Source organism: Sphingomonas sp. (assembly GCF_041661885.1).
GTDB lineage: Bacteria > Pseudomonadota > Alphaproteobacteria > Sphingomonadales > Sphingomonadaceae > Sphingomonas.
This window is the reverse complement of the sequence record NZ_JBAZTL010000007.1, coordinates 170157-224003: the sequence shown is the minus strand read 5'-3', so window position 1 is coordinate 224003 and position 53847 is coordinate 170157. Positions and strand designations below refer to the sequence as shown.

General features: G+C 64.0%; 64 protein-coding genes, 1 tRNA gene and 1 pseudogene (2 of these 66 running past the window's edge). 46 read left to right on the top strand and 20 right to left on the bottom strand.

Annotated features, from left to right (window positions below):
- The 8 genes from WC704_RS14770 to WC704_RS14735 all read left to right on the top strand — a co-directional run.
- Positions 1-301, top strand: partial view of a hypothetical protein gene (locus WC704_RS14770; protein WP_372891176.1) — the 3' portion only. 224 nt of this gene lie to the left of the window's left edge; the window shows 301 of its 525 coding nt (coding positions 225-525); its start codon lies off the left edge, out of view; the stop codon is at positions 299-301.
- Positions 267-536 carry a hypothetical protein gene (locus WC704_RS14765; protein WP_372891174.1) on the top strand — a complete coding sequence of 90 codons (270 nt, stop codon included), beginning with the start codon at positions 267-269 and terminating at the stop codon, positions 534-536. The genes WC704_RS14770 and WC704_RS14765 overlap by 35 nt, the downstream gene beginning before the upstream one ends.
- Complete coding sequence (locus tag WC704_RS14760) at positions 533-1021, top strand: phage tail protein (RefSeq protein ID WP_372891172.1); 489 nt, start codon at positions 533-535, stop codon at positions 1019-1021. The genes WC704_RS14765 and WC704_RS14760 overlap by 4 nt, the downstream gene beginning before the upstream one ends.
- Positions 1018-1683, top strand: coding sequence for a phage virion morphogenesis protein (locus WC704_RS14755; protein WP_372891170.1), 666 nt, complete (start codon positions 1018-1020; stop codon positions 1681-1683). The genes WC704_RS14760 and WC704_RS14755 overlap by 4 nt, the downstream gene beginning before the upstream one ends.
- A 72-nt stretch (positions 1684-1755) precedes the next feature.
- Entirely contained in the window at positions 1756-2676 is a 921-nt protein-coding gene (locus WC704_RS14750) for a baseplate J/gp47 family protein (protein WP_372891168.1), read from the top strand.
- A complete protein-coding gene (locus WC704_RS14745) occupies positions 2666-3322 on the top strand; it encodes a phage tail protein I (RefSeq protein ID WP_372891166.1) in 657 nt (218 codons plus the stop codon). The genes WC704_RS14750 and WC704_RS14745 overlap by 11 nt, the downstream gene beginning before the upstream one ends.
- Complete coding sequence (locus WC704_RS14740) at positions 3319-4812, top strand: hypothetical protein (protein WP_372891164.1); 1494 nt, start codon at positions 3319-3321, stop codon at positions 4810-4812. Before WC704_RS14745 ends, WC704_RS14740 begins: the two co-directional genes overlap by 4 nt.
- The gene (locus WC704_RS14735) at positions 4809-5312 is read left to right on the top strand and encodes a hypothetical protein (protein ID WP_372891162.1); all 504 of its coding nucleotides are present in this window, start codon (positions 4809-4811) and stop codon (positions 5310-5312) included. Before WC704_RS14740 ends, WC704_RS14735 begins: the two co-directional genes overlap by 4 nt.
- Before the next feature lie 793 nt (positions 5313-6105).
- Here WC704_RS14735 and WC704_RS14730 read toward each other — a convergent pair.
- Positions 6106-6180, bottom strand: a complete 75-nt coding sequence (locus WC704_RS14730; RefSeq protein ID WP_372891296.1) for a YgiT-type zinc finger protein — start codon at positions 6178-6180, stop codon at positions 6106-6108.
- A 1871-nt stretch (positions 6181-8051) separates the two neighbouring features.
- On the opposite strand from WC704_RS14730, the gene WC704_RS14725 reads away from it, so the two are divergent.
- From WC704_RS14725 to WC704_RS14675, 11 genes are all read left to right on the top strand, one after another.
- Positions 8052-8189: a hypothetical protein gene (locus tag WC704_RS14725; protein ID WP_372891160.1), complete on the top strand. Its 138-nt coding sequence runs from the start codon at positions 8052-8054 to the stop codon at positions 8187-8189.
- Complete coding sequence (locus tag WC704_RS14720; protein WP_372891158.1) at positions 8186-8392, top strand: hypothetical protein; 207 nt, start codon at positions 8186-8188, stop codon at positions 8390-8392. The genes WC704_RS14725 and WC704_RS14720 overlap by 4 nt, the downstream gene beginning before the upstream one ends.
- A 100-nt stretch (positions 8393-8492) precedes the next feature.
- Positions 8493-9044 carry a phage baseplate assembly protein V gene (locus WC704_RS14715; RefSeq protein WP_372891156.1) on the top strand — a complete coding sequence of 184 codons (552 nt, stop codon included), beginning with the start codon at positions 8493-8495 and terminating at the stop codon, positions 9042-9044.
- Positions 9041-9409 (top strand): GPW/gp25 family protein, encoded by a 369-nt coding sequence (locus WC704_RS14710; RefSeq protein WP_372891154.1) that lies wholly within the window; start codon positions 9041-9043, stop codon positions 9407-9409. The genes WC704_RS14715 and WC704_RS14710 overlap by 4 nt, the downstream gene beginning before the upstream one ends.
- A 15-nt stretch (positions 9410-9424) precedes the next feature.
- Complete coding sequence (locus WC704_RS14705; RefSeq protein WP_372891151.1) at positions 9425-10597, top strand: phage tail sheath subtilisin-like domain-containing protein; 1173 nt, start codon at positions 9425-9427, stop codon at positions 10595-10597.
- A gap of 37 nt (positions 10598-10634) precedes the next feature.
- Entirely contained in the window at positions 10635-11147 is a 513-nt protein-coding gene (locus WC704_RS14700; RefSeq protein WP_372891149.1) for a phage major tail tube protein, read from the top strand.
- Between the two features lie 47 nt (positions 11148-11194).
- Positions 11195-11497: a phage tail assembly protein gene (locus tag WC704_RS14695; RefSeq protein ID WP_372891147.1), complete on the top strand. Its 303-nt coding sequence runs from the start codon at positions 11195-11197 to the stop codon at positions 11495-11497.
- Positions 11498-11505: 8 nt separating this feature from the next.
- Positions 11506-11622 (top strand): GpE family phage tail protein, encoded by a 117-nt coding sequence (locus tag WC704_RS14690; RefSeq protein WP_372891145.1) that lies wholly within the window; start codon positions 11506-11508, stop codon positions 11620-11622.
- Between the two features lie 10 nt (positions 11623-11632).
- Entirely contained in the window at positions 11633-14209 is a 2577-nt protein-coding gene (locus WC704_RS14685) for a phage tail tape measure protein (RefSeq protein ID WP_372891143.1), read from the top strand.
- Positions 14206-14589 (top strand): phage tail protein, encoded by a 384-nt coding sequence (locus WC704_RS14680; RefSeq protein WP_372891141.1) that lies wholly within the window; start codon positions 14206-14208, stop codon positions 14587-14589. Before WC704_RS14685 ends, WC704_RS14680 begins: the two co-directional genes overlap by 4 nt.
- Positions 14586-15587, top strand: coding sequence for a contractile injection system protein, VgrG/Pvc8 family (locus tag WC704_RS14675; protein ID WP_372891139.1), 1002 nt, complete (start codon positions 14586-14588; stop codon positions 15585-15587). Before WC704_RS14680 ends, WC704_RS14675 begins: the two co-directional genes overlap by 4 nt.
- Positions 15588-15599: 12 nt before the next feature.
- On the opposite strand, the gene WC704_RS14670 is transcribed toward WC704_RS14675, so the two are convergent.
- From WC704_RS14670 to WC704_RS14655, 4 genes are all read right to left on the bottom strand, one after another.
- A complete protein-coding gene (locus WC704_RS14670; RefSeq protein ID WP_372891137.1) occupies positions 15600-15938 on the bottom strand; it encodes a hypothetical protein in 339 nt (112 codons plus the stop codon).
- Between the two features lie 29 nt (positions 15939-15967).
- Positions 15968-16558 carry an SHOCT domain-containing protein gene (locus WC704_RS14665; RefSeq protein WP_372891135.1) on the bottom strand — a complete coding sequence of 197 codons (591 nt, stop codon included), beginning with the start codon at positions 16556-16558 and terminating at the stop codon, positions 15968-15970.
- A 114-nt stretch (positions 16559-16672) separates the two neighbouring features.
- The gene (locus WC704_RS14660) at positions 16673-17407 is read right to left on the bottom strand and encodes a hypothetical protein (RefSeq protein ID WP_372891133.1); all 735 of its coding nucleotides are present in this window, start codon (positions 17405-17407) and stop codon (positions 16673-16675) included.
- Positions 17408-17446: 39 nt separating this feature from the next.
- Positions 17447-18103, bottom strand: coding sequence for a S24 family peptidase (locus WC704_RS14655; protein WP_372891131.1), 657 nt, complete (start codon positions 18101-18103; stop codon positions 17447-17449).
- Between the two features lie 83 nt (positions 18104-18186).
- On the opposite strand from WC704_RS14655, the gene WC704_RS14650 reads away from it, so the two are divergent.
- The 13 genes and pseudogenes from WC704_RS14650 to WC704_RS14590 all read left to right on the top strand — a co-directional run bounded on the left by WC704_RS14650 (position 18187) and on the right by WC704_RS14590 (position 25553).
- Positions 18187-18507, top strand: a complete 321-nt coding sequence (locus tag WC704_RS14650) for a transcriptional regulator (protein ID WP_372891129.1) — start codon at positions 18187-18189, stop codon at positions 18505-18507.
- Positions 18504-19004: a hypothetical protein gene (locus tag WC704_RS14645; protein WP_372891127.1), complete on the top strand. Its 501-nt coding sequence runs from the start codon at positions 18504-18506 to the stop codon at positions 19002-19004. Before WC704_RS14650 ends, WC704_RS14645 begins: the two co-directional genes overlap by 4 nt.
- Positions 19001-19372, top strand: coding sequence for an ogr/Delta-like zinc finger family protein (locus WC704_RS14640; protein WP_372891125.1), 372 nt, complete (start codon positions 19001-19003; stop codon positions 19370-19372). Before WC704_RS14645 ends, WC704_RS14640 begins: the two co-directional genes overlap by 4 nt.
- A gap of 119 nt (positions 19373-19491) precedes the next feature.
- Positions 19492-20316 (top strand): annotated as a pseudogene (locus WC704_RS14635) (toprim domain-containing protein); the annotation flags it as partial.
- A 1911-nt stretch (positions 20317-22227) separates the two neighbouring features.
- Positions 22228-22635 carry a hypothetical protein gene (locus WC704_RS14630; RefSeq protein ID WP_372891123.1) on the top strand — a complete coding sequence of 136 codons (408 nt, stop codon included), beginning with the start codon at positions 22228-22230 and terminating at the stop codon, positions 22633-22635.
- Between the two features lie 11 nt (positions 22636-22646).
- A complete protein-coding gene (locus tag WC704_RS14625) occupies positions 22647-23009 on the top strand; it encodes a DUF2312 domain-containing protein (RefSeq protein ID WP_372891121.1) in 363 nt (120 codons plus the stop codon).
- 106 nt (positions 23010-23115) lie between these two features.
- Positions 23116-23301, top strand: a complete 186-nt coding sequence (locus tag WC704_RS14620; RefSeq protein ID WP_372891119.1) for a hypothetical protein — start codon at positions 23116-23118, stop codon at positions 23299-23301.
- Complete coding sequence (locus tag WC704_RS14615; protein ID WP_372891117.1) at positions 23298-23510, top strand: hypothetical protein; 213 nt, start codon at positions 23298-23300, stop codon at positions 23508-23510. Before WC704_RS14620 ends, WC704_RS14615 begins: the two co-directional genes overlap by 4 nt.
- Positions 23503-23799 carry a hypothetical protein gene (locus WC704_RS14610; protein ID WP_372891115.1) on the top strand — a complete coding sequence of 99 codons (297 nt, stop codon included), beginning with the start codon at positions 23503-23505 and terminating at the stop codon, positions 23797-23799. Before WC704_RS14615 ends, WC704_RS14610 begins: the two co-directional genes overlap by 8 nt.
- On the top strand, positions 23796-24005 hold the full coding sequence (locus WC704_RS14605; RefSeq protein WP_372891113.1) for a hypothetical protein: 210 nt from the start codon (positions 23796-23798) through the stop codon (positions 24003-24005). The genes WC704_RS14610 and WC704_RS14605 overlap by 4 nt, the downstream gene beginning before the upstream one ends.
- A complete protein-coding gene (locus WC704_RS14600; RefSeq protein WP_372891111.1) occupies positions 24002-24271 on the top strand; it encodes a hypothetical protein in 270 nt (89 codons plus the stop codon). The genes WC704_RS14605 and WC704_RS14600 overlap by 4 nt, the downstream gene beginning before the upstream one ends.
- Positions 24268-24579, top strand: a complete 312-nt coding sequence (locus WC704_RS14595) for a helix-turn-helix domain-containing protein (RefSeq protein ID WP_372891109.1) — start codon at positions 24268-24270, stop codon at positions 24577-24579. The genes WC704_RS14600 and WC704_RS14595 overlap by 4 nt, the downstream gene beginning before the upstream one ends.
- Complete coding sequence (locus WC704_RS14590; protein ID WP_372891107.1) at positions 24465-25553, top strand: tyrosine-type recombinase/integrase; 1089 nt, start codon at positions 24465-24467, stop codon at positions 25551-25553. The genes WC704_RS14595 and WC704_RS14590 overlap by 115 nt, the downstream gene beginning before the upstream one ends.
- 132 nt (positions 25554-25685) lie before the next feature.
- Here WC704_RS14590 and WC704_RS14585 read toward each other — a convergent pair whose 3' ends face one another.
- From WC704_RS14585 to WC704_RS14570, 4 genes are read right to left on the bottom strand one after another with little or no spacing between them, the layout of a single operon-like run.
- Entirely contained in the window at positions 25686-26150 is a 465-nt protein-coding gene (locus WC704_RS14585) for a DUF1178 family protein (RefSeq protein WP_372891105.1), read from the bottom strand.
- Positions 26147-26968: a carbon-nitrogen hydrolase family protein gene (locus WC704_RS14580; RefSeq protein ID WP_372891103.1), complete on the bottom strand. Its 822-nt coding sequence runs from the start codon at positions 26966-26968 to the stop codon at positions 26147-26149. The genes WC704_RS14585 and WC704_RS14580 overlap by 4 nt, the downstream gene beginning before the upstream one ends.
- Entirely contained in the window at positions 26965-27222 is a 258-nt protein-coding gene (gene grxC, locus WC704_RS14575; protein ID WP_372891101.1) for a glutaredoxin 3, read from the bottom strand. The genes WC704_RS14580 and grxC overlap by 4 nt, the downstream gene beginning before the upstream one ends.
- A 46-nt stretch (positions 27223-27268) precedes the next feature.
- On the bottom strand, positions 27269-27994 hold the full coding sequence (locus tag WC704_RS14570; RefSeq protein ID WP_372891099.1) for a double zinc ribbon domain-containing protein: 726 nt from the start codon (positions 27992-27994) through the stop codon (positions 27269-27271).
- Positions 27995-28036: 42 nt separating this feature from the next.
- Here WC704_RS14570 and WC704_RS14565 point away from each other — a divergent pair, with 42 nt between their 5' ends.
- Positions 28037-28888 carry a class I SAM-dependent methyltransferase gene (locus WC704_RS14565; RefSeq protein ID WP_372891097.1) on the top strand — a complete coding sequence of 284 codons (852 nt, stop codon included), beginning with the start codon at positions 28037-28039 and terminating at the stop codon, positions 28886-28888.
- Here the strand turns inward: WC704_RS14565 and WC704_RS14560 are convergent.
- Positions 28885-29334: a YaiI/YqxD family protein gene (locus tag WC704_RS14560; protein ID WP_372891095.1), complete on the bottom strand. Its 450-nt coding sequence runs from the start codon at positions 29332-29334 to the stop codon at positions 28885-28887. The two genes, WC704_RS14565 and WC704_RS14560, sit on opposite strands and share 4 nt — an antisense overlap.
- A gap of 94 nt (positions 29335-29428) precedes the next feature.
- Here WC704_RS14560 and WC704_RS14555 point away from each other — a divergent pair, with 94 nt between their 5' ends.
- Positions 29429-29953, top strand: a complete 525-nt coding sequence (locus tag WC704_RS14555) for a gamma carbonic anhydrase family protein (RefSeq protein WP_372891093.1) — start codon at positions 29429-29431, stop codon at positions 29951-29953.
- Here WC704_RS14555 and WC704_RS14550 read toward each other — a convergent pair.
- A complete protein-coding gene (locus WC704_RS14550) occupies positions 29950-32559 on the bottom strand; it encodes a M1 family metallopeptidase (protein ID WP_372891090.1) in 2610 nt (869 codons plus the stop codon). The two genes, WC704_RS14555 and WC704_RS14550, sit on opposite strands and share 4 nt — an antisense overlap.
- A 106-nt stretch (positions 32560-32665) precedes the next feature.
- On the opposite strand from WC704_RS14550, the gene WC704_RS14545 reads away from it, so the two are divergent.
- Positions 32666-33625 carry an NAD(P)H-dependent flavin oxidoreductase gene (locus tag WC704_RS14545; RefSeq protein ID WP_372891088.1) on the top strand — a complete coding sequence of 320 codons (960 nt, stop codon included), beginning with the start codon at positions 32666-32668 and terminating at the stop codon, positions 33623-33625.
- Positions 33626-33655: 30 nt separating this feature from the next.
- On the opposite strand, the gene WC704_RS14540 is transcribed toward WC704_RS14545, so the two are convergent.
- Positions 33656-34120, bottom strand: coding sequence for a DUF1465 family protein (locus WC704_RS14540; protein ID WP_372891086.1), 465 nt, complete (start codon positions 34118-34120; stop codon positions 33656-33658).
- A gap of 93 nt (positions 34121-34213) precedes the next feature.
- Positions 34214-34411 carry a YdcH family protein gene (locus tag WC704_RS14535; RefSeq protein ID WP_372891084.1) on the bottom strand — a complete coding sequence of 66 codons (198 nt, stop codon included), beginning with the start codon at positions 34409-34411 and terminating at the stop codon, positions 34214-34216.
- 177 nt (positions 34412-34588) lie between these two features.
- On the opposite strand from WC704_RS14535, the gene WC704_RS14530 reads away from it, so the two are divergent.
- A complete protein-coding gene (locus WC704_RS14530; protein ID WP_372891082.1) occupies positions 34589-34744 on the top strand; it encodes a YdcH family protein in 156 nt (51 codons plus the stop codon).
- A gap of 62 nt (positions 34745-34806) precedes the next feature.
- Here the strand turns inward: WC704_RS14530 and WC704_RS14525 are convergent, their stop codons facing one another.
- The 3 genes from WC704_RS14525 to WC704_RS14515 form a co-directional block, all read right to left on the bottom strand.
- Positions 34807-35187 (bottom strand): PilZ domain-containing protein, encoded by a 381-nt coding sequence (locus WC704_RS14525; RefSeq protein WP_372891080.1) that lies wholly within the window; start codon positions 35185-35187, stop codon positions 34807-34809.
- A gap of 82 nt (positions 35188-35269) precedes the next feature.
- On the bottom strand, positions 35270-35734 hold the full coding sequence (dksA, locus tag WC704_RS14520) for an RNA polymerase-binding protein DksA (RefSeq protein WP_010402820.1): 465 nt from the start codon (positions 35732-35734) through the stop codon (positions 35270-35272).
- Between the two features lie 698 nt (positions 35735-36432).
- Positions 36433-37248: a hypothetical protein gene (locus tag WC704_RS14515; RefSeq protein ID WP_372891077.1), complete on the bottom strand. Its 816-nt coding sequence runs from the start codon at positions 37246-37248 to the stop codon at positions 36433-36435.
- A gap of 322 nt (positions 37249-37570) precedes the next feature.
- Between WC704_RS14515 and serS the strand changes: the two genes are divergently transcribed.
- From serS to WC704_RS14490, 5 genes are all read left to right on the top strand, one after another.
- Entirely contained in the window at positions 37571-38851 is a 1281-nt protein-coding gene (gene serS / locus WC704_RS14510) for a serine--tRNA ligase (RefSeq protein ID WP_372891074.1), read from the top strand.
- Between the two features lie 143 nt (positions 38852-38994).
- Positions 38995-39759, top strand: a complete 765-nt coding sequence (gene surE / locus WC704_RS14505; RefSeq protein WP_372891072.1) for a 5'/3'-nucleotidase SurE — start codon at positions 38995-38997, stop codon at positions 39757-39759.
- A 10-nt stretch (positions 39760-39769) separates the two neighbouring features.
- On the top strand, positions 39770-40894 hold the full coding sequence (locus WC704_RS14500) for a peptidoglycan DD-metalloendopeptidase family protein (protein ID WP_372891070.1): 1125 nt from the start codon (positions 39770-39772) through the stop codon (positions 40892-40894).
- A gap of 29 nt (positions 40895-40923) precedes the next feature.
- A complete protein-coding gene (gene tyrS / locus WC704_RS14495; RefSeq protein WP_372891068.1) occupies positions 40924-42168 on the top strand; it encodes a tyrosine--tRNA ligase in 1245 nt (414 codons plus the stop codon).
- Between the two features lie 95 nt (positions 42169-42263).
- On the top strand, positions 42264-42584 hold the full coding sequence (locus tag WC704_RS14490) for a PilZ domain-containing protein (protein ID WP_372891066.1): 321 nt from the start codon (positions 42264-42266) through the stop codon (positions 42582-42584).
- 142 nt (positions 42585-42726) lie between these two features.
- Here WC704_RS14490 and recG read toward each other — a convergent pair whose 3' ends face one another.
- A complete protein-coding gene (recG, locus tag WC704_RS14485; RefSeq protein ID WP_372891064.1) occupies positions 42727-44787 on the bottom strand; it encodes an ATP-dependent DNA helicase RecG in 2061 nt (686 codons plus the stop codon).
- Between the two features lie 87 nt (positions 44788-44874).
- On the opposite strand from recG, the gene WC704_RS14480 reads away from it, so the two are divergent.
- Positions 44875-45141 (top strand): succinate dehydrogenase assembly factor 2, encoded by a 267-nt coding sequence (locus tag WC704_RS14480; protein WP_372891062.1) that lies wholly within the window; start codon positions 44875-44877, stop codon positions 45139-45141.
- Positions 45142-45251: 110 nt separating this feature from the next.
- The gene (mfd, locus tag WC704_RS14475; RefSeq protein ID WP_372891060.1) at positions 45252-48824 is read left to right on the top strand and encodes a transcription-repair coupling factor; all 3573 of its coding nucleotides are present in this window, start codon (positions 45252-45254) and stop codon (positions 48822-48824) included.
- A gap of 96 nt (positions 48825-48920) precedes the next feature.
- Here mfd and WC704_RS14470 read toward each other — a convergent pair whose 3' ends face one another.
- Together WC704_RS14470 and WC704_RS14465 are read right to left on the bottom strand one after the other, a co-directional pair.
- A complete protein-coding gene (locus tag WC704_RS14470; RefSeq protein ID WP_372891058.1) occupies positions 48921-49385 on the bottom strand; it encodes a DUF4440 domain-containing protein in 465 nt (154 codons plus the stop codon).
- A gap of 15 nt (positions 49386-49400) precedes the next feature.
- Positions 49401-51383: a putative bifunctional diguanylate cyclase/phosphodiesterase gene (locus tag WC704_RS14465; RefSeq protein ID WP_372891056.1), complete on the bottom strand. Its 1983-nt coding sequence runs from the start codon at positions 51381-51383 to the stop codon at positions 49401-49403.
- 99 nt (positions 51384-51482) lie between these two features.
- Here WC704_RS14465 and moaA point away from each other — a divergent pair, with 99 nt between their 5' ends.
- Both moaA and WC704_RS14455 read left to right on the top strand, forming a co-directional pair.
- Positions 51483-52478, top strand: coding sequence for a GTP 3',8-cyclase MoaA (gene moaA / locus WC704_RS14460; protein ID WP_372891054.1), 996 nt, complete (start codon positions 51483-51485; stop codon positions 52476-52478).
- Entirely contained in the window at positions 52475-53254 is a 780-nt protein-coding gene (locus WC704_RS14455; RefSeq protein ID WP_372891052.1) for an NAD kinase, read from the top strand. Before moaA ends, WC704_RS14455 begins: the two co-directional genes overlap by 4 nt.
- A gap of 57 nt (positions 53255-53311) precedes the next feature.
- On the opposite strand, the gene WC704_RS14450 is transcribed toward WC704_RS14455, so the two are convergent.
- Positions 53312-53386, bottom strand: a tRNA-Asn gene (locus WC704_RS14450).
- 335 nt (positions 53387-53721) lie between these two features.
- On the opposite strand from WC704_RS14450, the gene WC704_RS14445 reads away from it, so the two are divergent.
- Positions 53722-53847 carry the 5' end (the start) of a hypothetical protein gene (locus WC704_RS14445; RefSeq protein WP_372891050.1) on the top strand. 474 nt of this gene lie beyond the right edge of the window, so the window shows 126 of its 600 coding nt (coding positions 1-126); it begins with the start codon at positions 53722-53724; its stop codon lies off the right edge, out of view.

Here is a 53847-nt window from a genome sequence, read left to right as displayed (position 1 = left end):
AAAGTTGGTGGCGATAGCGTATCCAGCAGGCAAGCTCTGCGGCGAACGCGTCCTCAACCTGGCGAAGTTCGAACGCGAGACCGATGCTGCCACGGCACAGACGCTCGCCGACGCCATGTCGCAACATGACGAAAAGTCCGCCGACGACGCGGCGCGCGCTGCACGCGATGCCAAGGCCGCGCGCGATTCAACCGAACGCTTGGAGAAAGCCGATGCCGAAATCGACGACAGCAATCGCGTGGGCGGCAGCTGGTTTGATGCTGTCAATGACGTTGGCGGGCTGCGCCCGGCACGCCGGTGAAATCCGTGCCGAAGTCCCCAAGCCCGTCGCGGTGGTCGTGAAGGACACGCCTCCTGCCGAACTGCTCCGCTGCCCGGAATCGACCGAGGGTTTCCCCCAAGCCGACGCCGTAATGGCGCGCCCGACGCGGGCTGCCATCATTCGCCTCGCCAAGGCCTATGCCGGGCTGCGGAGCCAGCTTGAACGCCTGATCGACTGGAACGCCCCCAAACATTGCTCAGGCAAGCCCGAATGAAAAAGCCCGAGGGCCTGCGCCGGTTGCTGCTGAAGGTGGTGCCCGGCCTTGCGGCCGATCCCTCCAATCTGTCGATGTACATCGACAAGGGCTCGATCAGCGCGCGCGCCGGATCCTTGTCGTTCGAATATGGCTACACGCTCAATGTCGTGGTGCAGGATTATGCGGGCGATATCGATGCCTTGATGGTGCCGATCCTCGCTTGGGTGGCCGAGCAACAGCCGGATTTGATCGAACGCGACCCGCGCAAGCCGTTTTCCTTTGAATGCGAGATCCTCGACACCGACGCGGCCGACGTCTCGATCGATCTGGAATTGACCGAAGCGGTGCGCGTGGAGCGTCGCGCGGGTGGCGGCTATCTGCCAACGCACCTCGACGAACCCTCGCGCGACGATGCCTTTCCCGGCGTCTGCGGCGTCAATCTGTGGCAAGTGCTGCTGCGCGAGGAGATGAACCCGCCCAGCATCCTCGCGATTCCCGAATGAACGACGATTTCCACGAGATCGAGCAGCTCGCCGGCGCGCTGCTGCGCAAGCTCGGCAGCGGCGAACGGCGCAAACTGTTGCGCCGGATGGCGCGCGAGATCCAGAAGAGCCAATCGGCCCGCATCGCGCGCCAGCAGGAACCGGACGGCGCGCGCTACCTCGCGCGCAAGGAAAAGAAGCCGCCTGCCCCCGGCACCTACGCCGTCAAATTCCTGTATCCGCGCGGCGCGCCCGAACCGCGCTTGGTGTTCATGAAAAGCTGGGTGCATGAGGGCGGGCTGTTGACCGGCTTCGACATCGAGGCGGGCGGCATTCGCAGCTTCTTTTGGGACAAGGTTGATCGCTGGCTGCCGATCACGCCCGAGGAACAGAATAAGGGCGCAGGAAAATTCCGCCGCAAGGGCCGCATCCGCCAAACCGCGATGTTTAGGAAACTGCGTGCCGCCCGGAACCTGCGCGCCGATGCGACCGATCAGGAAGCATGGATCGGCTTCACCGGTCGCGCGGCCGAGATTGCGCGCGTCCACCAGGATGGCCTGCGCGACAAGCCTGCCGCCAAGGCAAAACCGGTGCGCTATGCCAAGCGCACCCTGCTCGGTTTGACCGATGCCGAGCGAACCAAGGCGCTCGATCTGTTGGTCGACTTTGTCGCATCGGCCTGAGCGGATGCGGTCTTTTGTAGGAACCCAATCTACAAAAGCGCGACGTAGCGTTCCGGCACCAGTCGCGACGACATGGCGGACATGGCCGTCACCTCCAGCATTTCGAGCAGCGTTGATCTGTCGCGCTTGCCGCCACCCACGGTGGTCGAGCAACTGTCCTATGAGGCGATCTATGGCGAAATCCTCGCCAGCCTGACCAAGCTGCTGCCGAGCTTCGATGCGACCGTCGAATCCGATCCTGCGGTCAAGATCCTGCAAGTCGCTGCCTATCGCGAGCTGTTGAACCGCCAAAAATTCAACGATCGTATCCGGCAGGTGATGATCGCTTATGCGACCCAAACCAACCTCGATCACCTCGCCGCCATCATGGGCGTTGCCCGGCTCGAACTTGCACCGGCCGACCCGGATACCGGCGCGGCGGCTGTCATGGAGGGCGACGATGATTTGCGCCGTCGCGTCGTGCTTGCGCCGGAAAGCTTCAGCGTTGCCGGGCCTGAAGGGGCCTATATTTTCCACGCGCTCGCAGCCGATGCCACGATCCGCGACGCCAGCGCGATCAGCCCGGCTCCCGGCCAGGTGCTCGTTTCGGTCCTGTCGCGCACCGGCAATGGCGTCGCCTCTCCCGATCAGATCGCGGCCGTTTCGGATCGACTGGCCGCGATCAGCGGCAACAAGGTCCGCCCGCTGACCGATCAGGTGGCAGTCGCTTCGGCGACGGTGGTCCCTTACATGATCGACGCCGCGCTCACGCTCTACTCTGGGCCTGACGAGACCGTGGTGCTGGCGGCGGCGCAAAAGCGCCTGGGTGACTGGCTCGCGCTCAGCGGCGGGCTCGGGATCGATGCGGTCCGCGCCGCGATCATCGCCGCGCTGTTTGTCGAAGGCGTCCAGAACGTCGCCCTCCACGCACCGGCGGCGGACGTCGTCGTCGACCAGACTCAGTCGGCACATTGCGTAGGCCTCTCGGTTACGGTCGCTGGCCGTGACGCCTGATTTACTGCCCCCGAACGCAACCCCGCTGGAGCGCGCGCTTTCATCCGCCATCGCGCGCCCGGATGCGATCGCCTTCGACATTGTGGCCCTGTGGGATCCCGCAACTTGCCCGACCGACCTGTTGCCCTGGCTTGCCTGGGGGGTCTCGATCGACCGTTGGGATCCCGACTGGAGCGAAGACGAAAAGCGGGCGGCGACCGCACGCGCGATCGAGGATCAGCGTCACAAGGGTACACGCTGGGCGGTCGAACAAGTGCTGCAACGCTTCGACGATCTGCTGCAACTGGTCGAATGGTTCGAGGCGACGCCGAAGCGCGCGCCCTACACCTTCGAAGTACGCTTGCCGCTGGTCGATCGCGCCGGCGTGGCGGGCGGCAAGCGGACAAGTGCTGCAGTCGCGCAAGCGATCGTTGCCGAGGTCGCCCGCGCCAAGCCGGTGCGCGCACATTTCGATTTGGTCCAGACGCTCGAACTGGTCGGTATCGCCGCGCCGATCATGGCCGCGCAGGCGATGTCCTACGCCCGCATCGTCACCAACAGCGTCAACGCGAGCGACACCACGCCCTGGGCATATCTCATCCAGGACGAGAATGGCGAGCCGATCACCGACGATACGTTCGAACCGCTCGACGGGAGCCCCGCATGACTGCCTTGAAATGCACGCTGACCGATGCGGGCCGTGCCGCGATGGTTGATCCGGTGACAGGCGGCACGCGCGCCGTGCGTATTGCAGCCGTCGGCGTAACCGCCGCGACCGTGCTGGTGGCGCCGACGCTCACCGCCCTGCCCGGCGAAATCAAGCGCATCGCAGCCGTATCGGGCACTGCCATCGACGCGACCACGGTGCATTTGACGATGCGCGACAGCTCGACCGACGCCTATACCTGTCGCGCGATCGGCGTGTACCTTGCCGATGGAACCTTGTTCGCGGTCTATGGCCAGGCCAGCGCTATCCTCGAAAAGATCAGCGCCTCGGTCTTCTACATCGCGCTCGATCTGAAGGTGCTCGCCGGGCAGGCCGATCTGATCCAGTTCGGGGACGCCAATTTCGTCAACCCGCCCGCATCGGAGTCGGTAAAGGGCGTCGCCTATCTCGCCACCATTGCCGAGGCGCTGGCGGGCGCGGTCGCCGACAAGCTGATCACGCCTGCCACCATGAAGGCGGTGCTGGACAATTATGTCGCCGCGTCCCGCCTCGGCGTGGCGGGCGGCATCGCCACGCTTGGCCCCGATGGCAAGCTGCTGCTCTCGCAGCGCCCTCCTGTCGACCTGATCGACGTGTTCGCGGTCGCCAACCAGGCGCAAATGCTGGCGCTGGCGGCAACGCCCGGCGATTTCGCGGTGCGGTCCGACAATGGCCGGGTCTACGTGCTGCAGCAGACCCCGGCGACGGTGCTTGCCAACTGGTTGGAGATCTCGACGCCTGCCCCGGTGTCGAGCGTCAATAACAAGGTCGGCACGGTCGTGCTTGGCCCCGATGATGTGGGCGCAGTGCCGATCGGGCGGACGATTTCCGTTGCGGGCGGCCTGTTGCAAGGCGGCGGTCCCTTGACGGGCGACCGCACCATATCTTTGCCGGCGGCGACGCAGGAACAGTGTGCGGCCGGTATTCGCGGCGATCTGGTGGTGACACCATCGGGCCTTGGGCCGTTACTCGTACTGATCAACGACAAAGTGTCGGGCGGGCGCACCATCGGCACTTCGGGCCTGGTCAGGGGGGGCGGAGGCCTGGCCAACGACCTGACTTTGACTGTCGATCCCGCCAGTCCGTCCGACCTGTTTTCGGGCGTTCGAAACGACCTCGCTGCCACCCCCTACGGCCTGGCAAATTTGCCGCAGAGCCTTACGCCCAACGGCTATACCAGCCTGCCCGGCGGATTCATGATCCAATGGGTGCAGCTTCGGCAGATCTTCACGACCGAGGCGTCGGTCTACGTCACCTTCCCGATCGCCTTTCGCAATATCGCTCTCCCGATCGTGGCAATGGGCCATACCGACACCGCCTCCACCCTGCGCGATCTCTGGCCCCAGCGCGTGGGCGTGCCCGATCTCTACGGGTGCGTGATCCAGCTTCAGTCCGGCGCTGACAGGGACCGGCGACTCGATGGCTTTGATTTGATCGTGATGGGCAAATGACTAGCATCTCCCCCCTTTTCTGGAGCCCGTCGACTGGCGGCTTCTATCATGCCGAAATCCACGGTGCCGATATGCCCGAGGACGCGCAGCGCATCACGGCGACCCGCCATGCCGCTTTGCTTGAGGGGCAGGCCACGGGCCGCCAGATCGTCACCGGGGCCAACGGCAAGCCCGCGCTGACGGCGATGCGCACGCCAACCAAGGCACAGGTGGTGGAGCGAACCATCGCGGCCATCAAAGCCCAGGCGCGGCGCAGGATCCTCGCCATCGCCAGCCTGGAGCGCCAGGCGAATGACGCGGCGGCGATCGCCACCCACCTTTTGTCCGCTGGCACCGATGCGACCGAACTGCAGGCCGCGCTCGATCGCCGTCGCCGCATCGACGCGATCCGCGCCGCCTCCAATGCGCTTGAGGCGATGATTTCCACTTGGTCGCTGGCCGCGCTCGCGACCTTTGACGCCAGCGCCGATGCGCACTGGCCGACCGACGCGCAGGAGTAATAGCATGGTCAAGGCCACTCAGTTGCCCATTCTCGAAAACCCGACCGGGGCAGAACTGGCACTCGTCATCAGCAACGGCACCTTCAAGGCGGTCGAACTCGATCGTCTTGAGGATCCGATCGGGGCCGCGCGGGACGCGGCAATCGGCCAGATCGATGCCAAAGAAACCCAGGCGCTGACGGCGATCGGCGAACAGGTCCAGCTCGCAAGCAATCAAGCCGATTCTGCCAAAGTGGCGGCGGGCTCTGCAGGTGCTGCATCGCGAGCGGAGGCCATCAAAGCAGCCTATCGCCGCGATCCAAACGCCAATTTGTACGATTACACCAAGGTGACGCCGTCGGCATCGATCAACACCGCAAACGGTGCGGTACAGGCGCAAAATGTCAATTTCACGGCTGGAGACTTCATCCCGGTCATTCCGGGCTTTAGCTTTTCGACACTCAACCCGTTGCTGGGCGGTGCATTTTACACCGACGCGACGCCCGCCAACTTTATTGCAGGGTCAGGGTTCGGCGCAGTCGCGGCAGGCGGATCGGTCGCCACTCCAGCAACCGCTAATTTCATGCGACCGACCATTTCGTCGCTCAACACCGGCCCCTCATATCTGAGGCAGACGCACATCGTCCACGGCCCGACCCCGCCCGCCATCTATCGCAGTTTCGACACTCTCGACACGGCTTCGATGCGCAGGCTGATCGATGTGGTGCGACGCACGCGACCCGCCACATCGACCGGCAATTTGCATGACGCCACCAAAACGGCATCGGGCGTCTCGATCAATCAGGGTAATGGTTTAACGCAGGTCTTTGCCAATCACTTCGCCGCATACATCGCAGTGAATGGCGGCGAGATCCTCTATTTCACGCATGGCGGACCGGCAGGTAATGGGAACGTCCTATGCTGGCTGGACGCGTCTGGCGCACCGCTAAGCTATGCTGACGGGTTTCTTCCCTACACCCCGTACACCGTACCGCAGGGGGCGTTCACGCTCGGCTATTCGTTGTCGGCTGCGGCGTTCGATCCGCTCTACGCCATGCGCAACCCGCAGACGACGCTGGGCATTTTCCGCAACGGCATTCCCACTGTCCGCGTCTCCACCACGGAAACAAGCGTCGGCCTTGGTCAGTCCGCCAATCGCGCGATCCGCGCCAACACGCCCGCCAAATTTGACTTGTTCATCGCGAGCGATGTCTCGGTCGGATACGTCCTCAATAGTGGCGGAGGGCTGGTTGCCGATAACAACTATGTCACTACAGCGTACATCCCGTTGGATGACCGCCAGCAGATTTGTTGCTCTGTCGATTTTCTTCCAGGCTCCAGCGCATACGGCATGTGTTTCTACGACGCTGACGGTAATTTCATCTGGTCAGGGTGCGGAAGTGCTGTCGCCGCGACCACAAACAACTCTTTTGATATTATGGTTTCCGGCTTGTCGGACCCGTCAAATCCCGGTGTGGTCGGGACTGCTGGGGCCAATAGCCTGACGCTTGGCGCAGCGATCAACGTTCCGGGTATCCCGGCCCGAAGCTACATCTCGGCTGTGCCCAGTGGCGGCGGAAACGGCAAATACACCTTCACGAATGCCGCCAATGGGCCAGCGACGGCTACGGCAACGGGTGTCCCCCTCAATTGGGGCGGCGTATTGGCCGACGTGCCACGATCCTTTCCGGCCAACGTGGGCATTTCGTCTGTCCGGTTTCCCCTGTCGACCTATAACAATCCCGCCAACATCGTGATCGCGAATGGCGCGACAAACTATGCAGGGGCCGGTTTCATCGGCTGGGCCGATGTCCAGCGCCAATATCCCTTCTTCAACAAGAAGCTGGGTACGACTGGCGACAGCATTTTCAACGGCACCAATGGTGATAACAACGTCCAAGAAGGGCTTGCCGCCGCGATGCGAGCAATCCCGACGATCATGGGTGCGGTGGGCGGTTCACGCATTTCGGAAGCTCTGCTAAGCTATTATCCGCCGCATTCCACACAATCATCGTCGCCGCCTACGCGGGCATGGACGAATGCTGACATCGCCAATATCGATGAATTTATTTCGAACCATATCGCCAATGACTTTGCCATTCATGGCTCGAATGCGGCGACGACAAACATAGAGACAATTTGGCCTAACTGGGGCAGCACGCCAATTGGTGCCATTACCGATCGATGGATTCCGGCCCATTTCACTGCCGCTGTCAACGGCACATCGATCACGATCACAAACCTGATCTTCGGCACTCTGCAACATGGCTTGCCGCTACATGGGGACAGCGTTGGTATCGGCAATACGCTCGTCGATCTCGGCGGCGGTAATTGGGGCCTATCCAAAATAGCGCCAGGATCGTCCGGCAACGCCAACGTCTATGGCGGCACGGTTTGTGGGGACCTATACGATCTCCACGTCCGCCATCTCAGCGCGGCAAACTCGTATTTGCGCAAAATCCATTTAGGACCGATGCCGCGCTTCGAGGATATCAAATATAACGGATTTCAGACAGGGCCGTGGCCGGGAAATCCGCGCAATGCGCTGGGCCATGCCCTGTCCGATTACAATGATATGATGCGGATGTGCGGCGAAGCGTTTGGATTTTACTTTATTAATCTATTTTCTATCCTCGGGCTCGACGAGAACAACTACAACGCGTTCCTGGTAGATGGCCTACACCCTGGCCGAACGGGTGAGTTGGCAATGTACATTCCACGCATCGCCGCTGCCATCAACCGTATCGGGTTTTGACCGCGATGGCGACCGAGTTCCGGATCCACGGGGACAATGCAAAGCTCGACCGCAGCGCCAGCCATGGGTGCATCATCCTGCCGCGCGCGGTGCGCGAAAGGATGTGGGCGAGCGGCGATCGGATCGTGGAGGTGGTGGCATGATTTCGTTCGAAACGCTCGTCCTGGTCGCATTGCTGGTGATCGGGCTTGTTGTCGCCGCAGCTGGATTGATGGGCGGACTTGCCGGTTCCATGTCCTCGGCACCCGCAGCCGGGGCGTCGGCGGAGAAGGGTGGGTGCGCAGCACTGATCGTCGGCATCGTCATCGTCATCGCCGTGTCGGCGAAGCTGTGGGGGCTGGCGTGATCCGCCCGCCAGTCAGTCCATAACGCGTCGGCTTTTGTAGATTGGTTCTCTACAAAAGCGGCTTCGCGCATAGTTGCTGCACCCACGCCATGCTCCCCGCATGAGCGACCCGGCCGATATCCAACGCTTGATCGGCGACATGATGCGCTATGGCACGATCGAGTCCGTCGATCGTGCCAAGCAGACATGCCGCTTTCGCACCGGCGACATCATTACCGGCGACGTGCCGTGGCTGGCCGCACGGTCAGGCGCGACCAAAAGCTGGTCGCCGCCCAGCGTCGGCGAACAGGGCGTTCTGTTCTGCCCCGAAGGGGATACGCGCGCGGGCTTCGTCATGCCCGGCCTGTTCTCCAACGCCCATCCCGCCCCCACCACCGACGACGTCGAACTGGTCGAATATGCCGATGGCGCGCGCATTGGCTATGACGCGACAGCGCATGCCCTCACCGCCATCCTGCCCGACGGCGCGACGGTCCACATTGAGGCCACCGGCGGGGTCGCGATCAAGGGCCCCCTCGCGATCGAGGGCAAGCTCACCGTCACCGATACGATCGACGCCCTTGGGGAAATCTCCGCCAAGGGCATCGCCCTCTCCACCCACAAACACGGCCAGATCAAGGCGGGGACAGACACGTCTGGAGTGCCGCAATGAACGGCATGAACGCCCGCACCGGCGCACCGCTCAGCGGGGCCGCGCATATCGAGCAATCGGTCGCGGACATTCTCGCCACGCCGCTCGGCACACGCCTCGCACGCCGCTGGTATGGCTCGTTCATCCCCGAACTGCTCGATCAGCCGATGAACGCCATGCTGCCGCTCCGCCTCTACGCCGCGACCGCACTCGCTTTGTACCGCAACGAGCCGCGGCTGCGCCTATCCCGCGTCGCAATCGCGCGTGGAGCGGCACCCGGCAGTGCGGTGATCCGCATCGTCGGGACCCGCACCGATGTCACCAACCCACGCCGCACGGTCGATCTTACCGTGCCCGTTCGCTCGCTCACCGCCCTCACCGCCTGAAAGGATTCCCCGACCATGTTGCAACACGGCGTCACCGTTACTGAAATCGCCAACCAGTCGCGCGCGATCAAGACGATCGCCACGGGCGTCATCGGCCTGGTCGCAACCGCCACGGCACCGGCCGGTGCCGCCACTGCGGCACTCAACGCCGCCTTCCCGCTCGATCGTCCGGTGAAGGTGACCGACATCCTCGGCGCGATCGCGGTCGCGGGCACGGGCGGCACGCTCGCCGGTGCCTTGACCGCCATTGCGGATCAGGTCCGCACCCCCGTCGTGGTGGTGCGCGTCGCGCCCGGTGCCGATGCGGCCGCAACCGATGCCGCCGTCATCGGCACGACCGTGGGTGGCCTGCGCACCGGCCTGCAGGCGCTGCTCGCCGCCGAAGCCCAGGTCGGTGTGCGCCCGCGCATCATCGGCGTGCCGGGGCTCGATCGCCCCGCAGTGACGGCAGCCCTGGTCACCGTCGCGCAGAAACTGCGCGCGATGGCCTATGCTGCGGCAATCGGCGCGACCCAGGCGGACGTCATCGCCTATCGCGCCACGTACAGCGCGCGCGAGCTGATGCTCCTCTATCCCGATTTCCTGCTGGCGGACGGCTCGACCAGCCTCGGCGTCGCGCGCGCGCTCGGCCTGCGCGCGCGGATCGATCAGGAATCGGGCTGGAACAAGACGCTGTCCAACGTTGCGGTCGACGGCGTCGTCGGCCTGACCAAGGATATCGGCTTCGACCTGCAGAGCTTCGACAGCGACGCCAATTTGCTCAACGCCGCCGGCGTCACCACTATGGCGCGCATCAACGGGTCGCTACGCTTTTGGGGCAACCGCACGTGCGCACCGCTCGACAGCGATTTCACTTTCGAAAGTGCAACACGCACTGCGCAGATCCTCGCCGACACTATGGCAAACGGCGTACTCGGCTATATCGACAAGCCGCTGACGCCCAGCCTTGCCAAGGACATCGTCGAGGACATTAACGAGGCCTTCCGCAAGATGACGCGCGGCGGTTTTTTGCTCGGTGCGAAGGCGTTTGTCGATCCGGACAAGAACCCGGTCGACGCGCTGAAGCAGGGCATCCTGTCGATCAGCTACCGCTACACGCCGACGCCCCCGCTCGAGCATCTCAACCTGCTGCAGGAAATCACCGACGAGTATCTGGCCGATTTCGCCGCGCTCGCCGCGACCGCCTGATCGCGCCCCCTTCCCTTCCTGATTTCGGAGAATTTCGATGGCACTACCCCGCAAGCTCAAGAACCTGATGCTGTTCAACGCAGGCCGCGCCTATATCGGCGAAGTCGCCTCGGTTACACTCCCCAAGCTGACCCGCAAATTCGATGAATGGCGTGGCGGGGGTATGGATTCCCCGGTCAAGATCGACATGGGCGGAGAGGCTATGGATCTTGAGTGGATGTGTGGCGGCCCAATGCGCGACGTGCTCCGGCAATATGGCACGATCGGGGTGGCCGACGTGCAATTACGCTTCGCCGGTTACTATCAGAACGACGATACCGGCGACGGCGATGCCATCGAGATTATCGTGCGCGGTCGTCACGAAGAAATCGATATGGGCGAACAGAAGCCCGGCGATGGCGGTGATTTCAAGGTTAAAACCACCATCGCTTATTACAAGCTCACCTGGAACGGCGTTACCGAAATCGAAATCGACGCGCTCGGCATGGTGCTGATCGTCGGCGGTGTCGATCGCCTTGCCCAACAGCGCGCTGCCCTCGGCATCTTCTGAGGCCGCGCAACGCCAACCCAACCCACGCCGACATCAAGGAAAGCCAGATGACCGATTCCACCTTCCGCACCGTCACGCTCGACACCCCGCTCAAGCGGGGTGACGAGACCATCACCACTGTGCAGGTCCGCAAGCCCGGCTCGGGCGAATTGCGCGGACTCACGCTCATGGCGCTTAGCCAGCTCGATTATGCCGCGCTCGAGACGCTGTTGCCGCGCATCACTACGCCGATGCTCACCAAGGCCGACGTCGCCAGGCTCGACCCGGCCGACCTGATGCAGCTTGGCGGCGAGGTGATGGATTTTTTGCTGCCGAAGGCCGCGAAGCAAGCGGCCTCCCTGCCAGCATAGACGATGTCATGGCGGATCTGGCGACCGTGTTTCACTGGTCGCCAGACGTCATGAACCCGATGAGCGTCACCGAGCTGATGGCCTGGCGCGAACGCGCGGCCGTGCGCAACACCCCCGACCGTTGAAGGCGCGATAATGGACCGCGATCTCCGTATCCGAATGCTGCTGCAACTGGGCGACAAGGTCACCAAACCGCTGCGCGACATGGCGGCCGGATCCTCGCGGGCTAACCAGGCGCTGAAGGCGACCCGCGACCGCCTGGCCGAGATCAAGCGTGCCCAGGCCAATATCGCGGGCTTCCGTGAACTTAAGGCTGGGCTACGCTCGACCGAGGCGGAACTCCACGCGACGCAAACCCGCGTCGCCGATCTCGCCCGGAAAATGGCAGCGGCCGACACCCCGACCAAGAAGCTCGCTGCGGAATTCGCCAAGGCCAAACGCGAGGCTTCGGCGCTGAAGGACAGTTTTGAGGGGCAGAGCGCCAAGCTCCAGCAAATGCGGGACCGGCTCGCCGCCGCCGGCGTCTCCACCTCGAGCCTTGTCGGGCACGAGCGAAGACTGCGCGAAGAGGCGGCACGCACCAATGCCGAACTGGGCGAGCAGGAGCGCAAACTCACCACGCTCGCCGCGCGCAGCAAGCGCTTCTCCGCCGCGCGCGAGAGCTTCGGGCGCATACAGGGGCAGGCAACTGGCCTCGCCGCCGGAGGCGCATCCAGCATCGCAGTCGGATTGTCTGTCGGTCGCCCCCTGCTTGCCACCACAAACGATGCGTCCGAATTTGAATCCTCGATGACAACGATCGCGCAGAAAGCCAACCTCTCGCGTATCGAAGCGGTTAAAATGGGTGCGGGGCTGCTAGTCGCTGCGCGCGCAGCAAACCAGTTGCCCGAGGCGATTCAACAAGGCGTCGATACGTTGGCCGGTTTCGGTTTGGACCCGCGTAAGGCCGTGGCGATGATGCGACCGATCGGGCGCGCCGCTACCGCATATAAGGCAGAGATTGCAGACCTTTCCGCCGCTGCCTTTGCCGCCAACGACAATCTGAAAGTTCCCGTCGAGCAGACCGCGCGCGTGATCGACATCATGGCCGAGGCGGGCAAAGCGGGCGCTTTCGAGATCAAGGATATGGCGGGGGCGTTTCCTGCGCTCACCGCAGGCTACCAAGCGCTCGGGCAGACCGGCACCGGTGCTGTGGCCGACCTCTCGGCCGCGCTGCAAATCGCGCGCAAGGGCGCTGGCGATTCGGCGACCGCCGCCAACAACGTCGCCAATCTCATCAATAAAATTGCGTCCCCGGCAACGATCAAGGCATTCTCGAAGTTCGGCATAGACCTGCCCAAAGCGCTGAAGAAGGCCTATACCGAGGGCAAGACGCCGCTCGAAGCCATTGCGGAATTGACCAAGAAGGCGACCGGCGGGGACCTCGGCAAGATCGGCTTCCTGTTCGAGGATGCACAGGTCCAGCAAGGCCTTCGACCGATCATTCAAAACCTTGAGGAGTATCGGCGCATCCGCAAACTCGCTGGCGGAGCCAGCGGAACGACAGACAGGGATTTCGCGGAACGCATGGGCGACGCTGCGGAGAAATCGAAAAAGCTCGAGGTCAACGCAAAGGCGCTGAGCATCACGCTCGGCAATCAATTGCAGCCGACTGCGAACGGGATCCGCGACCGACTGTCCGAGGTAGCGGAAAAGACCAACCAGTGGGCACAGCGCAACCCTGGCTTGACCAAAACCCTGTTGATCGGCGCTGCGGTCCTCGCAGGGTTGTTCCTGATTTTGGGTGTGGGCGGTATCGCGATCGCCGCCATCTTTGGGCCGATCGCTATCCTCAATGCCGGTCTGATCGCGATGGGAGTCGCCGGTGGTCTCGCTTCGATCGGCTTGTTGCCCATCATCGGCATCGCTGCAGCCGTCGTCGCTGGTATCGCCTTGCTCGCGGGCGTGGCCTATCTGGTTTACAACAATTGGGGCGCGATCAGCAGTTGGTTTGCCGGGATCTGGTCGGAATTGAAGGCCGGCGCGAACAACGGCATCACCGGAATCCTGGGCGTGATGCTGAACTTCAGTCCGATTGGCATCTTCTATCGCGCTTTTGCCGGGGTTCTCTCCTATTTGGGGATCGATATCCCGGCGCGGCTCACCGACCTCGGCGGCTATATGCTTCGCGCGCTGATCAACGGCATTTCGGGGGTTCTGCCATCGCTTCGAAACATTAGCGCGATGATGATGGAGGGCCTCCTTTCGCTGCTCAACCCTGCCCGGCTTGCCCTTCACATGGTCAACCTCGGAAAAACCGCGATCACCGCCTTCAAAAATGTCCTGGGCATTCACTCGCCCAGCCGGGTCTTCGCCGAACTTGGCGGACACGTAACCGGAGGGCTGGCGCTCGGCATCGATCGGGGTGGCGCGGCCCCGGTTAGCCGCCTTGACGCGTTGTCCCGCCAGATGACGGCAGCCATCGCGGTGGGCACGGCGGTACCCGGCCTGGCCATCGGCGCGGTTGACGCCGGTGGAGCGCGTGGTGCGGGTTCTCAACAAACCCAAACAGCCAAGAGCGAATACCACTTCCACATTGTCCAGCAGCCAGGGGAGGACGCGAATGCCCTGGCGATCAAGGTGCGCGAACAGATCGAGCAGATCGAGCGCGAGAAGGCCGCCCGCGCACGCTCCAGCTTTGCCGACACGCCCGATTGGGAAGGTGACGCATGATCCTGTCACTCGGCCTGTTCACCTTTTCTGTGCCGACGCTGGCTTATGACGAGCTGCAGCGCAAATCCGATTGGCAGCACGCCCGCTCCGCGCGCGTCGGCGTGCGAGATGCCAGCCAATATGTCGGCCCTGGCGATGACAAAGTGTCGCTCAACGGCACCGCCTTTGCCGAACTGTCGGACGGTACGGCTTCGCTGGACGATTTGCGCGTCATGGCAGGCAGCGGAGACGCCTGGCCGCTGGTCGATGGCACCGGCCGCGTTTACGGCGCGTTCGTGATCGAGGCGATCGACGAGCGCCAGAAGTTCTTCCTGCCCGATGGCACGCCGCGCCAGATCGATTTCGGCATTGACTTGATGCTGGTCGAGGATCCCGCGTGACGATCGCCAATATCCCCGATTTCCGCGTCACGCTCGACGGGGAGGATCTGACTGGCAAGCTGCGCCCGCGACTCGTCTCCCTCACCTTGACCACCAAGCGCGGCGAGGAAGCCGACCAGCTCGATATCGTGCTGGAGGATACCGATGGGCGGCTTGCCCTGCCCAAAGCGGGCGCGGTGCTGCATGTCGAACTGGGCTGGAAACAGGGCAGCGGCGTGCAGCCCGGCTTGTTCAACAAGGGCAGCTTCAAGGTCGACGAGGTCGAACATGGCGGCCCGCCCGATCTGGTAACGCTGCGCGCACGCTCCGCCGACTTCACCGGCGATTTGCAAACGCGCAGGGAACAAACTTGGCATAATACCACGCTCGGTGCCGTGGTCGGCGATGTTGCGGGTCGCAACGGCCTGCAGCCACGCTGCGCCGCGTCGCTATCGGCCATCGCGCTCGATACCGTCGTGCAGAGCCGCGAAAGCGACATGGCGTTGGTGCGGCGCCTGGGCCGCGAACATGCTGCGGTCGCGACCATCAAGCGCGGCGCGCTGATCTTCGCGCCGATCGGCGCGGCGCAGACCGCCGGCGGCAACGCCCTGCCCGGCTTCACCTTGCCGCGCAGCGTTGGCGATCGCCATAGCTATCGCGTCGAAAAGCGCGAGGAATCGGAAGGCGTCACCGCCTCCTGGCATGACCATGCCGAGGCCAAGCGCAAGGAGGTGACGGTCGGCAAGGCAAGCAGCGCGCGCAAGCTTTCGCGCGTCTATTCCAGCGAGAGCCACGCAAAGCGCGCCGCCACCACCCAGCTCACACGCGCCAAGCGCCAGCCCGTCTCGCTATCGCTCAACCTCGCGCTTGGCCGCGCGGATCTCTACCCGGAACAGAAGGGCAGCGTATCCGGCTTCAAGGCGGAGATCGATGCGGTTGACTGGCTGATCGCGGAGGTGACGCACAGCCTGGGAGATCGCGGATTTTCGACGGCCCTCAAGCTCGAAAGCGCGCCATGATCCGCTAGGATATCAGTCCCAAAGCTGGACGATCCGCCGTTCTTTCGTCGGTGGCGGGGCTGGAGCCTGGCACGCGGCCTCCTTCTTGTCGAACTCGCGGATCAAACCGTTGCGCATCTGTTCGGGCAAGCCCGGGCCGAACTTGCCGGCCTGCCGTCCAGCAGCAAGCGCTGACACACAAATCGGGCTAAGGCCCGGCTTGGAGCTGGTTATATCTACCTTCGGCTCTGGATCGACACAGACGCTAGGCGCGGTGTTTAGAGCACTGTGAACCGCATCATGGCAGGCTGTCACCGTGTCAACGGCTGCAGCCTGCACACCAATCAGCAATATGCCGACGGCAATAAGCATCAGATCGTCCTTTCGTCCTTGGCTGCGCGCTATTGGATCGCGCAGCTCGCCAGCATCGGAATCGAAATTACTTCGCTGACACCCTGGCAAAGCAAGGTGATTTTCTGCCCTTTGGACAGATCCCGCGCTTTCGGCTTGTCCGCGTCGACCAACGTCGCCTGTGCGCTGAGAAACTCGTTCTGGGTGCGCAGCTTCACCTTCGGGTCGTCAACCAGATCGAGGTCGATGCCGTCAACGGTCCCTGTCACCAACAGCGGACGATTGCCATAATCCGACTGCGCTCGGGCTTCATTCGCTTCATAGGCGCGCGCCAGTTCGACCGCAGATACTTTCAGCGGCGCGGGTGCATCGGTAACTGCAGGCCCAGCCGCTGCGTTGCCCCGTCCTGCGCTGCCGGGCTTTCCCATGGAACCGATCACCCCGAGCACGATCAAAATCCCGATGATGACCAAGCACCCGATCCCACCATTGCGCAGCATGGAGCCCTTTTTCTTCGGCACCGGCGCGGGGCTTGTTCCGGCCAAAACCGCCGCCTTCTGTTTAGCGAATTCGTCCTCGCTCAATACACCCTGATCGCGCAGTGCAGCCAAGCGCGCGAGTTCTTCCGAAACGTTCGTCATCTATTTCCCCCTGTTGAATGCTCACCTTATGTCAAAGACGACGCCCGATGAACACCACGCGCCCGACCACGTGCATTTCCCCATCGTTGGCCTGGTCGGGCAGAACGCATAGCGCTATTTCATGAGCTTGGTGTCAACACCCACCTTGCTGCTCGCTTCAAACAACTCCGCGACGCAGAGCATTACACCAGTTTGCCCTGTCTTCAGATTATCGACCATATCTGAAACAACCGATGGCTTCCCGTCACCATCCGCGACCTGCATTGCCTTTTGCATGCCCATCTGACGGAAAACGTAGGCACTGGAGCAGGTCTTTATTCCTTTTTCGACCGCGCTTGCGGCTTCGTTACTCAAACCGCTTGGGACCTGCAGATCCTGAATCGCGGTGGACGCTTGTCCACACGCTTCCTCTCCTTCCTTCGCAACCTGATAGGTCGCATACTGATCCCCGGTTTTCGCAGCAATCGCCATGGCACCGATCGCCTTGTCGCACGGCCCACCACTCTTCAGCACCTGCCGGTACAGCTCAACGAATTCCCGCTTGGTTTGCTCGCTCGATGCGTCCTTCGCTTTTTCAACCGCTGAAGCGCCGGCCGTCTTGGGAGGCGATGAAGGGGACGCCGCGATGGCAGGAGTAGCCGAGGGTGCCGTTGCCTTAACAGCGGTCTCTGGAATAGGCTTCGGCGGGCTTGCGACCAACCCGAATATTACGGCGGCAAGGCCCCCAAAAGTGAGGCGTAACGCCCAGCGGCGTCGCGCGCGGAAGACCTGCACCGGAATGAACATCACGACGCCAACCAAAAGCGTTATGAAACCTAACGATCCGACAACTGCGCCTAGAGTTTCCAATGAGCCCCCCGCTCCTGCAATGACTATGTTCGCCTTATGTCAAAGACGACGCCCGATAAAGACCACTCGCCCCACGACGTTGATTTCATCATGCTGCGCTTCATCCGTGGGCACATTATCATTGTCCGACAGGATCGATACGTTGGGGCCGCGCACCCGAATACGCTTGATCATGGCGATATCGCCAATCGTTATGGCCCATAGCGCATCCTGTTCGCGGATCGTGCGTTGCGACCGGTCGATTAGCACCATGTCGCCGTCGAGCAGGGTCGGCATCATCGAATCGCCTTTCCCTCGCGCGAAGGTGAGCAAGGCCGGGGCCGTGCTCGTGATCGCCTCGATCCACGCACGCGGAAAATAGCGAGCCTTGGTCTCAACCATGCCGTCCGAATAGGTGCCGCCCATCCCGAAGGCGAGGTCGATCTCCTGGATCTGAACCATGTCGAGGTGGTCGGCGATCGATTGCGGGGTCGGCGTGGGCACCGCACCCGCCGATGGATCATCCGTTTCGCCGGTGAGATACGCCGGGGTAGTACCCAGCTCCTGCGCGATCTTGTGGAGATGCGACGATCCGCCGGGGTTTTTGCTAACGATCTTGGCGATTGCACCCTGGGTAACATGGACACGACGGGCCAGCTCGCTCTGGCTTAGCCCGGCTGCCGCCATTCGCTCAAGGACTCGGTCACTGTGGATCATGCCGTACAATTATCACCTTAGTAATAGATCCCAATCGGACTTTCGTACTTGACGGGGTATTCCTACGGTAATAGGTGTCAGACATGGATCAGCTCCCCACACCGTTCGAGGCCTTGCAAGAAGCCGTCCGCATCGTTGGCGGCCAGTCCGCTTTAGGTCGTCTGTGCAAAAAGGCTCAGCCTACCGTTTGGAAATGGCTGCAAAGTAGCAAGCGACTCCCAGCAGAGCAGGTCCTGACCGTCGAGGCCGCTACAGGCATATCCCGCCACCTATTGCGCCCCGACATCTATCCCGAAGAGCCATCATACGTCGGCCTGACTGGCGATCATGATGCTCGTGTAACGGGCGGCGCGCCGATCGTCCCCTGCGATCGGCGCGCCCTTTTGCAGCGAGACGCGGCATGACGAAGCGCCGCACCCCGCTCACCTTCTCCAGTGCCATCGCCAAGATCGGCGCGTATCTCGGCTATGATGTCGCCGGTGCCGCGTGCGGCCGATCGGATCGCAGCGTCTATGCCTGGGCCGATCCGAAGGAAGAGTGCTTGCCCACGCTCGGCCAGGCGCTGGCGCTCGAACGGGCCTATCGCGCCGCTGGCGGCGAAGGGTCGCCCATCCTGGAGGCCTTCGGCCACCAGCTCGACCTTGCCGTGCTCGAGCAATCGTCCGAGCGCACCGCTTTGGCTGGCGATTATGCCAGGCTGGCCCGCGAATGTGGCGAGGCGATCGCGACGGGCATCGCCGTAGCCCAGTTCGGATCGGGCGACCGCGAGGTCCATGCCGCGCTCACCGAGGCCGAGCATGTCCACACCGCCATCGGCAGCGCCATCCGCCGCCTCAAGAAATTCCTACCGAATGGCGCGGGGCTGCTCGGCGGAAAAACCGGGGGAGTACCCACAGCGTGAACAGGAGACGACCAAGGGCTGCGGCCATCAATTGCCCGCATTGCGGGGGCCGCGCCATCATCCGCAGCAGCATCATGTTCTCACCGCTCGTGCGCGAAATGCGCATGGCGTGCGACGATGACGACTGCGCCCACACCTTCCTTTGCCAGATTTCCGTCGTGCGGACGATCCGGCAGAGCCTTCGGCCCAACCCGAACGTCTCGCTTCCACTCGGCAATCCCAATGTCGGACGCGGAAGTCTGCGCCAGCCGGAACGGCCAGCGAACGATGACGTGCCCAGCCCGGCCAATGACGATTGTCTGCCGATCCCGGCTGCGCGCGACGCCCTGCCGCCGCCAGGCATCCGCCCCATGAGCGAAAGCGGATGAACCGCGCGGCTTGAGGCCGCTCTCTCCCCGTCTCCCGAACCAGCACCTCCCCGACCCGGCCGCAGCTCCCCCGCTGCCGGGAACGGCATCCCCTTGCCTGAAAGACGTCACCCCACCCCATGCGCCCCGATTTGCTCACCGAACTGACTGCGCGCCTGAAGCGGGACTATGCCTTTGAAGAAAAGGGCACGTACCTTCGTCGGGGCAAATGCCCGGAATGCTCCAAGGGCCAGCGCGAGCTGTGGACCTGGGCGGAAAAGCCCTGGGTTCTGAAGTGCGGCCGCATCGATCGGTGCGGCTGGGAAGGCCATGTCAAGGAACTGTACCCCGACATCTTTGACGATTGGTCGAAGCGCCACGTCAAGACCGAGGCAGCGCCCAACGCAGCGGCCGATGCCTATCTCCTCCACGCGCGCGGCTTTGATCTCATGGGGCTGCGCGGGGCGTACAGCCAGGAATGGTATCAGGATCAGACCCTCAACATCGGGTCCGCCACCGTGCGCTTCCCGCTGCCGGGCGGGGGCTATTGGGAACGGCTGATCGATCAGCCCGGCCGCTTCGGCAAGCGCAAGGCCAACTTCTCCTACGGCAACAGCTACCGCGGCCGCTGGTGGCAGATGCCCAAGGTCACGATGGAGCAACTCGCCCTCGTGGACGAGCTGTGGCTGGCCGAGGGTATCTTCGACGCGATCGCGCTGAACCAGACCGGCAAGGTCGCCGCGGTCTCGCTCATGTCGTGCAACAACTATCCCGAGGCGGCGCTTGCGGATCTGCGCCGCGCAGCAGCCGCTGCGGACCGCGCCCCGCCACGCCTCATCTTCGCCTTCGACGTGGGCAAGGCGGGCACCGAATATACGCGCCGCTTCGTAAAGCAGGCGCGCGAGGCAGGGTGGATCTGCGCGGCGGCGCAAGTGAAGCCGGACGGCGAGGGCGACAAGCTCGACTGGAACGATCTCGCACAGCGCGACCGCCTCACCCGCGAGCAACTCGACGAATATCGCTGGAATGGCGATGTCACCATTGCGGGCAGCGCCAGCGAAAAGGCGCTGCTCATCTATCAGCGCCACAAGACGCAATCCTTTCCGCTCGTCTTTGGCGGTCGCCAGCTTTGGGCACAATTCTCGATCGAGCGCATCCAGGGCATCATTCAGCAATGGATGGAATCGTCGGACGCCGAGTTCGCGACGTTCAAGGCGCTCCCCTTCCAAGAGCAATGGAACCTCGCTGCCGCCGAAGCCGCCGAGATTTCCGAGCTGGCGAACTGCACCTTCCGCACGCTCTATTTCCAGCGCGACCCCAATCTTGAGGAAGGTGCCTATTATTTCCGAATAGATTTCCCGTCCGATCGGGCGAGCGTGAAGGCCACCTTTTCAGGGGCAGCCTGCGCCGCCAGCGCCGAATTCAAGAAGCGCCTCGCCTCGATCGCGCCTGGCGCGCAGTGGACCGGCAGCCAGTACCAGATCGACAAGCTGATGCTGCGCCAATGGTCGACCATCCGCATGGTCGAGGCGATCCAGTTCACCGGCTATTCGATCGATCACAAGGGGTGGATCCTCGGCGACATCGCCGTCCATAACGGCCGCGTCTATGAGCCGAACGAGGAGGATTATTTCGTCCTCGGCAAGCAGTCGGTCAAACTGCGCACGGCCGAGCGGATGCTCCGCATCACATACGATCCCGACAAGCTCGATCTCACCTGGGTGCCGCGCCTGATCGCAGCCTATGGCCCCAAGGGCGTGGTGACGCTTGCCTTCTGGTTCACCGCGCTCTTTGCCGACCATATCCGCTCGATGCACGACAGCCTCGCCTTTCTCGAGGCGACGGGCATCCCCGGCACCGGCAAATCCACCTTGATCGAATTCCTGTGGAAGCTGTTCGGCCGCGCCAATTACGAAGGGTTCGATCCGACCAAGGCGACCAACGCCGGCATCGCCCGCACGCTCGGCCAGGTCGGCAATTTGCCCGTGGTGCTGATCGAGGGCGACCGCGCGCAGGATGCGCCCCATGCGCGCCGCTTCGAATGGGACGAGCTGAAAACCGCCTATAACGGTCGCGCCGTCCGCACCCGCGCCATCGCCAATGGCGGCATGGAAACGTTCGAGCCGCCCTTTCGCGGCGCGATCGTCATCGCGCAGAACGATCCCGTCGAGGCGTCGCCCGCAATGCGCGAACGCATCATGGGCATCCACTTCGACAAGTCGATGTTCAGCCCGGCGTCAAAGGCCGCTGTGGAGGCACTATCGGCCGTCTCGGTCGAGGATGTGTCGGGTTTCCTCATCCACGCCGTGCGGCGCGAGGAAGCGATCCTCGCCGCCTATCGCGAAGGCTTCAAGCGGCACGAAGCGGCGATGCTGCGGCATCCCGGCATCCGCAACGGGCGCCTGGCCAAGAACCACGCGCAGCTCGCCGCGATGCTCGACGCCATGCGCCTGGTGGTGACCAACCTGTCCAACCGCGACGTTGGCGACGCGCACGCGCTGATCCTGACGATGCTGGAGGAACGGCAACGCACCGTCGAGACCGATCATCCCCATGTCCAATTGTTTTGGGAACGGTTCGATTACATCGCCGCCAATGAGGGCCTCACGCCCGAACGGCCGATCAACCACAGCCGCACCCCCGACGTCCTCGCCGTCAGCCTCACCCAGTTCGAGCAGAAATGCGGCGACATGCGCCTGTCGCTGCCTTGCCCGATCACCGAGCTGAAGCGCCTGCTGAAGACGTCGAAAGCCCGCAAGTTCGTCGCGAACAAGCCCGTCAATTCGGTCACCGAAAAGACCGTCAACTGCTGGGTTTTCGAGAACCCGCTCCACCCCAAGCCCAACCCCCACACGCGCTGAGAAAGGCTCGTCAAGATGCTGCACGTCCCCATCACCCCTGCCATCGCCCGGCTGCAACTGCCGCCCCTGAAACCCTCTGCCTATCTCAAGCTGCGCCGTGTCGCCGCTGGTCTTTCCATCGCCGACGTCGCGCGCATCATCGCGCCCGATAATGCCGACCGTCGTGAGGCCGTGGCGCTGGTGGCCTTGCTGGAGGCGGGCGGATCTGTCGCCCGCAAGCCGCAAACGCTGCGCACGCTGCAACGCGCATTCCGGTTCGATGCTGCGGTCTATCGTCAACTGGCGGAGGCCCCGGTTGATCGTCATCCCACCGTGTGCCGCACCTGCGGCTGCAGCGAATGGGATCCGTGCCAGGACGGCGACGGCCGCTGCGGCTGGGCGAGCCCCACCGCCTGCACCCGCTGCGCGGAGCGCCTGTCATGACGATGATGACAATGCGCGCCGTGCCCGATGGCAATGGCGGTTTCCGCCACGTGCCCACCCCGTTCGTCCCCGTCGTTGTCAATGGCGGCAAGGGCAAGAAAAAGAAGGCGATCCGCCCGCCCGATCCGATCGTGACGAACGGAGACAGCGCGGCCGAGCAACTGCGGCTGTTGATCGAACGCGTCGAGCGGATCGATGTGGAGATCGCGGAGATCCAGGCCGACCGGGCCGAGGTTTTGGGAGAGGTCAAGGCGGTCGGCTTCGACCTGAATGCCTTCCGGGCGATCATCGCCCTGCGCAAGCAAGAAAAGCACCACCGCGACGAATTTGAGGGCCTCCTCGAAACCTATCGCGTCGCGCTCGGGCTCGATTGATGGCCCCACCCCGTCCGCTGCGCACCGCGCTGCTCGCGATCGGCGCGCTGCTGCTCGCCCCGATCCTGTTCGTCGCCTTCATCGCCACCATCAACAGGAGGTCCTGATGCGCCCTGTGATTCCGCGCGTCCACCCGATGCGCTGCACCTGCCCAACCTGCCGCCCGCACCTTCCCTCGCGGCTATTGTGGATATCCACCAGCATCCTCGCCTTCGGCGGATCGCTGGCAATGGCGATCGACGCATCGGGCAACACGCCCGCCCTCGCGCAGATGCTGGGGCTGCTGTCGTGAGCGCGGCCGTCGTCTCCCGCTATTTCTGGCGGACCACCGAGGATCGCCTCGTCCAGCGTGAATATCCGCTTGGCGGCGCGAAACAGGTGGCGCGGCACCTCCCGCATCGCTCGCTGGGCTCGATCTACGAACGCGCTGCCTTGCTCGGCCTGCGCCGCCCCGGCCGTCGCGGCCGGGCGTCAACACACGGGGAGCAAGCCAATGGCTAAGCGCGTGCATCGTTGCGACGTGCCCGGGTGCGGCACGGAGCGCACCCGCTGGCAACGCCTGTGCACCCGGTGCTTCACCCGCCTTCCGGGTGAGATGCGCACCGGCATCATCGATGCGCACCACCAGCACCGCGATGCCGACTGGCGTCGCCTGCGCAAGGCAGCGGCCGTCTATCTCGGCTTCGCCAACCTGACCTCCAAAATCCCGCCAACCCAGCAACACCGCGTGCCCCTCGCCCGCGTGATCGAGCTGCAGCAACGCCTCCTCGGCGAAAGGACCGACGCATGACTTCGCTCACCTTAGACTCGATCGATATTACAGCCGATCAATCAATCACTCTGTCTTACAGCAAGAAGGCTAACGAATGGTGGGCCGTCCTGTGGCGTGAAAAGGGCGACATCGTCTTGCTGGCGCGCGAAGGGAGCACGCCGATAGCTGCGCTGGGCGAGCTGCTCGTCGCGATGAACGCATCTTGCGTGAAGCGGCCTCTATGACCGGCATGCTTCCACTGGACCAGTCGTCCCAACCCCGCCGCCTGCGCGCCCACCAAGTGCGCACGCTGTCGGCGTTGCAAACGGCGCTGCAGGACCTGGTGCGCGAGGCCAACGACCGCCGCGCGGGCGGGCCGATCAACCTTGTCGATTTCGACCCGCTGCACGGTGTCACCGTCTCGCTCAACGACGACGGCAAGGGTCAGCTCTTCGTCCGCTTCGAAAAGCGCCGGAATGCCGAGGCGGCTCTCGTTCGGGAGGGGGCATGACACCACCCGATCTGCCGGTTCGGACGGGGATTGCTGGTGCGCAAGCAATCACGGGGCTTTCCTACAGGACGCTGCAAGATTTAGCGTCGCGAGGAGAGATTCCTGGCGCGTCCAAGCCTGCCGGGCGATGGCTGTTCATCGTTGCGGATCTGCGGCGCTGGTCGAATCGCGTAAATCGGGCAACAAAGGCCAAATGTCGAACCTCTACCAACGCAACGGCATCTGGTGGGCGCGTTTCAAGGTCTGCGGTGTCGAATACCGGGAAAGCCTACGAACACGTGCTGAAAAGGTCGCGCAAAAACGACTGAAAGCCCTTCGCGAACGCGTGGAGGACGAAGCGCGATTTGGCCTGGCCGGGCCTGTGACTTGGCCCGAGGCGGTCGTCTCATGGAACGAACACATCGAGCGCCAGATCGGCGCGGCCACCTTCACCCGCTATCTGGTAAGCCTCAATCAGGTTCGCACATTTCTTGACAACAAGTCGGTGCAACAGATCGACCTCGCCACCATCCGCGAGCTGGTCAAGGCTCGCCAGCGCCAGGGTGTGAGCAACGCGACGATCCGGCGCGACCTCACCGCCATATCGAGCGTCCTGGCGCATGCGATCGACGAAAACTGGATCGAGGACAACGTCGCCAACGCCTTCAGTCGCCAGCGGCTGCCTGAGCGCCGCGACCCGATCGTGCTGCCCACCTCCGAAGCGATTGCCCTGACGATCGGCCGACGCCGGACGCGCTTCGGCGATATGATGCTCTTCGCGCGAGAAACCGGCATGCGCGAGGAAGAGATTGCCGGGCTCGAGCACGGCGCGATCGACATCAAAAACCGCACCGCCACCTTCACCGGCAAGGGGCGACGGCTGCGATCGGTGCCCCTGTCGCAACTGGCGATCGACATCGTGCAGCGCCAGCCACGATTCCTCAAATGCGTGTTCGTGTTCTGGCACCTCGGCGAGGACGCCGAAGGCAAGCCGGTCGGGATGCGCTACACCAACGTGTCGTCGAACTTCGGCGACTACACCCGGCGCGCCGAAAAGCGCGCGCAGCTCGCCGGCATCGAATATCGTCGCTTCCGCTTTCACGACCTCCGGCACCTCTTCGCCGTCGAATATCTGCGCGACGGCAAGGGCGGGATCTACGACCTGCAGCGCATCCTCGGACATGGTAGCGTCAAGACGACGGAGATGTACCTCGCCTTCCTGACGCCCGAGCAAGCATCGACCGCAATGATAGGGGTGGCACAAAAAGCGGCACACAAGCGACGGTCTGGCAGATCGGAATAGGCCAAAACCCTCAGAAAATCGCCGATTTTTGGGCCTTCGGTGCGCACCGTAGCGAGGTTTAGGAAACCGTCGCTCTATCCGACTGAGCTACGGGGGCGCCGCGCGCGGTGGTACTGTGCGGCGCGGACGAAATCAATTGACCGTATCGGGCGGGACGACCGGCAAAGGCAAGGCCGCGATCGGCACGCCTTCCTCGACCAGCGCCTTCGCTTCGGCCAAGGTCGTTTCGCCGTGGATCGGCGTCGCGGCGGTTTCACCGACATGCATCGCCCGCGCGCGATCGGCAAAGGCGCGCCCTACCCATTGCGATTTCTCAAGCACCTGCGCCTGCGCCTGTGCGAGCGCGTGGAGCGCGGCTTTCATCGTATCCGGGTCGAGTGCTGGCGGAGTCGGCGCATCGGCGCGCAGCGCGGGAACGCTGCGGCTATTCCCCTTGGCAGCAACGTTGGGAGCCATCACCGCCTTGACGATGTCATCATCGCCGCAAATCGGGCAAACGAGCAGGCCGCGCGCCTGCTGATCCTCAAATGCTGCGCTTGAGCCGAACCAGGCTTCGAATATGTGCGCCTGACGACAGCGCAAATCGAACACGATCACGCCGATGCGACCTCCGGGATCGCGCGGCGATGCGCGAGCACTGGAATGCGCGCGCGGACATCGGCGACACGCGCCGGGTCGATCTCGGCAAAGCCCAAACCAGCCGCCTCGCCCATATCGAGGATAACCTCGCCCCACGGGTCGATCACCAGCGAATGGCCATAGGTTGCCCGACCATCGGCATGGACGCCAGTTTGCGCGGCGGCGATAACATAGGCTGCGGCCTCGATCGCGCGGGCGCGCAGTAATATGTGCCAATGCGCAGCACCCGTCGGGCGGGTAAACGCAGCCGGCACCGTGAGCACCGTTGCTCCCGCGTTGCTCAGCGCACGGTACAAATCGGCAAAGCGCACATCGTAGCAAATCGACAGGCCCAGCGCCCCGACCGGTGTCTGCACCACCACCGCGTCTTCGCCGGGCGCATAGCTTGCCGATTCGCGCCAGCTTTCACCGGTCGGCAAATCCACGTCGAACAGATGCAATTTGTCGTACCGCGCGCGGATTTCGCCGTGATCGTCGATCACGAAGGCGCGATTGGCGAGCCGCCCGCCTTTCCCGAGCACCGCAAGCGACCCGATATGAACCCAGATGCGGTGTTCCGCCGCCGCAATCCGCACCGCCGCCAGCACGACATCGTCGGCTTCATGGCGCAACACCTGCGCGGCGCGCGCGCGGTCCCGGTCGAGCAAGCCCGACATTTCGGGTGTGAACAGCATCTCTGCGCCCGCTCGCGCCGCTTCCGCCACCGCCGCTACCAGCGTTTCGGCATTGGCAACGGGATCAATCCCGCTGGTAAGCTGAGCGAGCGCGATCTTCATGCCGTGAGGAGAGCGTCCAATTCCCCGGCACGCTCCAGCGCGGCCAGATTGTCCGACCCACCGATATGGCGACCATCGATGAAAATCTGCGGAACGGTGGTGCCGCCATTGGCGCGTTCGAGCATTTCGGCGCGCTTGGGGCCACCCATCGTGATGTCATATTCCTCGGGCGTAACGCCCTTGGAGGCGAGCAGCTTCATCGCGCGCGAGCAATACGGGCAGAAAGCTTTGGTGTAGATTTCGATCTTAGGCATGGCGCAGAAATGTGGGGTGTACCCGCCATTGTCAATGTCAGCCGCGTCAATCTGCCGAATCGAGCACGCGCGCCCAGCACAGGATCGTTACTTTGGCCGCGCCGGCACGCAACAAAGCGGCGGTGCAACCGTCGGTGGTCGCGCCACTGGTGTAAATATCGTCGATCAATACCACCGCCTTGCCGCGCAGCCGCGCCGTGGGATCTACCACGCGGAACACCCCGGCGACGGCCCGCGCCCGCGCCTTTGCCCCCATCGCCCGCAGTGGCGGCGTTGCCTTCACCCGGCGCAACAGCAGCGGATCGTTCGCGATGCCGCTCACCCGCGTGAGCGCGTTCGCGATCAAGGCAGCCTGGTTGAAGCCGCGCGACCACAAGCGCCAGCGATGGAGCGGCACCGGCACCAGCACATCGGCATCGTCGGGTAACAGCCGCGCCATTTGCCGGCCGACCGTCTCGGCAAAGGCCGTGCGTCCGCCATATTTCAGGCGGAGCGCGACCGTGCGCGCGACATCGCCATAAGCCACCGCGGCGCGCACCCCGGCATGGCGCTGGGGATCGGCGATACACGCCGCACACTGCGCCTCCGCGCCGCGATCATAAGCGAAGGGGGTATGGCAGGTTGCACACCACGGCGGCGCGAGAAAGCGCAGCGCCCCCCAACAGGTGGCGCAGAAGCGATGATCCTCGCCCGTCACCGCACCGCAGCCGGGGCAGCGCGGCGGCAGCGCGAAGTCGGCGATCAAGCGTAATGGGGCGAACCAGGGCGACACGGCCCCTTGTCGCCCGGCCGCTACAGCGGCACAAGCCGCGCGATGAGCGTCCCTGACATCTTCGACCGCACCGCCCGCCAGCGGCGTCGCGACCGCGCTGCGCCGACCTTCGCCGAGTTCGATTTCCTGCGTGCAGCGATGCTCGACGGGATTGCCGAACGGTTGGCGAGCGTGACCCATCGCTTCACCGACATGCTCGATCTGGGGTGCTTCGACGGCGCCCTGCCCGCCCCAGCGGGGGCGAAGGTCACGCGGTGCGACGCAGGTGCACTCTTTGCCGCGCAATCCGGCGGGGTGCAGGCGGATGAGGACCGCCTCCCCTTCCCCGCCGAGTCGTTCGACCTGGTGATCTCGGCGGGAGTGCTCGACAGCGTCAACGATTTGCCTGGTGCCTTGACGCTCGCGCGGCGGGCGTTGCGGCCTGACGGCCTGTTCCTTGCTGCTTTCTGTGGTGCCGGTACGCTCTCGACCTTGCGCAGCGTCCTGCGCGAAGCCGAGCGGGATCGTCCGGCCGCGCGCATTCACCCGCAAGTCGATGTGCGCTCGGCGGGCGATTTGCTGATGCGTGCCGGATTCGCACTGCCCGTTGCTGATATCGAGCCGCTGACGGTCCGGTATCGCGGGATTGGCGGCTTGCTGCGCGATCTGCGCGGGATGGGAGCGACCAATATCCTGCGCGACCGCACGCCGCTGCGCCGCGACACGCTCGCGCGCGCAGCCGAGCTGTTCGCTGCGCGCGCCGACCCTGACGGCAAGACGCCCGAGCGATTCGACATTATCTATTTGACCGGCTGGTCCCCGGCTCCGTCGCAACCGCAACCGGCGCGCCGTGGCAGCGCGACCACCTCGCTCGAAGGCGCGTTGCGCCGTATTCCGCCCAGCGACGACGCCTAGCGCGCGAGCCGCACCAGCATTTCATCGAGCGCCGAGAGGAAGCGCGAACGGTCGGCCTTGGCGAACGGCGCAGGCCCGCCCACGACATCCCCGCCCGCGCGCAGATCGGCCATAATCGCGCGCACCGCGATCGCATTGCCGATCGACGCCGTGGTGAACGGCTTGCCATTGGGTGCCAGCACGCTCGCCCCTGCCTTCAGGCAGCGGTCGGCGAGCAGGATGTCGTTGGTGATGACCACGCTCGCATGATCGGCGCGTTCGGCGATCCAGTCATCGGCTTCATCGAAGCGCGTGCCCACGACGATGCGGGACAGTAATGGATGCGCGGGAATGCGGATCGGGCTGTTGCTGACGATGGTGACGGCCACCGTGCGCCGCAGCGCGACCTTGTAGATTTCGTCCTTCACCGGGCAGGCATCGGCGTCGACATAGATGTGCAGGCTCATAATGCGCGCCTACGGCAAAAGCCGCGCCGGATCGACAGGAACTCGTCAGGCTGGCATCGAGCCAGCAAGAACCCCGCGTGCAGGAGACTGACAGATGCCGCTCTACGAAATCGACGGGCTCCGGCCCACGCTTGGCACCAATGCCTGGGTTGCGCCGAGCGCCGAGCTGATCGGCGACGTACAACTCGGCCCCGATGTCAGCATCTGGTTCGGCGCGGTGATCCGGGGCGACAACACGCCGATTCTGGTCGGCGCCCGCAGCAATATCCAGGAAGGCGCGATGTGTCATTCCGATCCCGGCGCGCCGCTGACGATCGGCGAGGATTGCACCGTCGGCCATCACGCGATTCTGCACGGCTGCACGATTGGGGATCGCGTGCTGGTCGGGATGGGCGCGGTCGTGCTTAACCGGGCGGAGATCGGCGCGGGCTCTATTGTCGGCGCGGGCGCGCTGGTCACCGAGGGCAAGGTGTTTCCGCCGGGCAGCCTGATCGTCGGTAGCCCTGCCCGCGCGGTCCGCGAACTCGATGAAAACGCGCAGGCGATGCTGCGCGTCTCCGCCGAACATTATGTCGCCAACGGTCGCAAATATGCCGCCGGGTTGAAGCGGGTCGATTAAGACCCGCTTTTGGAACCCGCTCCGCGCGTCGCCCAAGCGGCGATGTCGGTACGAATGCGCGCATTCACAAGGTTGCGCGCCGCCATTCTTGCGACGGTTGCCTTGGCTGCACCGCGTGCGGCGGGGGGCAGATTGGCCGTGGCGAAGGCGGTGATTTTACCGGGCATCGCCGGTTCCTGCGAGCCGCCGCCCAAGCTCACCACGAAACCCGCACGATTGCTGGTTTCCACAAGCGTATTGACCAGCGCGAGGTTTGCGACCGCAAAATCGAACGCCATGTCGGGGTGCCCTCCCGCGACCGAGCGCAACAGGCTCGCCTTTTGCGGGGCCGAGAAGTCGTTGGTTTGCAGCAACCCCAGCGCGCGCTGCGCCAGCGCGTCGTTGTCGGCGGCCCCTAACAAGCGGACATAACCGTTCTTCACCACCGGATTCTTCTCGGCCACCGTCAGCTTGAGCAGCGCATCCCACTCGGCCGAGGTTGCATTGCTGGCATAGGCGCCGAGGATCGGCTGACGGATCGCCGCCGGGATGGCATTGGGGTCGTTCACCAGCGCCGCAAAATAGCTGCGCGCTTTCTCCGCGACGACCGGATCACCCTTGTCTCCCAGGACCGCGATCAGCGTTTCGCGCAGCGTAGCGATAAGCGGCGACTCATCCTTGGTGGCTTGAAACCCGACACGCTGCATCGCCGGCGCCAGCGTCGCCACGATCCGTGCCCGCATCGCCGTTTTGGCCGCGCCTTTCGGCAAGCGTGCTTCAAGTTCCGACAATTGCGCCGCGATCGTTTCCCAGAGCAGGGGATTGGCATCCTCACCAACCGCAGCAACATCGGCGAAATAGCGATCGAGCCGCTGATTGCCGCCCTTCGCCAACGCGAAATCATCGCCGAGCGTGCCGAGCTGATCGGTCAAGGCGAGGCTGGCGAAGGTGCGTACGATGGCGGCATGGGTCGGCGCATCGTAAGCGACCCGCACATAGCTGCCCTTGTCGCGATTGAGCACGACCGTGCCACAGCCCTGCACCGAAACCGGGGTCGGCTTGGCACCGCGCACAACCACCCGCGTCACCGGCTGGCCAACCACGCCGAGCGCCAGCGGCACACGCCAGTTAAGCGCTTGTTTGGCGGTGGCATCATAAGCGAAGCGCCCTTGCGTCAGCGTCATGCGCGTGGTGCCGTTGATGCAGCGCGCGCCCGTCATCGAGACGAGCGGAACCCCCGGTTGCAGCGTGAAATCATGGGCAATTTCCGCCACCGGCTTGCCTGCTGCCGCGGACAGTTCGCTCCAGAGCTGGTCGGTTTCGGTGTTCGAATATTTATACTTCGCCATGTAACGGCGGATGCCGTTGCGGAAGGTGTCGGCGCCTAAGGTCGATTCCATCATGCCGATAACGGCCTGCCCCTTCGAATAGGTAATACCGTCAAACGCCTCGCCAATCTGGTCAACGGTTTCGACATGGCGGATGATCGGGTGCGTACCGGCGGTGGAATCGACCTGCAACGCGCCCTCGCGGTCCTGCGCTACTGCCGTTGCCGCCGCATACCAATCGGGGTTGAGGTCGATGCTCGACTTGTTCTCCATCCACGAGGCGAAGCCCTCGTTGAGCCACAGATCGTCCCACCATTTCATCGTGACGAGATCGCCGAACCACTGATGCGCCATTTCGTGCGCGACAACGGTGAAGATGCGCTGTTTGCCGCTCTGCGTCGCGCGCTTCTGGTCATACAGCAATTCGGGCTCGAAATAGAAAATTGCGCCCCAATTCTCCATCGCGCCGAAGAACTGGCTGGAGCCTGGCCCCGCGATCATGTCGAGCTTGGGCAAGGGATAAGGTTGGCCGAAATAGTCGTTATAATAGGTCAGCAACCGCTTGGCCTGGGCCAGCGCATAATCCCCCTGATCGACCACGCCGCGCCGGGTGATGATCCCGATTTCGGTCTTGCCCGCCATCACCGTCTTGCGCTCGACATCACCCATGCCGAGGAACAGTAGATAGCTCGACATTTTCGGCGTTTCCGCGAAATGGTACAGCGTGGTGCCGTCGCCTTGCTTGGTCACGCTGGTGGTCGGCATGTTTGAAAAGGCGGTTTGGTCGCCGGGCGCAACCGCCGACAGCGTGAAGGTCGCTTTGTAACCGGGCTCATCCCACATCGGGGCGAAACGCCGCGCGTCGGGGGCCTCGAACTGCGTTACCAGCATTCGCGCGGCGGAACCGTCGGGATTGGTATAATCGATCGCAAACAACCCCGAGGCGGAGGTGTTGATCGTTCCGGTCCAGGCAAAATGAAGGCTGTGGCGCCCGACCGAGGCCAGCGTCGGCAGGGTCAGCGTCAACTGCTGCTTGGTCGTGTCGATCGTGAAGGGCACCGCCGCACCGTCAAGCGTCGCGGTGCCGATCTTCAATTCGGCGGCGTTCAGCACGATCGTCTTCGTTGCACGCGCAACATCGATCGTTACGGTTTCCTCACCCGAAAAGGTCATCGCCTTGGCATCCGGCCGAACCGTGATGTCATACGAAACCGGCGCAACACCCTCCGGCAATTGGCCTACGGCAAAGGCCGGCGATGCGACTCCGATCATCAAGGCGGCGGCGAGGGTCAGCTTCACTTGGTTGCTCCGGAAACGAATGCGAAGTTCGGCCCAATACCCCTTTCCCCCGTCATGGCAAATCGAGGGTGCTGGACAGGCGTATCGGTTGCGCTATGAAACGGACATGAGCATTCCACCCTTGTTCGACCGCCTGCGGCTTCCCGTCATTGGATCGCCGTTGTTCATCATTTCCGGGCCGGAGCTGGTGATTGCCCAGTGCAAGGCGGGAATTGTCGGGTCCTTCCCGGCGCTCAACGCGCGCCCGCAGGCGCTGCTCGACGAGTGGCTTCATCGTATTACCGAAGAGTTGGCCGCACATAATCGCGACCATCCCGAACGCCCTGCTGCCCCCTTTGCCGTCAACCAGATCGTCCATCGCTCCAATGAGCGGTTGGAGGCCGATCTCGCGACCTGCGCCAAGTGGCAAGTGCCGATCGTCATCACGTCGCTCGGTGCGCGCGAAGACCTTAATACCGCCGTCCATAGCTGGGGCGGCATCACGCTGCATGACGTGATCGACGACCGGTTTGCCCGCAAGGCCATCGAAAAGGGAGCCGATGGTCTGATTGCGGTTGCGGCAGGCGCGGGCGGACATGCCGGGCGGCTGTCGCCGTTCGCGATCACGCAGGAAATTCGCCAGTGGTTCGATGGCCCGCTTGCCTTGTCGGGGTCGATTGCCACCGGCGACGCGATCCTTGCGGCACAAGCGATGGGTGCGGATTTCGCCTATATCGGATCGCCGTTCATCGCGAGCGTCGAAGCCAATGCCGAAGCTGCGTATAAACAGGGTATCGTCGACGGAAGAGCCGCCGACATCGTCTATTCCAACCTGTTCACCGGTGTGCACGGCAATTATCTCCGCGCCTCGATCGTGGCGGCGGGCATGGACCCGGATCATCTCCCAGAGGGTGACCTCAAGACAATGGACTTCGGCACCGGCAATGGCGCCAAACCCAAAGCCTGGAAGGAAATTTGGGGATCGGGCCAGGGGATCGGCGTGATCGATAAGGTCGAGCCCGTCGCGGCGATGGTCGATCGGTTCGAACGTCAATATGTGGCAGCGCGCGAGCGATTGAAGCTGTAGTAGCAGGCTGCGGTTACCCGGCCAACATCGCTAGAACGCCAGAGCGAGGCGGTCCTGCATGGTGCGTGCCGGGCTTTCCATGATCTCAACTTCGTCGGCCTGGATCTGATCGAGTCGGGCGACCCGGCGATGCAGGTCCACACTGGCGGCGATCAGGGTACGCGCCGCCTCAGGCATCGCCGATACGATCGCCGCGTCGCTCATTGGTGCCGGCCCCAAACGTCGCGATTCATCCAACGCCTCGCGCGGGGCCATCTCCCCGGCATCGACCGCGCGTTGGGTCAGCAGCCAGGCAATGACGTGCATCAGCCGCGTCGTGACCTTCAACGATTCGCAACTGAAAGAAACCCGTGCCAGCGGATCGAGCGCTTCGCGGTCGGCGCGCCCGCCTTCGTCGAAATAGCTGCGCGCCTCATCAGCCAGCACCATTGCATCGATATAGAGCGTGTCGATCACACGGCGCTGTATACGCGAATCATAAGCCCGGAATCCCATCCCCACTACCTCGCATAAACAAAGCCTTAACGGTAGCGGCTCAAATCGCGCGTGGATCGCGTGATCCGTCTCAAAACGGGAGCTTCGGCATCGTCAGGCAATAATATCCGGGACAAGCTGGTCCTCGAGCATGGCGATTTCGTCGCGCAACCGAAGCTTGCGCTTTTTGAAGCGTGCCAGTTGAAGCTGATCGAGCGATCCCGAACCGATTAAAGCGCCGATCGCCGAATCGAGATCGCGATGTTCGACGCGTAACACCTCCAGCCGCTTTGCGATCAGGCTATCGTCCATCGTGTCCCCATTCGATGACGACACCTTAGCAAATCATCGCGGCGCAGCACGGATAAAATCGACCCGTCGTACAAATCCGCGCGCACATCGTGCGTCGCTCAAAAGAAGGAGAGACAAACCAAGCGCGGCGTGTTCTATTCACGTCCCCAAGCAGCAAATGAAGGAGGTACGCATCCCATGCAGACCGCGCATCAATCGGCTCTCTCAGCCAAGCATGCAGTCCTCGATCGCCAAATCGCAGCCGAAGCGCAACGCCCCTTGCCCGACGCCGTGGCTTTGGCTGCGCTAAAGAAACAAAAGCTTCGAATCAAGCAGGAATTGGCGCAAATCTAGCGCATGGCGAGCCCGGGTGCCGGACGCCCGGGCTCAGACCGCGAAAACCTGCCGCCGCTATTTCAGCGTAGCGGACGCGGAAAAATGGGCTTCACGAACACGGGTGTTTGCGCCCCCTGCCCGACGCGCTTGCGGGCCAGCATCGGATCAATCTGTCGGTCGAACGCCACGCCGATTCGGCCCGCCGCAGACCAGGCGATTTGACCGGGCACCCAGCCGACGCCGCGCACATCGAATTCGACGCGCAACCCTTGCGCAAGGCCGTCGGGATATTCCGCCATCAGGCCACCGGCAGAGAGATTGCGCACCCGAAGCGGACGCACCGAATTTTGCCCGACGATGCGGAAATCCGCCATCAGGAACAGGCTGTCCCGCGTGTCCTGACGGTTCTGCGCGCCGTCCTCAGTCGAGACGTGGAAAGGGTCTTGTGAATACTGGTCCATTGCCTGAGATGTGCCAATCTTGGTTCAGGCCGAGATTAGCCGAGCAATGGTATCCAACATCTTAAGATTAGCGCGGCGTGGATCAATCCTCGCGCGAAATCTTTTCGTGGCGCTCGTGGCGTTCCTGCGCCTCCACCGTCATCGTCGCGATCGGTCGCGCCTCAAGCCGCGCCAGTGAAATCGGCTCCCCGGTCACCTCGCAATAGCCATATTCCCCCTCGTCGATTCGGCGCATGGCCGCTTCGATCTTGGAGATGAGCTTGCGTTGCCGGTCACGCGTACGCAGTTCGATCGACCAATCGGTTTCGCTGGATGCGCGATCGGTCAAATCGGCTTCGCGCAGCGTATCGACCTGCAATTGCGACAGCGTCCCCGCCGCCTCGCGCAGGATCGAATCCTTCCACCCTTGCAGTTTTGCGCGGAAATACGCCTGCTGACGGGGGTTCATGAACTCCTCGTCGGCACTTGGCCGGTAGCCATCGTCACTGCCGACCTGCGGCACCGCGAATTTTTCGGAATCGTCCAATCTATTCAAGACAGTCGCCATCCCACACTCTCCCCCTCCAGGTCACGCGGTGCTTTGCGCACCTCTGGACCAGCCCCGGGTCAATCTACCTGGAGCGGGCCTATAACCATGCCATTGACGCTCCACAAGCAATCCTGACGCACTGACCGCGATGGCCGCCATATCGCGCGAGGTCGGTCGCCTCCGGCCTGCATGGCTCCGTCTGGCAATCACAAGAAACCGCTTCAAATTTCCTGCGATCTGGAAATCGCTGGATCACGTCGATCAATAGTTAATGACAAATCTGTCCCACCACAAAACATTAACCATAAGCCCTCCTGTAAAATCGCATATTTACAGGTCGTCGGACTGACAAAGTTGGTTAACGATATTGCACTTAACGCTTTGTTGGGCACTTTGCGGAATAGGAAAAGCATATTTACGTGAGATCGGTCGTGTACGCGATACCGAAATCGTCAACGAGAGAATAGCATCATGTCCGTACGGATGGCCTTGGCGAAACTCTGTGCCTGCGCCTGCGGCGGGGCGATTGTTGGTGGCGGTGCCGTTCACGTGGCCGATGGAGCGCGCGCGCGGAGCACGTATACCCACAAGGTGACCAAGCGAATCGTGCGGCGCACCACCACGGTTGCGGCAGGTGGGGCGCGCATTGGCGGTGCCGGTGCGCGGGTACGCCGCGTTGTTACACAAACCCGCACCACAACTCAGCCGCAAGTCGTCTATTTGACAGCGCAGGGTGCGCCCATCCCCGTAAGCCCGCCCTTTTCCGGGTCGGGCGGATATTCGGGCGGCGGCGGCAGTGGTGGTACAACCGTGATCGGCGGCAGCGGCGGATTCGGCGGCGGAGGGTTCTTCGCGGGTGGATTCTTCGGCGGCGGCGGTGGTGGTGGTGGCAGCATCGTAATCTCGTCGACCTCCACCGGCGGCGGCACGTCGAGCGGCTCTGGCGGTTCGAGCGGCACCGTCATCAACATCTCATCGGGCGGCTCCTCGACAAGTTCCTCGACCAGCGGTGGATCGACGTCGACCGGCGGGTCTTCCTCGTCCACCTCCACCGGTGGGTCCTCGACGTCGAGCGGCAGCGTCTCCAGCACATCCTCCAGTGGTTCGGTCAGCAGCACCTCGTCCTCGGGTGGCTCGGGGGGCTCCTCGTCGAGCACGGGTGGCGCAACCGTGTCGAGCACGTCTTCGACCGGGGGTTCATCCTCAAGTGGCAACGTTTCGTCGGCGTCCGGTGGGTCCGGCGGTTCGAGCGGCAACGTGTCGTCCGCGTCGGGTGGGTCTGGCGGATCAAGCGGCAACGTCTCTTCTGCCTCGGGCGGGTCGAGCGGGAATGTGTCATCGGCCTCAGGCGGTAGCAGCGGCAACGTTTCGTCGGCGTCTTCGTCGTCATCCAGTGGCAACGTGTCCTCGTCATCCAGTGGCAACGTTTCTTCCGCCTCAAGCGGCAACGTCTCTTCGGCATCGAGCGGCAACGTCTCCTCGTCGTCCAGCGGCAACGTTTCCTCCGCCAGTTCGTCCAACGGTTCGAGCACCAGCACATCGTCTGCCAGCTCGAGCAGCTATGGGTCCAGCAGTCAGGGCTGGAGCTCCAATGGTGGCTGGAGTTCAAACGGCGGAAGCAGCAGCCAGGGCGGAACGAGCAGTGGCAGCACAGGATCGAGTGGCGGCCCCCCGGCTCCGGTTCCAGCACCGCCAATGGTGCTGTTATTCGGGGCGGCGGCAGCGGCGCTGGTGGCGCGCAAGCGCTTCACCAAGCGGGCGGTTACGCCCGCCTGATCGCACTATCCGACCGGCGCGCGCACGGCAGTTCCGGAACGCCTTGCGCGCGTCACGCGGCAACGCCATAGCCCGGTCATGCACGATATTCGCCTGATCCGGGACGATCCCGCCGCCTTCGACGCAAGCCTCGCCCGGCGTGGGCTTGCCCCTGTTGCTGCCGATTTGGTGGCGCTTGATGAGCGTCGTCGCGCGCTGATGACCGAGGCGCAAGTCGCGCAGGCACGGCGCAACGAAGCCTCGAAGGCGATTGGCGCCGCAAAAGCCGCAAAAGACGAGGCGACCGCGGCTGCGTTGATGACCGAGGTCGCCACGCTGAAGGAGCGGCTGCCCGCAATCGAGGCCGAGGAAAAGGCGCTTGGCGAATCGTTGAACGCGCAGTTGGCGGCAATTCCCAATCTGCCGCTCGCCGATGTGCCCGCAGGCGCCGATGAGGCCGGAAATGTGCTGGTGGCAAGCCACGGGACGCCCGGCACTTTCCCCTTCACCCCGCGTGAGCATGACGCGATCGGCCCCGCGCTCGGGCTCGATTTCGAAACCGGCGCGGCGATGTCGGGCGCGCGCTTCACGCTGGTGCGGGGTGCGGCAGCACGGCTGCACCGCGCGCTCGGGCAGTTCATGCTCGATACGCTGTCGGGCGAACATGGCTATGAGCAGGTCGTGCCCCCGCTGCTGGTACGCGACGAGGCGGTGTTCGGCACCGGGCAGCTCCCCAAATTCGCCGAGGATCTGTTCAAGACCACCGATGGCCGCTGGCTGATCCCGACCGCCGAAGTCAGCCTGACCAATATCGTGCGCGAACAGATTTTGAGCGAGGCCGAACTGCCGCTGCGCTTCGCAGCGCTCACCCCCTGCTTCCGCTCCGAAGCGGGCGCGGCGGGCCGCGACACGCGCGGCTTCATCCGCCAGCATCAGTTCGAAAAGGTCGAGATGGTCTCAATCGTTACGCCTGACGCCTCGGAGGCCGAGCATGAGCGGATGACGGCGTGTGCCGAAGGCTTGCTCAACGCGCTTGGCTTGCCGTTCCGCCGCATGAAATTGTGTACCGGCGACATGGGCTTCACCGCGGCGCGCACCTACGATCTTGAAGTGTGGCTGCCCGGACAAGGCCAGTATCGCGAAATTTCGAGCTGCTCGACCTGCACCGATTTCCAGGCGCGCCGCATGAACGCGCGCTATCGGCCAGAGGGCGAGAAAGCGACTCGCTTTGTCCACACGCTCAACGGTTCGGGCCTCGCGGTTGGGCGGACGCTGGTCGCGGTGCTCGAAAACTATCAGCAGGAGGATGGCGCGGTGGCGATTCCCGAAGTGCTCCAGCCGTACCTCAAGGGGCTCAACCGGCTGGAACCGGCACGCTGATCTCTCCCGTTCGCGCTGAAGCTGTCGAAGGGCTGCCCGCTTCTCGCGCCCGGCTCGCAAGGGAAAGCGGCGCTTCGACAGGCTCAGCGCGAACGGGTTTGGCGGAACGCTCCAGCAAGAGCCTGCGGGCAAAGGACTGAACGATGCGCATCCTGCTGACCAATGACGATGGCTATCACGCCCCCGGGCTCAAAATTCTGGAGGCGATCGCGGCCCGTTTCTCCGACGATGTGTGGATCGTTGCACCGGCGGACGAACAGTCGGGCGCGGGCCATTCGTTGACGCTCACCCGTCCGCTTCGCGTGCGCCAGCATGGCGAAAAGCGCTTTGCCGTGGCGGGCACGCCGACCGATGCCGTGATGATGGCGCTGGCGCGAATCATGCGCGATGCCAAGCCCGACCTGATCCTGTCCGGGGTCAATCGCGGGGCCAATCTCGCCGAGGACGTAACCTATTCGGGCACGGTTTCCGCCGCGATGGAGGGCGCATTGGCGGGCGTGCGTTCGATCGCGCTGAGCCAGGTCCATGATCGCGAGGGGCTCGGTGACGCAGCGCCGTTCGAAGCCGCCACTGCTTGGGGCGAACGCGTGCTCCGCCCGCTGATCGATGCGCCATTGGAGCCGCGCAGCCTGGTCAATATCAATTTTCCGACAGGCCCCGCCAATGCCGTGAAGGGAATCAAGATCGTCCAGCAGGGGCTTCGCGATTACGGGCGACTGCAGATCGTCACCAACCGCGATCCGCGCGGGTATGACTATCATTGGTTTGCGCTCGGTCCGACGGTGGAAACACCCGCCCATGCGACCGACCTTGAAGCAGTGGCCGACGGTTTTGTTGCGGTAACGCCGCTGCATCTCGACCTGACACATCGGCCATCGCTTGCTATGCTGGGGTCGTTGTACGAGTAGGGGGTAGAGTATGGGGCATCGCGGCAAGACGCTTGGCATCGCCATGCTGGTCCTTGGAACCCTCACCGCCTGCATTCCCAATCCCGATCGGCCACAACGCGGCTATGACGCGCCATCATCGTATCAGCCGCGCGACGATCAGCGGCCCTACGAGCCGCAAGGCGGGGAGCGCCTCGACCGCGAGCAGGATCGATACGAACCGCAGCGGATCGACGCAGGCGTTTCCGCCCTCCCCGCTCCGCCGCCAGCCTGGCAAGCGCGACCGGTAACCCCCGACGCTGAAACTATTGTGGCGACAAGCTATATCGTCCAGCCCGGCGATACGTTGCGCGCTGTCGGGGATCGCACCGGTGCGGGTTCGGAAGCGATCGCGCGTGCGAACGGCCTGGCCGCGCCGTTCGTGATCCGGCCCGGGCAACGGCTCGATATTCCCGGTGGTCGTTATCACCTGGTCCGCGCCGGGCAGACCGGGATTGCGATTGCGCGTGCCTATGGCGTCGATTGGTCGCGGATTGTCGCCGCGAACGAGTTGAACGCCCCCTACACGCTGCGAGTAGGGATGCGAATCGCCATCCCCGGCACGGCAAACGGCAGCACCGCCGCCGAACGCGCGGCGGCCTTTCGCCTCGATATCGACGATATCGTCACCGGCAGCGAACCCGCTTTGGCGGCGAACGACCGACCGGTACGCCCTTCTCCTTCGTCGCGGCGCGTATTGGCCCCGACCCAGGCAATCGCCGAGCCTACGCGGTTGATCGGTGGCTTCGCTTGGCCGGTGCGGGGGCGCATCGTCGCCCATTTCGGGCCTGGTGCGTCGGGCGAGAAATATAACGGCATCAAGATCGCCGTGCCCGTCGGCACGCCGATTCTCGCCGCGGCAGATGGCGTGGTCGCTTATGCCGGCAGCGGTATCCCGACGCTCGGCGGGCTGGTCATCGTGAAGCACGGCGATAGCTGGACGACGGTGTACGGCCATGCCAGCCAATTGCTGGTTCAGCGCGGCCAATCGGTGCGGCGCGGGCAAACGATCGCGCTGTCGGGCGATTCGGGGCTGGCCGACCGACCCGAACTGCATTTCGAGATGCGCAAGGGCCGCACCCCGGTCGATCCACAACGGCAATTGCCGGGGATTTAATTCGGGGAAAAATCGGCTATTCGCCCGGCATGACCGAGCACACATCCGCCCTTCTCCGCCTGCTGTCCGAGCGTGGCTATATCCACCAGATGACCGATGCCGCCGCGCTCGATGTTTTGGCGAACAAGCAAACCGTACCCGGCTATATCGGCTTCGATCCGACCGCGCCGTCGCTGCACGTTGGCAGCCTTGTCCAGATCATGCTGCTGCGCCGCCTCCAGCAAAGCGGGCACAAGCCGATCGTGTTGATGGGTGGCGGCACCGGCAAGATCGGCGATCCGAGCTTCAAGGACGAAGCGCGCAAGCTGCTCGACCATGATGGTATCGCCACCAATGTGGCCTCGATCCGGCGCATTTTCGAGCGCTTTCTGGTGTTCGGCGACGGGCCGACCGACGCGATCATGCTTGATAACGCCGAATGGCTCGACAAGCTGGAGTATATCCCCTTCCTGCGCGATGTCGGGCAGCACTTCTCGGTCAACCGGATGCTCAGCTTTGATTCGGTCAAGCTGCGGCTCGACCGCGAGCAGTCGCTGTCCTTCCTCGAATTCAACTACATGATCCTCCAAGCCTATGATTTCCTGGAACTGTCGCGCCGCGCCGACTGCCGCCTGCAAATGGGCGGATCGGACCAATGGGGCAATATCGTCAACGGCATCGAACTGTCGCGCCGCATGGACGGGACCGAGGTCTACGGCATCACCACGCCGCTCATCACCACCGCCGATGGCGGAAAGATGGGCAAGACGATGTCGGGCGCGGTGTGGCTGCACGAGGATCAACTGTCGCATTACGATTACTGGCAATTCTGGCGTAACACTGATGACCGCGATGTCGGGCGCTTCCTGCGGTTGTTCACCGATCTTCCGCTCGACGAAATCGCGCGCCTGGAAGCGTTGGAAGGTGCCGATATCAACGCCGCCAAGATCGTGCTCGCCAATGCGGCAACCGCGATGTGCCGTGGTGAAACAGCCGCTGCCGAAGCCGCCGAAACCGCGCGCCGCACCTTTGAGGAAGGTGGCGCGGGCGGGGCGCTGCCGACCTTCGCGGTGTCGGGTGCGATCGGCATCGTCGATGCGCTGATTGGCCTCGGCTTCGCGAGTTCGAAGGGTGAGGCCAAGCGGCTCATCAAGGGCGGCGGTGCGCGCGTCGGCGCGGACAAGGTCAGCGACGAGATGCTGATGATCGCGGTTGGCGACGAGTCGGTCCGCATCGCGGCGGGCAAAAAGCATCACGGCCTGCTGGTGCGCGCCCAAACGCCAGAGAACCTTTGAAAAATATAACGGTTAGCGCAAGTTAAGCTGCTTCGTTGCGACCTGTTTTACATTCGCCGCCGTACCTTCGCCACACCCATTAGAGGGGTTTGGCAATGGCGAAGGCACTGGCAGGACAGTTCGCGGACAAACGCGCGCTGGCCCGCGATGAGGTACATTATCGCGCCCGGGCTTATGGTCCGGACGCACAGCAAGTGTCGTTGCTGATCGTGAATTTGTCGGCGCTTGGCCTGATGGCACGCGCCGAAATTCCCTATGGCGCGGGCGAGCGCTTGCGCGTTGCGTTGCCGGTGGTGGGCGTGGTCGTCGCGGAAATCCGCTGGTCGCTCGGCGGGCGGATCGGGTGCGAGCTGGAGCAACCGATCGACCTCGCGGATTATTATGAGGTGCTGGCGGTGATGGTGCGCGGCAAATAGCTAAACCCGTTCGCCCTGAGCCAGTCGAAGGGCCCTGGCCCTCCCGCGTGGCACCGCTCGCCTGTCGGGAGCGGGGCTTCGACAGGCTCAGCCCGATCGGAATTTGGGTGGCCCGGTTAAGAACAGTCGATTCTAGCGCAGTTCAACCCGATCGCAGCAACGCGACGCCCGCGTCGCGCTCGAATAAATAGAGCGCCGTTCGCGCCGCCTGCCCGCGCGCGCCGTCGAGGCCGCCGTCGCGGTCGATCAGCAGCCGCGCATCGTCGGTGGCGATCGGCAACAGCGAGGTCAGCATCTCCGGTGTCGCCAGCCTGAACCCCGCCTCGCCCGATTGCCTGGTGCCAAGCAATTCGCCCGCACCACGCAACCGCAAATCCTCTTCGGCAATGCGGAAGCCATCATTGGTCTCGCGCATCAACGCCAGGCGCGCGCGCGACGTTTCGCTCAGCGCCCCGCCGCGGATCAACAGGCAGTTCGACCTGCCAGAGCCGCGCCCAACGCGCCCGCGCAACTGGTGCAATTGCGCCAATCCAAAACGATCGGCATGTTCGATCACGATCAGCGTCGCATTGGGCACATCGACCCCGACCTCGATCACCGTCGTCGCCACCAGCACGCCCAACTGCCCGCTGGCAAAGGCGGCCATCGCCGCATCCTTTTCGGCGGGCTTCATCTTGCCATGCACCAGCCCGACACGATCGCCAAAGCGCGCGCGCAACGTCTCGGCGCGCGCTTCCGCCGCCGCGAGATCGCTCTTCTCGCTCTCCTCGACCAACGGGCACACCCAATAGGCCTGGCCGTCATCGGACAGGTGCCGCCCGAGCGCATCGACGACATCGCCCAGCCGGTCCTCCGAAATCACGCGCGTTTCGATTGGCTGGCGCCCGGGGGGCATTTCGTCGAGCTGGCTGACGTCCATTTCGCCATAATTGGCGAGCGTCAGCGTGCGCGGGATCGGCGTCGCGGTCATCGCCAGCAAATGCGGTGCTGCCTTGGCCTTGGCCTGCAACATCATGCGCTGGGCGACGCCAAAGCGGTGCTGCTCATCGACCACCATCAGCCCGAGATCCTTATAGGACACCGCTTCCTGGAAGATCGCGTGCGTGCCGATCAGGATGTCGATCGTCCCCGCCGCCAGCCCCATCAGCGTCGCCTCGCGTACGCGGCCCTTGTCGCGCCCGGTCAACACCGCAACCTCGACCGGCAAGCCCGCCAGCATCCGCCGCAGCGACTCATAATGCTGCCGCGCCAGGATCTCGGTCGGCGCGAGCAACGCCGCCTGCGCGCCCGCTTCCACCGCCGTCAGCATCGCCAGCGTCGCCACCAGCGTCTTGCCCGCGCCGACATCGCCTTGCAGCAGCCGCAGCATCGGTTGCGCCTGCGCCAGATCGCCCTCGATCTCGCGCACCGTGCGCGCCTGCGCGCCGGTCAGCGCATAGGGTAAGCGCAACGCCTCGCGCAGCTTGCCCGTTCCGACCAGCGCCCGCCCGCGCCTGGCGCGCGACGATTGGCGCACCAGCATCAGCGCAAGCTGGTTGGCGAAGATTTCGTCATAGGCCAGACGCGTACGCGCAACGGTGTCGGACGGGTCGGAATGCACCCGCGCCAGCGCAGCACGCCAGCCGGGCCAGTCATGTTTGGCGAGCAAACCCGGCTCGATCCATTCAGGCAAATCGGGCGCGCGCTCGATCGCCTGCGCCGCCAAATGCCCCATCCGCTTGGAGGTGATCCCCTCCGACAGCGGATAGATCGCCTCGCGCTCGGGCGTGTCCTCGGCTTCTTCCAGTGGCAGCACATAGTCGGGATGCACGATCTGCAATTCCTGGCCATAGTGCTCAAGCCGCCCGGAAACTCGCCGGGGCTCGCCGATTGGTGCCAGTTTCTTGGCCCAGCCCGAATGGCCGCCAAAATAGACGAGGCTCACAGAATTGCCGCGCGCATCGGTCGCCTGCACCCGCGTCGGCCCGCGTCCGGCGCTCGAGCGATAGGATTGTGCGGTCAGCGTGATCGCGATCGTGCGCCCGGCATCGGCCATGTCGAGCTCGTCGCGCGCCAGCCGATCGACCCAGCCGGTTGGCAAATGAAAGGCGACATCGACCACGCGCGACAGCCCGAGCCGGTCGAGCGGCTTGGCCAGGCCCGGGCCAATGCCCTTCAGCGCCGTGACTTCGGCGAACAATGGATTGAGGATATCGGGCCGCATGACTATCTGGGGTGCTCTTACCCCTACCCGGCCACCGCCGCCAGCACCTGCTGTCGGCGGGCGTCGGGCAATCTGCGTTGGACGCCCATGAACCGCGAAACCCGCCTCAAACGCCTGCGTTTCCGCAGTTGGCACCGTGGCACCAAGGAAGCCGATTTGCTGATCGGCGGCTTTTTCGACGCGCGCTCGGACGGATGGAACGATGCCGAGATCACGCTGTTCGAGGAATTGCTGGAGGAACAGGATGTTGACATCATGGCCTGGGCAATCGGCACCGAAGCGTGTCCGCCGCGCTATCAGGGCTCGATCGTCGATGCGCTGAAAGCGCTGAACTACGTGCCGATCGCGGAATAGCTGGCGTCACCCCGGCCTTGTGCCGGGGTCCACCCAACCACTCGAGCGGTCGTCCTTGCTGCACCGTGGCCCCCGGCACAAGGCCGGGGTGACGGATTTCGAAAGTACCAATGCCCAACCTGTCGCACATCCTCACCGCCAAGAGCCCACTCACCCTTGCGGGTGTGCCCACCGGGTTCGAGCCGTGGCTGCTCGCCGATCTCGCGCGTGCCGCCAAGACGCGCGCGGTGTTCGTCGCGCCCGATGAAGCGGCGATGCGCGCGATCGCGGCGACCGCGCCGACTTTCGCGCCCGACCTCGAAGTGCTCACCTTCCCGGCGTGGGACTGCCTGCCCTATGACCGCGCCTCGCCGACCTTGCGCGTCATGGCCGAGCGCATGGCGACGCTCTACCGCCTGCAACAGCCGCCCAAGGGCCCGCAATTGCTGCTCACCACCGTCAATGCGGTGGCGCAGCGCACGCTGACGCCGTTCCGCATCCGCCAATTGGTCGCGCGGCTTGCGCCCAAGGAGCGGATCGGGCGCGACCGGCTGGCCGCGCTCTTGCAAGCCAATGGCTATGTCCGCGTCGAAACCGTTGCCGATGCGGGTGAATTTGCCGTGCGCGGCGGGTTGGTCGACCTCTTCCCGAGCGGCGAGGAACAGGCGCTGCGGCTCGATTTCTTCGGCGACGAAATCGAAAGCGTCCGCACCTTCGACCCTGCTGACCAGCGCACCACCGGGCGCGTCGAGGGTTTCGTGCTGCTCCCAGCCTCCGAAACGCTGATCGACGAGGACAGCGTCAAGCGTTTCCGCGCGCGCTATCGCGAACGTTTCGGCGCGACCGCGACCGGCGACCCGCTCTATCAGGCGATCAGCGACGGGCGGCGCTTGGCGGGGATGGAGCATTGGCTCCCGCTGTTCGAGGACAAGCTCGCGACGTTGTTCGATCATCTGGGCGACGGCGCGGTCATCCTGCGCGATGCCGGGTCGGTCGCCGCCGCCGAACAACGCTTCGAAGCGATCACCGATTATCACGCCAACCGCGTGAAGGCGCAGTCGAGCGACCCCGGCAGCTATCGCCCGCTGCCCGCCGCCAGCCTGTATCTGACCGCCAACGACTTTGCCGGGCGGCTGGACGAAGCCCCCGCGCACCGCATCACCGCCTTCCACGAACCGGAAAGCGCGAGCGTGATCGATTTCGGCGTGGACGGTCCGCGCGATTTCGGCGCCGAGCGCGCCAATGGCGCAAACGTCTATGAGGCGGTGGTCGAGCATCTGCGCGGGTTGGCGCGCGCGGGGCGGAAAGCGGTGCTGGCGAGCTATTCCAACGGCGCGCGCGAGCGACTGGCAGGGCTGCTAAAGGATCATGGCGCGACCAACCTGAAGCTGGTCGATACGTGGCAGGAGGCGCTCGGCGCGTCTGCTTTTGCTTCTCCCCTCCCTGGAAGGGAGGGGTCGGGGGTGGGGCGCTCTGAAACGGGCACCACCTTCCCTACGGGCCAACCCACCCCCAGCCCCTCCCTTTCAGGGAGGGGAGGACAAGGCGCGACGGTCGCCCTTATCATCCTCCCCCTCGACCACGGCTTCAACAGCCCCCAGGTCGCGCTCCTCACCGAGCAGGATATGCTCGGCGACCGGCTCGTGCGCCGCAACAAGCGCAAGAAATCGGCCGATGCCTTCCTTGCCGAGCTGGCGATGCTCACACCGGGCGACCTCGTCGTCCATGCCGATCACGGCATTGGCCGCTATGAGGGATTGACCTCGATCCCGGTGGGCCAGGCCCCGCACGATTGCGTCGCGTTGACTTATGCCGGCGGCGACAAATTGTTCGTGCCCGTCGAAAATCTCGAAGTGCTGAGCCGCTACGGCTCGGATAGCGAAGGCGCGAGCCTGGACCGGCTCGGCGGCGAGGCGTGGCAGCGTCGCAAATCCAAGATGAAGGAGCGCATCCGCGAAATTGCGGGCGAACTGATCGCAACCGCCGCGGAACGCGCGCTGCGCCCGGCCGAAACGATCGATCGCGACAGTAGCTACGCCGCGTTCGTGGACCGCTTCCCCTATGAAGAAACCGACGATCAGGATCGCGCGATCGAGGATGTGATGGGCGATCTCGGCAAGGGCACGCCGATGGACCGGCTCGTCGTCGGCGATGTCGGCTTCGGCAAGACCGAGGTGGCGCTGCGCGGTGCCTTCGCCGCCGCGATGGCGGGGCTGCAGGTCGCGGTGGTGTGCCCCACCACCCTGCTCGCGCGCCAGCATTTCAACAACTTCACTTCGCGTTTCGAGGGCTTTCCCTTGAACGTCGGCCGCCTCAGCCGCCTCGTGCCCGGTGCCGAGGCCAAGGCGACCAAGGAGGGCCTTGCCGATGGCACGATCGACGTGGTGGTCGGCACCCACGCGATCCTCGCCAAGGGCATCGAGTTCAAGCGTTTGGGGCTCGTCGTGGTCGATGAGGAGCAGCGCTTCGGCGTCACCCACAAGGAACGCCTGAAGGCACTCAAGAACGACGTCCATGTCCTGACGCTCACCGCAACGCCGATCCCGCGCACGCTGCAAATGGCGATGTCGGGTCTGCGCGAACTCTCGGTGATCCAGACCCCGCCGGTCGATCGCCTGGCGGTGCGCACCTATGTCATGCCGTGGGACCCGGTGGTGCTGCGCGAGGCGTTGCTGCGCGAACATTATCGCGGCGGCCAGAGCTTCTTCGTCACCCCCCGCATCGCCGATCTGCCCGATATCGAGGCGTTCATGCGCGATCATGTGCCCGAGGTCCGCTACGTCGTCGCGCACGGCCAGATGGCACCGACCGAAGTCGAAGAGCGGATGTCCGCATTCTACGACAAGAAGTTCGAGGTGCTGATTTCGACCACCATCGTCGAAAGCGGGCTGGATATCCCGAGCGCCAACACGATGATTATCCACCGCGCCGATCGCTTCGGCCTCGCCCAGCTCTATCAGCTTCGCGGGCGCGTCGGGCGCGCCAAGACACGCGCTTATGCCTATCTCACCACGCCCGAGAATCGTATTTTGAGCGAAACCGCCGAAAAGCGGCTCAAGGTGCTGAGCGACCTCGATACGCTGGGCGCGGGCTTCCAACTCGCCAGCCACGATCTCGACCAGCGTGGTGCTGGCAATCTGCTCGGCGACGAGCAGTCGGGCCATATCAAGGAGGTCGGCTACGAACTCTACCAGTCGATGCTGGAGGAGGCGATCATGGACGCCAAGGCCGGTGGGCAACGCCTGCGCCCCAAGGATTTCAGCCCGCAAATCACGATCGACGCGCCGATCCTCATCCCGGAGGATTATGTGCCCGATCTCGATCTGCGCATGGGCCTCTACCGCCGCCTCAACGATCTCGAAGACCAGAACCAGGTCGAGGCGTTCGCCGCCGAACTGATCGACCGTTTCGGAAAATTGCCCGATCCGACCGAAAACCTGATCCGCATCATCGAGATCAAGCTCAACGCCAAGAAGGCCGCCGTCGCCAAGATGGACGTGGGGCCCAAGGGTGCGCTTGTTACCTTCTTCGACGACACTCCGCCCAATGTGCCGGGTCTGCTCGCCTGGGTCGGCAAACTCGAGGGCGTGGCGCGGCTCAGGCCCGACAGCAAATTGGTGGTGTCGCGCGTGTGGGGCGATCCAAAGGCGCGGCTGCACGGCGCGCTGCAATTGTCGAAGGGGTTGGCCAAGGCGGCTGGGTAAGGAACGCCCGCCCTTCCCTCTTTCACGTCCCCGGCGGAGGCCGGGGAAGCGCAAACTCAGCGGAAATTCAGAGCAATCTTAGGAAAGCACCTCCGCTTAGGAGCTATGGTCGGCAATAATCCGCCACCCGCCCCGCTCCTTGCGGAACACCAGCGACGTCACCCCCGATTGCACGCGACCGTCGCCTCCGCGCAGGGTGTAGCGACCGATATACAGCGCGTGGGCGCGGTCGAGCATCCGGAAGTCGAGCGTGGCGAAGCTCAATGCGCCCCGCTTCGTGCCATCTCCGAAATCGTAGCGGGTGCGATAGCGTTCGGCCATCACCGCCTTGCCGCGCAAAACCCCCTCCTTGGTGACGAAGCTGGTATCCGGCGCGTCCGAATAGATGCGCATGAAGCGCGCCAGATCCCCGGCATTCCAACCGGCGGCGCTATCCGTCATCGCGGCCTCGACGCCGTTCTGCGCGGTGGTAACCACAATCGGCGCGGCAGATGCCACCGCTTGCGATGGGGCGGATGCAGGAACCACCGCGATCAGCCCAATGGCGACATACTTCCACATGCCCGACACTCCCCTTCAGCCGGTGACCAACGCCACCAACGCCGCCACCGATACCGCTTCCGAACAAAGGAAGCCCTGATAAATCTGGCATCCCTCCGCCGCGAGCGCCTCGAGTTGGGCTTCGTTCTCGACCCCTTCGGCAATTACCGTAAGCCCGAGCGAGCGCGCCATGTCGATCACCCCGCGCACCACGACACGGTCGCGCGGGGAGCCGGTAATATCCTGCGCCAGTTTCTTGTCGATCTTGAGATAATCGAGCGGCAGCGCCTTCAAATAGGCCAGGCTCGAATAGCCGGTTCCGAAATCGTCGATCGCGATCCGGCACCCCGCCCCGCGCAACACCGACAACAGGCTCGACGCGATGCCCAAATCCTCGATCAACCCGCTCTCGGTAATCTCCAGCGTCAGCCGCGCGCGCGGAAAACCGCTGCTATCGACCCGGTCGAGGAACAGATCGGCGAAACCCGGCCGGGCGATGTCCCCCGCCGTCAGATTGAGCGACAACCGCAAACCGCCAAGTGACGCCGGCCACGCGGCAGCCTGCGCCAGCACCAGCTTTTGAATATGGTCCGACAGCCCGATGTCGAGATCGGCACGCGCCGCCGCCGCGAACAACGTCTCCGCGCCGATGGTGCCAAGCGCGCGATGCTCCCACCGCGCGAGCGCCTCGACCCCGATGATCTCCCCGCTCGAGACCGAAACTTGCGGCTGGAACAATATCCCGATCTCGCCGCGGTCCATCGCCTGATTGAGCTCGACCGCAAGCCGGTCGATCGGGGCACCGTCGCCATCGGCATCGGCCACGCGCATCGTCGCGCTGTCCGACTCGCGCGCTTCCGCCAAAGCCTCGCTCGCGCGGCGCAGCAGCGTCGCGGCGGTGTCGCCCTCCTGCGCCTGGGCAAGGCCGATCCGGCACCCAAGCACGGCGATCGATTCACCGGTGACGAACGGTCGCGCCAATTCTCCGGCAATGCGCGCCAGCGCAAGATCGATCCGCAGGCGTGGCGCGCGCGCGGCAACCACGAAGGTCGAACCGCTCATCCGCGCAATCAACCCGTCACGACCGAGCATTTCGCGAACGACATCGTCAATCCGCTTCTGCGCGCTGCGCAACAACGCGTCTCCCGCCGCGCGACCATAGGCCGTGTTGACCATGTCGAAGCGATTGAGCGCGACCAGCATCGTGTGCAGTGGAATCTCGCTCGGGCTTTCAAGCTGTCGAGCAAGCCAACGCCGCGCGCTGCCCGCATCGCGCGCGCCGGCCAGTGCCTCGCGTAACTCGGCGGCGGGTTCGGGCGCGCTGCCGAGCGGCTCGACAACCGCGTCGATCCGCTGCCGATCCACATCCCATTGCAAGTGTTGGACGATACGGCCAATCCCCTCGGCATCATGGGCAAAAGCGGTGGCCGGGCGCGCGGGCGACATGCGTCGCAAGGCCGCCAGTGCCGCCGCGCGATCCCCTGGCTCAAGCCGCCGCAACACATCGCGAACGCCGGGTTCGCGATCCATTGCCAGCAGGGCCATCAAGCCCGGTGTCAGTACCAGTGCCTTGGCCGCCAGATCGTAGCGCCAGCCCAATGCCGTAAACACCGGCCCCGCCGCCCATTCGCGCGCCATGCGCTCGGCGTGACGGGCAGCGAACCGCAGCGCCTGCAAAAATTCCGCCTCGCTAAACGGGCTGGCGAGGAAATGGGTCGCGCCTGCTTCGAACAACGCCGAGATGGTCCCGACTTCGCCGCGCGACACCAGCACAAGCATCGCCCCGCCATTGGCCTCGACCGCGCCGCTGAGCATGGTGGTCGCACCGAGCCCATCCTCGGGCGCACCACGCGCGTCGATAACCGCGACGGCGGCCCCGCTCGACAGAAACCGTCGTTCGGCCCCGCCCGCGCGCCGCGCCGCCACCACCTGCCACCCCGCCCCGGCCGCGAGCGAGGCCAATTCGTCGCGCTGACGAAAGGACAGAATGAAAAGCGGGGCAGGATGCGCAGCGGTCATGGGCAGACCCTAATGAAGCACCGTTCATTAAAGAAGAGCGACCTTTACGTAATGCAATGCCCTTGTTCCCACAGCCATGAAGGCTTAGCTCCATAGCTGATGCTCGCCACCCCCGCCCTTATCGATCGCCACGGTCGTACGATCAGCTATTTGCGGATTTCGGTGACTGACCGCTGCGACCTGCGCTGCCGCTATTGCATGGCCGAGCAGATGACGTTTCTGCCCAAATCCGCCGTCCTCAGCCTCGAAGAAATCGCGGTGATCGCCGAACGGTTTATCGCGCGCGGTATCAGCAAGATCCGGCTTACCGGCGGGGAACCGCTGGTCAGGCGTGAGGTGACGGAATTGGTGAACCGGCTTGGTCGCCATGTTGGTGCCGGACTTGATGAATTGACGATGACGACCAACGGCAACGCCCTGGCGCAGCACGCTTCCGCGCTGGTGGCGGCGGGGATGCGGCGGATCAATGTCAGCCTCGACAGCCGCGATCCCGAAACCTTCCGCTACATTACCCGCCACGGTGACGTGGCGCGGGTCATTGGCGGGGTTCTCGCCGCGCGCGATGCGGGGTTGGCGATCAAGATCAACATGGTCGCGCTCAAAGGACTGAACGAACATGAAATTGCACCGATGCTCGATTGGTGCGTCGCGGAGCAACTCGACCTGACGCTGATCGAAACGATGCCGCTCGGCCAGATTGACGAAGACCGCGCCGATCGTTTCGTGCCGTTGACTGCGGTATTCGACGATCTTGCCACGCGCTTCGCATTGGTTCGCGATGTGCACCGCAGTGGCGGGCCAGCGCGCTATTGGCGGGTCGACGGGACCGGAACCAAGCTCGGGCTGATTTCACCGTTGACCGCGAATTTTTGCGATACGTGCAACCGCGTGCGGCTGACGACCGAGGGCATACTATACACGTGCCTGGGGCATGACGATCAGGTCGATCTCAAGGCGATCTTGCGTAGCGAGGGTGTCGGGGGGCTTGATGCTGCGCTCGACGCCGCGATGCGCACCAAACCCGCGCGTCACGAATTCAATATCGATGCAACCGCGCCCGCGGTCACGCGGCATATGAGCGTGACGGGCGGATGAGTTCGCTGCAACGCCGTGCGCTCGTCGCCTCGCCGACGCCCCAGGCGCAGGAAGCGGCGGCGGCCCTGGCGGATGCGCATGAGTGGGTTCGGCCCGAAGAGGCGGACGTGATCGTCGCGCTCGGCGGCGACGGTTTCATGCTCCAGACGCTCCATGCGATGCTCGAACGCCGCAAACCCGTCGTACCGGTGTTCGGCATGAACCTTGGCACCGTGGGTTTCCTGATGAACGAATGGCGACCGCACGGGCTTGATACCCGGTTGGAGCGGACCAAGCCGTTCAAGGTCGTTCCGCTCGCGATGACCGCAACGACCGTCGATGGTGAAACATTCGCCCTGCCCGCGATCAACGAGGTGTCGCTGCTGCGTGAGACGCGCCAGACCGCGAAACTGGAAGTGACGGTCAATGACCGGGTCGTGCTGCCCGAACTGGCCTGTGACGGCATCCTGGTGGCAACACCGGCGGGTTCTACCGCCTATAACCTGTCGGCGCAGGGCCCAATTTTACCGCTCGGCTCCAACATGCTGGCGCTGACCCCAATCAGTCCGTTCCGTCCGCGGCGCTGGCGTGGCGCGATCCTGCCTGACAAGACGCGAATCACGCTGCGCGTGCTCGAACCTGCCAAGCGCCCGGTCAGCGCGGTCGCCGACCAGCGCGAGATTCGCGATGTCGCTGTGGTGGAAATCGTGATCGACCGCACGCGTGAGCTGACCCTACTGTTCGATCCCGAACACGCCCTGGATGATCGCATCACGATGGAACAGTTCGTCTCCTGACGACCGACTGGCCCGCAGCAGAGCTGGCGTGGTTTCCCGAGCACCGATGCTGGAAAATGGCTCCCTGAGTAGGATTCGAACCTACGGCCGCTCGATTAACAGTCGAGAGCTCTACCGCTGAGCTATCAGGGAACACTGCGGAGGCGGGCCTATAGCAGCGAGATTCGCGGACGCGCAAGGCCCGTTTTCAGCTTTTATTGCAATGCGCCAAAACTGCCCGGCCAGCGTGGATATGGTGCCCCGCCCGCGACCACGGTGACACCGCCACGGAAGCTGTTTGTGAGCCCAATGGAGAGCCGCTCGCTCCATCGCGCGTCAGTGTCCATTCATCTGCAACGGTTTATACGATTCGCGACCAGCGCGGTCACCCGGAGCCTTGCCACGGGCGGATCGTTCTGCGCTTCATGGCCCTGGCTTTGTGGCCCGTCGGTGAGGTTCGCCGGTGGGCCGCGTCATTGGAGATCGACATGCCGCTACCTTCTTCTGCCCTACGCACATCTCTCGCGGTAGCGCTTGGCGCCGTGACCCTGCTGACGTCGGCGTGCGCGACCGAATCGACCTACCGCCCGGCGACGGGCCGTGGTTTTGAACGC

Coding starts and splice junctions, on each gene's coding strand:
- WC704_RS14720 (WP_372891158.1), top strand. CDS start 8,186: ATGATTTCGTTCGAAACGCTCGTCCTGGTCGCATTGCTGGTGATCGGG.
- WC704_RS14760 (WP_372891172.1), top strand. CDS start 533: ATGAAAAAGCCCGAGGGCCTGCGCCGGTTGCTGCTGAAGGTGGTGCCC.
- mfd (WP_372891060.1), top strand. CDS start 45,252: ATGCCCAACCTGTCGCACATCCTCACCGCCAAGAGCCCACTCACCCTT.
- grxC (WP_372891101.1), bottom strand. CDS start 27,222: ATGCCTAAGATCGAAATCTACACCAAAGCTTTCTGCCCGTATTGCTCG.
- WC704_RS14665 (WP_372891135.1), bottom strand. CDS start 16,558: ATGACGAACGTTTCGGAAGAACTCGCGCGCTTGGCTGCACTGCGCGAT.
- WC704_RS14690 (WP_372891145.1), top strand. CDS start 11,506: ATGGCGGATCTGGCGACCGTGTTTCACTGGTCGCCAGACGTCATGAAC.
- recG (WP_372891064.1), bottom strand. CDS start 44,787: ATGCGGCCCGATATCCTCAATCCATTGTTCGCCGAAGTCACGGCGCTG.
- WC704_RS14530 (WP_372891082.1), top strand. CDS start 34,589: ATGCAGACCGCGCATCAATCGGCTCTCTCAGCCAAGCATGCAGTCCTC.
- WC704_RS14540 (WP_372891086.1), bottom strand. CDS start 34,120: ATGGGATTCCGGGCTTATGATTCGCGTATACAGCGCCGTGTGATCGAC.
- surE (WP_372891072.1), top strand. CDS start 38,995: ATGCGCATCCTGCTGACCAATGACGATGGCTATCACGCCCCCGGGCTC.
- WC704_RS14695 (WP_372891147.1), top strand. CDS start 11,195: ATGACCGATTCCACCTTCCGCACCGTCACGCTCGACACCCCGCTCAAG.
- WC704_RS14715 (WP_372891156.1), top strand. CDS start 8,493: ATGAGCGACCCGGCCGATATCCAACGCTTGATCGGCGACATGATGCGC.
- WC704_RS14555 (WP_372891093.1), top strand. CDS start 29,429: ATGCCGCTCTACGAAATCGACGGGCTCCGGCCCACGCTTGGCACCAAT.
- WC704_RS14455 (WP_372891052.1), top strand. CDS start 52,475: ATGAGTTCGCTGCAACGCCGTGCGCTCGTCGCCTCGCCGACGCCCCAG.
- WC704_RS14740 (WP_372891164.1), top strand. CDS start 3,319: ATGACTGCCTTGAAATGCACGCTGACCGATGCGGGCCGTGCCGCGATG.
- WC704_RS14750 (WP_372891168.1), top strand. CDS start 1,756: ATGGCGGACATGGCCGTCACCTCCAGCATTTCGAGCAGCGTTGATCTG.
- WC704_RS14500 (WP_372891070.1), top strand. CDS start 39,770: ATGGGGCATCGCGGCAAGACGCTTGGCATCGCCATGCTGGTCCTTGGA.
- WC704_RS14480 (WP_372891062.1), top strand. CDS start 44,875: ATGAACCGCGAAACCCGCCTCAAACGCCTGCGTTTCCGCAGTTGGCAC.
- WC704_RS14655 (WP_372891131.1), bottom strand. CDS start 18,103: ATGATCCACAGTGACCGAGTCCTTGAGCGAATGGCGGCAGCCGGGCTA.
- WC704_RS14605 (WP_372891113.1), top strand. CDS start 23,796: ATGACTTCGCTCACCTTAGACTCGATCGATATTACAGCCGATCAATCA.
- WC704_RS14535 (WP_372891084.1), bottom strand. CDS start 34,411: ATGGACGATAGCCTGATCGCAAAGCGGCTGGAGGTGTTACGCGTCGAA.
- WC704_RS14700 (WP_372891149.1), top strand. CDS start 10,635: ATGGCACTACCCCGCAAGCTCAAGAACCTGATGCTGTTCAACGCAGGC.
- WC704_RS14670 (WP_372891137.1), bottom strand. CDS start 15,938: ATGCTTATTGCCGTCGGCATATTGCTGATTGGTGTGCAGGCTGCAGCC.
- WC704_RS14565 (WP_372891097.1), top strand. CDS start 28,037: ATGAGCGTCCCTGACATCTTCGACCGCACCGCCCGCCAGCGGCGTCGC.
- WC704_RS14545 (WP_372891088.1), top strand. CDS start 32,666: ATGAGCATTCCACCCTTGTTCGACCGCCTGCGGCTTCCCGTCATTGGA.
- tyrS (WP_372891068.1), top strand. CDS start 40,924: ATGACCGAGCACACATCCGCCCTTCTCCGCCTGCTGTCCGAGCGTGGC.
- serS (WP_372891074.1), top strand. CDS start 37,571: ATGCACGATATTCGCCTGATCCGGGACGATCCCGCCGCCTTCGACGCA.
- WC704_RS14580 (WP_372891103.1), bottom strand. CDS start 26,968: ATGAAGATCGCGCTCGCTCAGCTTACCAGCGGGATTGATCCCGTTGCC.
- WC704_RS14625 (WP_372891121.1), top strand. CDS start 22,647: ATGCGCGCCGTGCCCGATGGCAATGGCGGTTTCCGCCACGTGCCCACC.
- WC704_RS14590 (WP_372891107.1), top strand. CDS start 24,465: ATGTCGAACCTCTACCAACGCAACGGCATCTGGTGGGCGCGTTTCAAG.
- WC704_RS14680 (WP_372891141.1), top strand. CDS start 14,206: ATGATCCTGTCACTCGGCCTGTTCACCTTTTCTGTGCCGACGCTGGCT.
- WC704_RS14560 (WP_372891095.1), bottom strand. CDS start 29,334: ATGAGCCTGCACATCTATGTCGACGCCGATGCCTGCCCGGTGAAGGAC.
- WC704_RS14595 (WP_372891109.1), top strand. CDS start 24,268: ATGACACCACCCGATCTGCCGGTTCGGACGGGGATTGCTGGTGCGCAA.
- WC704_RS14755 (WP_372891170.1), top strand. CDS start 1,018: ATGAACGACGATTTCCACGAGATCGAGCAGCTCGCCGGCGCGCTGCTG.
- WC704_RS14490 (WP_372891066.1), top strand. CDS start 42,264: ATGGCGAAGGCACTGGCAGGACAGTTCGCGGACAAACGCGCGCTGGCC.
- dksA (WP_010402820.1), bottom strand. CDS start 35,734: ATGGCGACTGTCTTGAATAGATTGGACGATTCCGAAAAATTCGCGGTG.
- moaA (WP_372891054.1), top strand. CDS start 51,483: ATGCTCGCCACCCCCGCCCTTATCGATCGCCACGGTCGTACGATCAGC.
- WC704_RS14465 (WP_372891056.1), bottom strand. CDS start 51,383: ATGACCGCTGCGCATCCTGCCCCGCTTTTCATTCTGTCCTTTCGTCAG.
- WC704_RS14650 (WP_372891129.1), top strand. CDS start 18,187: ATGGATCAGCTCCCCACACCGTTCGAGGCCTTGCAAGAAGCCGTCCGC.
- WC704_RS14610 (WP_372891115.1), top strand. CDS start 23,503: ATGGCTAAGCGCGTGCATCGTTGCGACGTGCCCGGGTGCGGCACGGAG.
- WC704_RS14710 (WP_372891154.1), top strand. CDS start 9,041: ATGAACGGCATGAACGCCCGCACCGGCGCACCGCTCAGCGGGGCCGCG.
- WC704_RS14705 (WP_372891151.1), top strand. CDS start 9,425: ATGTTGCAACACGGCGTCACCGTTACTGAAATCGCCAACCAGTCGCGC.
- WC704_RS14600 (WP_372891111.1), top strand. CDS start 24,002: ATGACCGGCATGCTTCCACTGGACCAGTCGTCCCAACCCCGCCGCCTG.
- WC704_RS14725 (WP_372891160.1), top strand. CDS start 8,052: ATGGCGACCGAGTTCCGGATCCACGGGGACAATGCAAAGCTCGACCGC.
- WC704_RS14735 (WP_372891162.1), top strand. CDS start 4,809: ATGACTAGCATCTCCCCCCTTTTCTGGAGCCCGTCGACTGGCGGCTTC.
- WC704_RS14685 (WP_372891143.1), top strand. CDS start 11,633: ATGGACCGCGATCTCCGTATCCGAATGCTGCTGCAACTGGGCGACAAG.
- WC704_RS14630 (WP_372891123.1), top strand. CDS start 22,228: ATGCTGCACGTCCCCATCACCCCTGCCATCGCCCGGCTGCAACTGCCG.
- WC704_RS14620 (WP_372891119.1), top strand. CDS start 23,116: ATGCGCCCTGTGATTCCGCGCGTCCACCCGATGCGCTGCACCTGCCCA.
- WC704_RS14470 (WP_372891058.1), bottom strand. CDS start 49,385: ATGTGGAAGTATGTCGCCATTGGGCTGATCGCGGTGGTTCCTGCATCC.
- WC704_RS14525 (WP_372891080.1), bottom strand. CDS start 35,187: ATGGACCAGTATTCACAAGACCCTTTCCACGTCTCGACTGAGGACGGC.
- WC704_RS14765 (WP_372891174.1), top strand. CDS start 267: ATGACGTTGGCGGGCTGCGCCCGGCACGCCGGTGAAATCCGTGCCGAA.
- WC704_RS14645 (WP_372891127.1), top strand. CDS start 18,504: ATGACGAAGCGCCGCACCCCGCTCACCTTCTCCAGTGCCATCGCCAAG.